The organism is Dactylosporangium sp. NPDC049140 (assembly GCF_040648435.1).
Window position 1 is genome coordinate 1 of sequence record NZ_JBEZDS010000069.1, and the last position, 45,859, is coordinate 45,859.

General features: G+C 75.4%; 39 protein-coding genes and 2 pseudogenes. 13 read left to right on the forward strand and 28 right to left on the reverse strand.

Annotated elements, in window-relative coordinates:
- A pseudogene (locus AB0B76_RS53385) lies at positions 1-560 on the reverse strand (sensor histidine kinase); the annotation flags it as partial.
- 81 nt (positions 561-641) lie between these two features.
- Between AB0B76_RS53385 and AB0B76_RS53390 the strand changes: the two are divergent.
- Positions 642-1,523 carry an undecaprenyl-diphosphate phosphatase gene (locus AB0B76_RS53390; protein ID WP_360392333.1) on the forward strand — a complete coding sequence of 294 codons (882 nt, stop codon included), beginning with the start codon at positions 642-644 and terminating at the stop codon, positions 1,521-1,523.
- A gap of 5 nt (positions 1,524-1,528) precedes the next feature.
- Here the strand turns inward: AB0B76_RS53390 and AB0B76_RS53395 are convergent, their stop codons facing one another.
- The 6 genes and pseudogenes from AB0B76_RS53395 to AB0B76_RS53420 form a co-directional block, all read right to left on the reverse strand.
- Positions 1,529-2,413, reverse strand: coding sequence for an ABC transporter permease (locus AB0B76_RS53395; RefSeq protein WP_360392336.1), 885 nt, complete (start codon positions 2,411-2,413; stop codon positions 1,529-1,531).
- Positions 2,410-2,775, reverse strand: a pseudogene (locus AB0B76_RS53400) (ABC transporter ATP-binding protein); the annotation flags it as partial. The pseudogene AB0B76_RS53400 and the gene AB0B76_RS53395, both read right to left, overlap by 4 nt.
- A gap of 66 nt (positions 2,776-2,841) precedes the next feature.
- The gene (locus tag AB0B76_RS53405) at positions 2,842-3,828 is read right to left on the reverse strand and encodes a flippase-like domain-containing protein (protein ID WP_360392338.1); all 987 of its coding nucleotides are present in this window, start codon (positions 3,826-3,828) and stop codon (positions 2,842-2,844) included.
- A gap of 66 nt (positions 3,829-3,894) precedes the next feature.
- Positions 3,895-4,707 (reverse strand): ABC transporter permease, encoded by an 813-nt coding sequence (locus AB0B76_RS53410; protein ID WP_360392341.1) that lies wholly within the window; start codon positions 4,705-4,707, stop codon positions 3,895-3,897.
- On the reverse strand, positions 4,694-5,602 hold the full coding sequence (locus AB0B76_RS53415; RefSeq protein WP_360392344.1) for an ATP-binding cassette domain-containing protein: 909 nt from the start codon (positions 5,600-5,602) through the stop codon (positions 4,694-4,696). Before AB0B76_RS53415 ends, AB0B76_RS53410 begins: the two co-directional genes overlap by 14 nt.
- A complete protein-coding gene (locus tag AB0B76_RS53420) occupies positions 5,599-6,480 on the reverse strand; it encodes a hypothetical protein (RefSeq protein WP_360392347.1) in 882 nt (293 codons plus the stop codon). The genes AB0B76_RS53415 and AB0B76_RS53420 overlap by 4 nt, the downstream gene beginning before the upstream one ends.
- Before the next feature lie 66 nt (positions 6,481-6,546).
- Between AB0B76_RS53420 and AB0B76_RS53425 the strand changes: the two genes are divergently transcribed.
- Both AB0B76_RS53425 and AB0B76_RS53430 read left to right on the forward strand, forming a co-directional pair.
- Positions 6,547-6,855, forward strand: a complete 309-nt coding sequence (locus tag AB0B76_RS53425; protein ID WP_360392349.1) for a helix-turn-helix transcriptional regulator — start codon at positions 6,547-6,549, stop codon at positions 6,853-6,855.
- Positions 6,852-7,553, forward strand: a complete 702-nt coding sequence (locus tag AB0B76_RS53430) for a hypothetical protein (RefSeq protein WP_360392352.1) — start codon at positions 6,852-6,854, stop codon at positions 7,551-7,553. Before AB0B76_RS53425 ends, AB0B76_RS53430 begins: the two co-directional genes overlap by 4 nt.
- 1 nt (position 7,554) lies before the next feature.
- Here AB0B76_RS53430 and AB0B76_RS53435 read toward each other — a convergent pair whose 3' ends face one another.
- From AB0B76_RS53435 to AB0B76_RS53450, 4 genes are all read right to left on the reverse strand, one after another.
- Entirely contained in the window at positions 7,555-8,481 is a 927-nt protein-coding gene (locus AB0B76_RS53435) for a M56 family metallopeptidase (protein ID WP_360392355.1), read from the reverse strand.
- A complete protein-coding gene (locus AB0B76_RS53440; RefSeq protein WP_360392358.1) occupies positions 8,478-8,849 on the reverse strand; it encodes a BlaI/MecI/CopY family transcriptional regulator in 372 nt (123 codons plus the stop codon). Before AB0B76_RS53440 ends, AB0B76_RS53435 begins: the two co-directional genes overlap by 4 nt.
- On the reverse strand, positions 8,846-9,529 hold the full coding sequence (locus AB0B76_RS53445; protein WP_360392360.1) for a response regulator transcription factor: 684 nt from the start codon (positions 9,527-9,529) through the stop codon (positions 8,846-8,848). The genes AB0B76_RS53440 and AB0B76_RS53445 overlap by 4 nt, the downstream gene beginning before the upstream one ends.
- Before the next feature lie 85 nt (positions 9,530-9,614).
- Positions 9,615-10,904 carry a histidine kinase gene (locus AB0B76_RS53450; protein WP_360392363.1) on the reverse strand — a complete coding sequence of 430 codons (1,290 nt, stop codon included), beginning with the start codon at positions 10,902-10,904 and terminating at the stop codon, positions 9,615-9,617.
- A gap of 173 nt (positions 10,905-11,077) precedes the next feature.
- On the opposite strand from AB0B76_RS53450, the gene AB0B76_RS53455 reads away from it, so the two are divergent.
- Both AB0B76_RS53455 and AB0B76_RS53460 read left to right on the forward strand, forming a co-directional pair.
- The gene (locus AB0B76_RS53455; RefSeq protein WP_360392366.1) at positions 11,078-11,761 is read left to right on the forward strand and encodes an ABC transporter ATP-binding protein; all 684 of its coding nucleotides are present in this window, start codon (positions 11,078-11,080) and stop codon (positions 11,759-11,761) included.
- Positions 11,758-14,049, forward strand: a complete 2,292-nt coding sequence (locus tag AB0B76_RS53460; protein ID WP_360392369.1) for an FtsX-like permease family protein — start codon at positions 11,758-11,760, stop codon at positions 14,047-14,049. The genes AB0B76_RS53455 and AB0B76_RS53460 overlap by 4 nt, the downstream gene beginning before the upstream one ends.
- Positions 14,050-14,304: 255 nt before the next feature.
- Here AB0B76_RS53460 and AB0B76_RS53465 read toward each other — a convergent pair whose 3' ends face one another.
- Positions 14,305-14,910 (reverse strand): VTT domain-containing protein, encoded by a 606-nt coding sequence (locus tag AB0B76_RS53465; RefSeq protein WP_360392372.1) that lies wholly within the window; start codon positions 14,908-14,910, stop codon positions 14,305-14,307.
- A gap of 153 nt (positions 14,911-15,063) precedes the next feature.
- Here AB0B76_RS53465 and AB0B76_RS53470 point away from each other — a divergent pair, with 153 nt between their 5' ends.
- From AB0B76_RS53470 to galE, 3 genes are read left to right on the forward strand one after another with little or no spacing between them, the layout of a single operon-like run.
- Positions 15,064-16,080 (forward strand): glycosyltransferase, encoded by a 1,017-nt coding sequence (locus AB0B76_RS53470; protein WP_360392375.1) that lies wholly within the window; start codon positions 15,064-15,066, stop codon positions 16,078-16,080.
- Positions 16,077-16,766 (forward strand): polysaccharide deacetylase family protein, encoded by a 690-nt coding sequence (locus tag AB0B76_RS53475; protein WP_360392377.1) that lies wholly within the window; start codon positions 16,077-16,079, stop codon positions 16,764-16,766. Before AB0B76_RS53470 ends, AB0B76_RS53475 begins: the two co-directional genes overlap by 4 nt.
- A complete protein-coding gene (gene galE / locus AB0B76_RS53480) occupies positions 16,763-17,713 on the forward strand; it encodes a UDP-glucose 4-epimerase GalE (protein ID WP_360392380.1) in 951 nt (316 codons plus the stop codon). The genes AB0B76_RS53475 and galE overlap by 4 nt, the downstream gene beginning before the upstream one ends.
- A gap of 6 nt (positions 17,714-17,719) precedes the next feature.
- Here galE and AB0B76_RS53485 read toward each other — a convergent pair whose 3' ends face one another.
- A complete protein-coding gene (locus AB0B76_RS53485) occupies positions 17,720-19,186 on the reverse strand; it encodes an ATP-binding protein (protein ID WP_360392384.1) in 1,467 nt (488 codons plus the stop codon).
- Between the two features lie 147 nt (positions 19,187-19,333).
- On the opposite strand from AB0B76_RS53485, the gene AB0B76_RS53490 reads away from it, so the two are divergent.
- Together AB0B76_RS53490 and AB0B76_RS53495 are read left to right on the forward strand one after the other, a co-directional pair.
- Positions 19,334-20,479 (forward strand): histidine kinase, encoded by a 1,146-nt coding sequence (locus AB0B76_RS53490; RefSeq protein ID WP_360392387.1) that lies wholly within the window; start codon positions 19,334-19,336, stop codon positions 20,477-20,479.
- On the forward strand, positions 20,470-21,117 hold the full coding sequence (locus AB0B76_RS53495; protein ID WP_360392390.1) for a response regulator transcription factor: 648 nt from the start codon (positions 20,470-20,472) through the stop codon (positions 21,115-21,117). Before AB0B76_RS53490 ends, AB0B76_RS53495 begins: the two co-directional genes overlap by 10 nt.
- On the opposite strand, the gene AB0B76_RS53500 is transcribed toward AB0B76_RS53495, so the two are convergent.
- From AB0B76_RS53500 to AB0B76_RS53520, 5 genes are all read right to left on the reverse strand, one after another.
- Positions 21,097-23,655, reverse strand: coding sequence for an FtsX-like permease family protein (locus AB0B76_RS53500; RefSeq protein WP_360392392.1), 2,559 nt, complete (start codon positions 23,653-23,655; stop codon positions 21,097-21,099). The genes AB0B76_RS53495 and AB0B76_RS53500 overlap by 21 nt on opposite strands.
- Positions 23,649-24,383 carry an ABC transporter ATP-binding protein gene (locus AB0B76_RS53505; RefSeq protein WP_360392394.1) on the reverse strand — a complete coding sequence of 245 codons (735 nt, stop codon included), beginning with the start codon at positions 24,381-24,383 and terminating at the stop codon, positions 23,649-23,651. The genes AB0B76_RS53500 and AB0B76_RS53505 overlap by 7 nt, the downstream gene beginning before the upstream one ends.
- Positions 24,384-24,512: 129 nt before the next feature.
- Complete coding sequence (locus AB0B76_RS53510; RefSeq protein WP_360392397.1) at positions 24,513-24,713, reverse strand: hypothetical protein; 201 nt, start codon at positions 24,711-24,713, stop codon at positions 24,513-24,515.
- A gap of 73 nt (positions 24,714-24,786) precedes the next feature.
- Entirely contained in the window at positions 24,787-25,458 is a 672-nt protein-coding gene (locus AB0B76_RS53515) for a response regulator transcription factor (protein ID WP_360392400.1), read from the reverse strand.
- The gene (locus AB0B76_RS53520; RefSeq protein WP_360392402.1) at positions 25,455-27,311 is read right to left on the reverse strand and encodes a histidine kinase; all 1,857 of its coding nucleotides are present in this window, start codon (positions 27,309-27,311) and stop codon (positions 25,455-25,457) included. Before AB0B76_RS53520 ends, AB0B76_RS53515 begins: the two co-directional genes overlap by 4 nt.
- A 191-nt stretch (positions 27,312-27,502) precedes the next feature.
- Between AB0B76_RS53520 and AB0B76_RS53525 the strand changes: the two genes are divergently transcribed.
- Positions 27,503-29,977: an MMPL family transporter gene (locus tag AB0B76_RS53525; RefSeq protein ID WP_360392405.1), complete on the forward strand. Its 2,475-nt coding sequence runs from the start codon at positions 27,503-27,505 to the stop codon at positions 29,975-29,977.
- A 48-nt stretch (positions 29,978-30,025) separates the two neighbouring features.
- Here the strand turns inward: AB0B76_RS53525 and AB0B76_RS53530 are convergent, their stop codons facing one another.
- The 4 genes from AB0B76_RS53530 to AB0B76_RS53545 all read right to left on the reverse strand — a co-directional run bounded on the left by AB0B76_RS53530 (position 30,026) and on the right by AB0B76_RS53545 (position 35,536).
- Complete coding sequence (locus AB0B76_RS53530; RefSeq protein ID WP_360392408.1) at positions 30,026-30,874, reverse strand: HAD family acid phosphatase; 849 nt, start codon at positions 30,872-30,874, stop codon at positions 30,026-30,028.
- 52 nt (positions 30,875-30,926) lie between these two features.
- Positions 30,927-31,382 carry a MarR family transcriptional regulator gene (locus AB0B76_RS53535; protein WP_360392410.1) on the reverse strand — a complete coding sequence of 152 codons (456 nt, stop codon included), beginning with the start codon at positions 31,380-31,382 and terminating at the stop codon, positions 30,927-30,929.
- A gap of 22 nt (positions 31,383-31,404) precedes the next feature.
- Positions 31,405-32,364: a hypothetical protein gene (locus AB0B76_RS53540; RefSeq protein ID WP_360392413.1), complete on the reverse strand. Its 960-nt coding sequence runs from the start codon at positions 32,362-32,364 to the stop codon at positions 31,405-31,407.
- A gap of 91 nt (positions 32,365-32,455) precedes the next feature.
- Positions 32,456-35,536 carry a BTAD domain-containing putative transcriptional regulator gene (locus tag AB0B76_RS53545; protein ID WP_360392415.1) on the reverse strand — a complete coding sequence of 1,027 codons (3,081 nt, stop codon included), beginning with the start codon at positions 35,534-35,536 and terminating at the stop codon, positions 32,456-32,458.
- Positions 35,537-35,609: 73 nt separating this feature from the next.
- Here AB0B76_RS53545 and AB0B76_RS53550 point away from each other — a divergent pair, with 73 nt between their 5' ends.
- The gene (locus AB0B76_RS53550) at positions 35,610-38,252 is read left to right on the forward strand and encodes an FAD-dependent monooxygenase (protein ID WP_360392418.1); all 2,643 of its coding nucleotides are present in this window, start codon (positions 35,610-35,612) and stop codon (positions 38,250-38,252) included.
- 120 nt (positions 38,253-38,372) lie between these two features.
- On the opposite strand, the gene AB0B76_RS53555 is transcribed toward AB0B76_RS53550, so the two are convergent.
- A complete protein-coding gene (locus tag AB0B76_RS53555; protein WP_360392420.1) occupies positions 38,373-38,963 on the reverse strand; it encodes a TetR/AcrR family transcriptional regulator in 591 nt (196 codons plus the stop codon).
- Between the two features lie 67 nt (positions 38,964-39,030).
- On the opposite strand from AB0B76_RS53555, the gene AB0B76_RS53560 reads away from it, so the two are divergent.
- Positions 39,031-40,461, forward strand: a complete 1,431-nt coding sequence (locus AB0B76_RS53560) for a DHA2 family efflux MFS transporter permease subunit (RefSeq protein ID WP_360392423.1) — start codon at positions 39,031-39,033, stop codon at positions 40,459-40,461.
- Here the strand turns inward: AB0B76_RS53560 and AB0B76_RS53565 are convergent.
- From AB0B76_RS53565 to AB0B76_RS53585, 5 genes are all read right to left on the reverse strand, one after another.
- Positions 40,416-42,953 carry an MMPL family transporter gene (locus tag AB0B76_RS53565; protein ID WP_360392426.1) on the reverse strand — a complete coding sequence of 846 codons (2,538 nt, stop codon included), beginning with the start codon at positions 42,951-42,953 and terminating at the stop codon, positions 40,416-40,418. The two genes, AB0B76_RS53560 and AB0B76_RS53565, sit on opposite strands and share 46 nt — an antisense overlap.
- Positions 42,954-42,970: 17 nt before the next feature.
- Positions 42,971-43,606 carry a TetR/AcrR family transcriptional regulator gene (locus tag AB0B76_RS53570; protein WP_360392428.1) on the reverse strand — a complete coding sequence of 212 codons (636 nt, stop codon included), beginning with the start codon at positions 43,604-43,606 and terminating at the stop codon, positions 42,971-42,973.
- A gap of 49 nt (positions 43,607-43,655) precedes the next feature.
- Complete coding sequence (locus AB0B76_RS53575; RefSeq protein ID WP_360392431.1) at positions 43,656-44,126, reverse strand: hypothetical protein; 471 nt, start codon at positions 44,124-44,126, stop codon at positions 43,656-43,658.
- Positions 44,127-44,185: 59 nt separating this feature from the next.
- Complete coding sequence (locus AB0B76_RS53580; protein WP_360392433.1) at positions 44,186-44,422, reverse strand: hypothetical protein; 237 nt, start codon at positions 44,420-44,422, stop codon at positions 44,186-44,188.
- Between the two features lie 220 nt (positions 44,423-44,642).
- On the reverse strand, positions 44,643-45,299 hold the full coding sequence (locus AB0B76_RS53585) for a hypothetical protein (protein WP_360392436.1): 657 nt from the start codon (positions 45,297-45,299) through the stop codon (positions 44,643-44,645).
- Positions 45,300-45,859: the final 560 nt, after the last annotated feature.

Below are 45,859 nucleotides of genomic sequence, written 5' to 3' on the forward strand. Positions count from 1 at the left end.
CGCAACGACCGCCCCACGAACAAGAACGTCGCGACACCCACGATCACCGTCAACAACGGCAACCCGACCGCAAGAGCGCCGACCGCGGCCTCGGTGCCTTCGTCGATCTCGTCGATGGACTGCCCGACGAGCACCGTGCCGGTGGCCAGGCCCAGCGCGGTGATGCGGAAGTACTCGTCGTGGGCCACCGGCAGCCGCCGCTGCTCCCGGCGCGTCCGACCGGCCGGCGGGCGCAGGGACGAGATCGGCGGCGCGCCCGCGAGCAGCGCCGAGGCGCGCAGCACCCGGCCGTCGGGGCCGAGGACCTGCACAACGGTACGGTCGCGCAGCGAAGGCTGGATCACCGCCGCGAGCGCCGCCTCGTCGTCGACCGCCCCGGCGACCTGCGCGGCGCGGTCGCCGGCGCTCTGGTCGACGTTGCCGGTGAGGATGACCCGCGCGGCGACCACGAACGCGACCCCGGTCAGCACGGACGCGACCGCGACGACGGCGGACGCGGCGAGCGCCGAGCGCATACGCACCCCGAGCCGCTGCCGAATCCGCTCCGCAAGCCTCCTCACCGGCCCGACGCTACGGCCGCGCTCCTGAACGGGGCCTGAATTCAAGCTGCTCTCAGCATCGCGCGGTCAGCATCGCGGATCATGCACCTGTTGACGTACCCGGAAGCGATCGTCGTCGGCCTCCTGCAGGGGGTGACCGAGCTGTTCCCGGTGTCGAGCCTGGGCCACAGCGTCCTGCTGCCCGCGCTGATCGGCGGCCGCTGGGCCCGCGACCTGAGCGTGTCCGCGCCCGAGTCGCCGTATCTGGCGTTCGTGGTGGGCCTGCACGTGGCCACGGCGCTCGCGCTGCTGGTGTTCTTCTGGCGGGACTGGCTGCGCATCCTCGCCGGGTTCGCGACGTCGCTGCGGTACCGCCGGATCGTCACCCCGGAGGAGCGCCTCGCGTGGATGATCATCGTGGCCACCATCCCGGTGGGCGTCACCGGACTGCTCCTGGAGCACACGTTCCGCACGGTGCTGGGCCGCCCCGCGCCCGCGGCCGCCTTCCTCGCCGTCAACGGCATCGTCCTGCTCGGCGCCGAACGGCTCCGCCGCGCCGCGCCGGCCGCGGACCGCACCACCGGCGACCCGGACGACCGTCTCGCGTCCGGGTCGTTCGCCCGCGCCCTGCAGATCGGCTGCGCCCAGATCCTGGCCCTGCTGCCCGGCATCAGCCGGTCCGGCGCGACCATGGGCGCGGGCCTGCTCAAGGGCCTGTCGCACGAGGACGCGGCCCGCTTCTCCTTCCTGCTCGCCACCCCCGTCATCCTCGCCGCGGGCGTGCTGAAGCTGCCGGACCTGTTCGGCCCGCTCGGCGCCGGCATCCACGGCCAGGTGCTGGCCGGGAGCGTGGCCTCATTCGCCGCCGCCTATGTGGCGGTGCGGTTCCTGACGCGGTACTTCGAGCGCCGCACGCTGACGCCGTTCGCGTGGTACTGCATCGGCGCGGGCCTGCTCAGCCTGGCGTGGCTCACCCTGCGCTGAACCGGTCAGGAGATGTCGCGGCGGCGCAACAGGGAGGTTCCCGCCAGCGCCGTCACGACGCCGTAGCCGAGCAGCACGGCGGCCCCGACCCACTGGGGCGGGCTCTGGTCGAAGGTCTTCGTCGGCGAGATCATGACGGCCGACGCCACCGACGGGACGACGACCTGGGCGGTCAGGATCCAGTCCTTCTTGATGACGTAGGTGTACAGCAGGTCGAACACGCCGCTCGCGGCGGCGGCGCCGACGAGGTACAGCACGGTTGCGGCGACCGTCGCGGTGAGCTGGCTGCGGATGAGCGCGCCGAAGCCGATCCCGAACACCGCCCAGATCGCGTAGGCGGCCAGGTTGAGCAGGATCGCGCGGACGACGCCCCATTGGCCCAGCTGCGTGCCGTAGCCCTCGTTGCCGAGGAAGATCGCCCCGGCGGCCAGCGCGAGCACGGTCGAGGCGAGCCAGGACGCGGCCGCGACGATGACCGCGGTGATGAGCTTGGCCGCGATCACCGCGCTGCGGTGCGGGGTGAACAGGAACGTGGTGGTGGCGGTCTGCTGGTGGAACTCGCCGGTGATGAGCACGACGCCGAGCAGGCAGGCCAGCAGCACCCCGATGAGCTGCCCGGCGGTGAAGATCGTGGCGGCCTGGGTGACCGCGCTGTGGCCCAGCTCCCACTCGCCGCGCAGCCGGTTGAGGAACTGCGGCGGCATCTGCGCCACGTCCCGGCCGTGCGCGTGCAGGGCGACGAACCGGTCGAAGGGCTGCAGCAGCTCGTGCGCCTGGACCAGGTCGATCGCGAGCATGATGCCGGTGCTGAGGACCGTGGCGGCGGCGAAGAGCCACCACAGGCTGGTGGTGCGCAGCTTGAACAGCTCCGCGCGGACGAGACGCGTCATCGGATGGCCGCCTTCGCCTGGGTCAGGTCGAGGAACACGTCCTCGAGGTCGGGCTGGTCGGTGGCGAGCTGGTGCAGGGCGACCCCGGCGGCCAGGGCCGCGTCGCCGACCGCCTCGGCGGCCATGCCCGTGACCCGCAGCCGGTTCGGGCCGTCCGCGGTGACGCCGGCCCCGAGCAGGCGCAGCGCCGCCCCGAGCTTCTCCGGCTCCGGCGTGCGGGCGTGCACCCGTGCGTCGCCGCCGAGCACCTCGACGACCGGGCCCTGCCGCAGCAGCTTCCCGGCGGCGATGATGACCACGTCGTCGGCCAGGGCCTGCATCTCCGACAGCAGGTGGCTGGACACCAGCACGGTGAGGCCCTTTCTATGCGGCGCGGGAAGCCGGCGCCGATTCTGGTGCCGCGGTGCTGAGAGTGGGTTGAATGCGCCTCAGCCGGCGGCCGCGACGAGGCGGGGCCCGGCGGCGGGGGCCTTGGCCGAGCGCCAGCAGGCCAGGCCGATCGGCAGGTCGATCCAGCACGACAGGATGCGGTACAGCAGCACCGCCGCCGCGGCCGGAGCGGCCGGCGCGCCCGCCGCGGTGAGGGCGACCAGCAGGCTCGCCTCGATGACGCCGATGCCGCCCGGCGTCGCGGGGATCTGGCGGATCAGCTGGGCCAGCAGGTACCCGGTCGCGATCGTCGTCGCGGGCACGGTCAGCCCGGCGGCGCGCACGGTGCACACGAGGGTGGCGACGTCGGCGAGCCAGTTCAGGACGGCCAGCGCGAGAACGGCCAGCCAGCGGCCGGTGGGTACGGTGCCGGCGAGGACGAGCGTGTGCTGCAGCGTGGCCCGGGCCCGGGCGAGCCGGCCGGCGTCGGCGGCGACGCCGGGCTCGAGGACCGCGGCGGGGCCGCCGGCGCGGCGCACGGCCCGGGCGTGGAGGACGACGAGGACCGCGAGGGCGGCCGCGGCCGTGACGATGCCGAGCGTGGCGACGGACGGGCGGGCGAGGACGAGCAGGTTGCCGGCGTACAGCAGCGCCAGGCCCGCGAGCGAGGCCGCGCCGGACAGCAGCATCACGGCCGCCGCGACCGCGCGGGGGGCGCCGCGGGCGCGGAAACGGCCGAAGGCGTACCCGGCCGAGACCGCCGACCCGGCCGGCAGGGCGGCCGCCATCGCCGAGCGGGTGTAGGTGAGCCCGAGCGAGGACGCGGGCCCCATCCGCACCGCGAACGCGGCCAGCAGGTGCCGCTGCTGCTCGGAGAACGCCACCATCGCCAGCAGCGCCAGCCCGGCGGCGGCCGCGAGCCAGCCGAGGCCGGCGGTGCGCAGGGCCCGCCCCGTCTCCGGCAGGGAGGGCAGGTGGCCGCGCAGCTCCAGCGCGGCCACCACGACGCCCACGACGAGCAGTGCGGTTCGCCAGTACCGTCTCACGCCGATCACTCTCGGCCGCGGCGCTAAGAGGTTCGACGAGCGCCGGTTAAGAGTTTCGTAAGAGCCTCACGCGGCAGGGTCCCGCCGCCGCAGGACGAGGGCGGCGACCCCGGCCGCGATGGCGACGGTGGCGAGCTGGACCGCCGCGCCCGGGCCCAGGTGCGCCGGGGCGGACGGGTCGAACAGCGCCGGCCAGTCCTGCCAGTAGTGCACGGGCAGCGCCACCGCGACGGCGTGCAGGAGCCCGCCGCGCGAGGTCGCCTGGCCGTTGAGGATGCTGGCCACCACCACGAAGGCGATCGCCACCGCGACCGCCTCCGCGCCGCGGGGCAGGAGCAGGCCGAGGGCGAACGCGATCGCGGCGATGCCGAGCAGGCACAGCGTGAGATAGCCGCACGCGGCCAGGACGCGCCCGAGCGCGGCGCCGGTCGACAGGTTCGCGGCGCCGACGACGTGGAACGGGTGCCAGCCGAAGACGGCCAGCCCGGTGACGACGCCCGCGGCGAAGACCGAGGCGACCGCGGCGGCGGTGGCGATCACGACCGCGGCGAGCTGGCCGGCCAGCAGGCGGCCGCGGGTGACCGGGGCGACGTAGAGGTACCGCAGGATTCCCCAGTCCCGATCGGCCGACCCGATGGCGGCGGCGAGCATCGCCACCACGATCGGCAGCAGCAGTGGGCCGGTGAACTCGAGGCTCGCCATGGCGTGGTTCAGGGCCGAGTACGGTGCGGCGCCGAACAGCCCGTCCTGGCCGTTGAGCCGCTTCCCGGCCGACGAGGCGGTGGCCAGCCCGGCGACGACGGGCAGGGCCGCGAGGGCGGCGAACGCGATGAGGGTACGCAGTCGCAGGAGCTGGGTGGTGAGCTCAACCCGCAGCATCGGCGGTCCCTTCGGTGATGGCCAGGAAGACGTCCTCGAGCGACCGGCCGGCCCGGCGGGCCTCGGCGACCCGGACGCCGCCGGTGACGAGCGCGTGGACCAGGTCGCCGGCCGGCACGCCGGGGGCGGTGACGACGACCTCGCCGCCGTCGAGCGCGACGCCGGTCACGCCGGGCACCGCGCGCAGGAGGCCGGCCGCGGTGCCGACGGCGTCGACCCGGATGCGGTAGGCGCCGCCGTCGCCGAGCAGGGCCGCGAGGGGGCCGGCGGTGACGAGCCGGCCGTGGTCCATGACGACGACGTGGGTGGCGACCTGCTGCACCTCGGCCAGCTGATGGCTCGACACGAGTACCGCGGCGCCCCGGCCGGCGAGGGTGGCGAGGTGCTCGCGCAGGGCGCGGACCTCGGCCGGGTCGAGGCCGTTCGCCGGCTCGTCGAGGATGAGCACCTCGGGGTCGCGCATCAGCGCCTGGGCGAGGATCAGCCGCTGCCGCATGCCCATCGAGTACCGCTGCACCCTCCGCTCCAGGTGCCCGCCGAGCCCGGCCAGCGCGAGGGCCTCGTCCAGGGCGGGCGGCGGCCACGCGCGGCGGGTCGCCGACCACAGCAGCCGCAGGTTGGCCCGGCCGGTCAGGTGCGGGACGAACGCCGGGCCGTCGATGAGCACCCCGACGCGGCGCAGCACGCCGGCGCCGAGCCCGACCGGCTCCCCGAGGATCTCGGCGCGGCCCTCGCTCGGCGTGGACAGGCCCACCAGCACGCGCATCGTGGACGTCTTCCCGGCCCCGTTCGGCCCGAGCAGCGCGCAGACCTGCCCGGGCTCGACCGTGAAGCTGAGCCGGTCGACGGCGGTACGGCGGCCATAGCGTTTCGACAGCGACTCGACCCGGATCATGCGGCGGTCCTGCGCACCATGACGGCCGCGGTGACCGCCGCCGCGGCCAGCCCGGCCCCGACGGTCAGCGCGACGAGCAGCGGCACCGAGCCGACCGGGCCGGCGGCGACCGCCGTCCACACCGGGTCCCGGAACGCGGTCATCAGCACGAGACCGGCGGCGCCGGCCAGGACGGCGGCCTCGGCCACGCGGGCCCGGCGGGAGCGGGCGGGCCGGGCGATGAACCCGGCGACGGCGTTGGCCACGACGCAGAAGGCGAAGTTCATGGCCGTCTCGACGAGCAGCGCCCAGGCGATGAGCAGCGGGTTCGTCCAGCCCTCGCCGATCGCCTGGGCGCCGATGACGGCGGCCGCGGCGAGCAGGCTCAGGGTCACGAACACGGCGGTGGCGTGCGCGCGGACCCACTCGGCGCGTTCGGGGCCGAGGAGCGGGACGTCGCCGAGCCAGTCGGGCCGCGCGGCGCCGCGCGGGGCCCGGCGCCGCCACAGCGCCGTCGCGGCCGCGACGGTCGCGAACGACAGCACGGCGAGGCCGACGATCAGGACCGTGGTCGATCCGTTCCAGGCCGGGGCGTGCGCGCGGGTGGCGACGGCGGCCCACTCGGCGGCGAGGGTGCCGCCGACGACCGCGGTCAGGGCGCCGGCCGCGCGGGCGGTCGGCCCCTCGCGGCCGGGGCCGCTCGGAGCCCGACGGGCCACGAGCCGCACGAGGATGGCCAGCGCGAGCATCGGCACGGCGAAGAGCGCGAACGACACGAAGACGTCGGGGGGATCGTCCTGCCACGGGCTGGCGGCCCGCACGGCCTTGTCCTGGGTGGCGAGGACCGTCATCGCCTCGAACGCCGCCCCGAGCGCCAGCACCGCCCATATCAGCTTCATGGTCGGTCATAGTACGCGCCTCGTAGTACATGGCAAGTAGTACTCGACGTGTAGTAAGGTGGGGTCGTGCACAGCACCGACGCGCAGATGGTCGTGCTCACCGTGCTCGCGGACGGCCCGCGGCACGGCTACGCCATCAACACCGCAATCGAGGAGCTCACCGGCCGGCGGCTCGGGCCCGGCAGCCTGTACGGGGCGCTGGCCCGGCTGGAGGCCCGCGGCCTGATCGAGCCGGTCGCCGACGACGCCGCGCCGGACCGGCAGCGGACCATGCGCATCACCGACGTCGGCCGGGACACGCTGCGCGCGGAGCTGGAGCAGCTCGCCCGCGTCGCCCGGGCCGGGCTGCGCGCCCTGGGAGTGGACCCCGCATGACCGCCCCCGATCTCATCGTGGCGCTGTACCCGCCCCCGGTCCGGGAGCGCTGGGGCGACGAGATCGGCCGCGAGATCGACGAGCGCGGCGCCCGCTCCTGGGCCGACGCGATCGGCGGGGCCCTGCGGCTCTGGCTGCACCCGAGCGACTGGCCGGAGACCACGGCCGGGCAGACCCGCCGGGTGCTCGCGGCGGCACTGTTCGCCGTGGTCGCCGCGGTCGCCCTGCTGCTGCGGGCGTCCGCCCCGGCGGGCGCCTGGTGGCTGGCCCCGATCCTCGCCGGAGCCCTCCTCGCCGCGCCACTGCCCCGCCTTCGGGCGCTGCCGGGGATCGCCGCCGCGTCGGTGCGGACCATGGCGGCCCCCACGGCGGGCGGCCTCGCCCTGATCGCGCTGGCCAACAGCGGCCTGGTGGACCGGCCGGCCGGGTTCGCCGCCGTGCTGCTCCTCGCGTACTACTGGGCCACCCTGGCGTTCATCGCGGTGCGGCTGTGCACCCTCGTCGCCCGGGTCCTGCGGCTCGGCATCGTGCCGACCCGCCGCCGGCTGCGGGCGGCGCTCCTGCTCGTCGGCGCGGGGACCGCCCTCGCCGCCGCGCAGTGCCTACTCGCTGGCGGGCTTCTGGTGACCACGGTGCTGGCCGCCCTCGCCGCGGTCGCCCTGCACGCCGGCCAGGACCTGCGCGGCCCGGCCCGCTGACTCAGCCCACCGGCAGCCACGCGCGGAGGAGCTCGGCGAACTCCACCACCGCCGCAACCGTCACCGCGAGCGCCAGCCCCGCCACCACCGACGACCCGGTGACCGCCGGACCCCCGCCCCGCCGCCCCGCGGACCCGGGCCGCACCAGGGCCTCCACCCGCCGCACCGTGCTGGAGCCGTCGAAGCCGAGCCCCACCCCCGGCCCGTGCGCGGCCAGCGCCACCTTCGCGATCGTCCGGGCGACGAGCCGCCGATCCCCGACCGCCCGGGCCGCCTCCTCGTCGGCGCTGCGCTCCACCAGCAGCCCGACGGCGGACTCGACCGGCCCCAGCAGCGGGTTGACGGCCGTCGCCACCGCCGCGAGCGCCGCCGTGCGGTGATGGCCGCGGCGCAGGTGCGCCCGCTCGTGCGCGAACAGCACGGCCCGCTCGCGCGCGTCGAGCAGGCGCAGCATGCCGCTGGTCACCAGCACGTGGCCGCGGCGGCCCCGGCCGGGCGGCACGGCGACCGCGCGCGGGCTGTCCCAGTCGGCGACGAGCAGGCCGCCGTCGGCGCGCCCGGCGGCGTGCAGGTCGCGGGCCACGGCGAGGCGATGGCGCAGCCGCACGGTGAGCCGGCCCCCGGCCCAGCCCAGCAGCAGCGCCGCGGCGACCGCGACCGGGTCCGGGACGGGCTCGGGCAGCGGGCGGCCGCCGGCGCCGGACAGGTGCGCGTACCGCTCCAGCGCCGGCAGGTCGTCGGCCAGCGTCGCGGCGACGAGGACGAGGCACACCGCGCTGCAGGCCGCGGTGACCAGCGCGCCGATCGCGAGCGCGCGGGCGGCCCGCTCGGGGCGCCCGGACCGGGCGGCGCGGCGGGCCAGCGGCCGCAGTACCCCCGGCAGCAGCAGCATCGGCAGGAGCAGCGGAACCTGGACGAGCCAGGTCACGCCGGGCCGTCCTGCAGGAGCGCCCGCAGCAGGTCGGCGTCGGCGGGCTCCAGGCCGGCGGTGAACTGGCGCAGCACCGCCTGCCGGTCGCCGGGGCCGTCGAGCGCCGCCCGCATCCGCCGGGCCGCCGCGGCCTCGCGGTCCTCGGCCGGGAAGTACTCGTAGCCGCGGCCGCCGTTGAGGTTGGCCCGCCGCCGCGCCAGTCCCTTCTCCAGCAGCCGGGTGAGGATGGTCTGGACGGTGTTGTACGCCAGGCCGCGGCCGAGCTCCCGCTGCACCTGCACCGGCGGCAACGGACCGGCGGCGGCCCACAGCACCGCCATGACGTCCGACTCGAGCGAGCCCCAGGCCCGCCGCTCCGCGCTCACCCGGACAGATTATCGGAGCCGGGAACGACCAGGCCGGTCTCGTAGGCGGCGATGATGGCCTGCGCGCGGTCCCGGACGCCGAGCTTGCCCAGGACCCGGGTGACGTGCGTCTTCACCGTCGTCTCGCCGATCTGCAGGCGCGCCGCCAGCTCGGTGTTGCTCAGGCCCCGGGCGATGAGCCGGAGAATGTCCAGCTCCCGCGGGGTCAGCGCGGACAGGTCGCGGTGCGGCACGGCAGCGTCCTGGTGCCGGGCGAAGCGCTCCACCAGGCGGCGGGTGACGCTCGGGGCCAGCAGCGCGTCGCCGGCCTGGACGGTGCGCACCGCCGCGACGAGCCGGCCCGCGCTGGCGTCCTTGAGCAGGAACCCGCTCGCGCCCGCGCTGAGCGCCGCATACACGTACCGGTCCAGGTCGAACGTCGTCAGGATGATGATCCGCGGCGGGTCCGGGTGGCCGGTGAGGATGCGGCGCGTGGCCTCGAGCCCGTCCATGCCGGGCATCCGGACATCCATCAGTACGACATCGGGGCGGGTCCGGCGCACCGCGTCGACGGCTTCCGCGCCGTCGGCCGCCTCCGCGACGACCTCGATCCCGTCCGCGCCGAGGATCAGCGCGAACCCGGTGCGGACCAGCGCCTGGTCGTCGGCGATCACCACGCGCAGCGGGCCGGGCGCGGTCACGCCCCCTCCTCGCTTCGCTCGTCGGCGGCCTGACCGTCAAACTGAGCTAGCTGATGCCCGGCCCCTCCGCTTCGCTCCGGACCGGTCATGGGCGCTCCACCGGGATCGTCGCCCGCACCTGGTAGCCGCCGCCGTCCCGCGGCCCGTGCTCCAGGGTGCCGCTGTACACGGCCAGCCGTTCCCGCAGCCCGATGAGCCCGCGGCCGTTGCCGGCCGGCGCCGACGGGCCGGGCGGGCCACCGCCGTCGGTGGCCTCGACCCGCACCGCCGCCGGCGCATGCTCGATGACGATGCGCACCGCGGCGCCGGCCGCGTGCTTCACGGCGTTCGTGAGCGCCTCCTGGACGACGCGGTACGCGGCGAGGTCGATCCCCGCCGGCAGCGGCCGCGGATCGCCGCGGACGGTGACCTCGACGGGCGTGCCGGCGGCGCGGACCCGGGCGACCAGCGCCGGCACCCGGTCCAGGCCCGGCGAGGGCGGCTCGACCTCCGGCTCGTCGGCCCCCGGCTCGTCCTCCATCGTCAGCAGCCCCATGACGTGGCGCAGCTCGTTCATCGCGGCGCGGCCGCCGGACTCGATCGCCGCCAGCGCCTCCTCGGCCTTGTCCGGGGCCAGCTTCAGCACCCGCCGGGCCGCGACCGCCTGCACCACCATGACGCTGACGTTGTGGGTGACGACGTCGTGCAGCTCCTGGGCGATGCGCGCCCGCTCGCGCTGCACGGCCAGCGCGGCCTCGGCCTCCCGCTGCCCCTCGGCCAGCCGCACCCGCTGCTGCAGGGCGTACACCGCGTTGGCGGCCAGCCCGACCGGCACCAGGATCAGGACGAGCAGCAGGGCGGGCTGGTTGATCGGCAGGCTGCCGCGGTGCAGCACCAGCACGACGCCGCCGAGCAGGACGCTGACCGCGGCGGGGACGCGGTACGGACTGTGCATCACCGCGCTGTACGCGGCGACGACGCACGCCGCGAACGTGAACAGCGGGTCGCCGAAGCCGGGCGAGCGATGGTACATCAGCACCGCCAGCAGCACCACCCAGAAGACCGCGAGCGGGTACCGCCGGCGGGCCGCCAGGGGCAGCGTGGCCAGCGCGACCAGCAGCCCCCACAGCAGCACCTGGGGCCACGCCATCGACGGGAAGTACGGCACGAGCCGGTCGGGCGCGCCGGTCGCCCCGGGCGGGATCGGCGGGGGCGGGATCGGGTCCCCGGTCACCGTCACCCGCCCGACGCCGCCGACCTGCGCGCCGAAGCCGACGAACGCCCCGCCCGCCAGCGCCGCCGCGATCACGACGTCGGCGACGACCGCCCAGCGCGACAGCGCCGGCGGGGTCACCGCGCCGGTGTGCAGTCGTTCGCGGATCGTCGCCAGGCCCACCGGACCAGTCTTGCAAACCGGCCCGGCCGGGGCATCGTCCGTCCGGCAGCGCGCGCGGACCCCGAGTCGTACATCCCCGGTATGACGCCGCTGCATCGTCGTACCGACGGACCGCCCGATTTCGTAGCGCAGATCGACGCGCGGCACCGGGCGCGGCCCATAGCCTCCGGGGCATGAGCATGATCGAGGCCCGCGACGTCGCCCGGGCGTTCGGCACGACACCGGCCCTGCGCGGCGCGAACATCGCCGCGGCGGCGGGCGAGATCCTCGCCGTGACGGGGCCCAGCGGCTCCGGCAAGTCGACCCTGCTGCACTGCCTGTCGGGCATCTTCCGGCCCGACCGGGGCGAGGTGTACTACGACGGGCGGCGGCTCGACACGCTGCCCGAGCCGGCCCGCACGATGCTGCGGCGCACCGCGTTCGGGTTCGTGTTCCAGTTCGGCCAGCTGGTGCCGGAGCTGACCGTCGCCGACAACATCGCCCTGCCGCTGCTGCTGAACAAGGTCCGCCGCGGCACCGCGTACGCGACGGCGGCGGGCTGGCTGGAGCGGCTCGGGCTCGGCGGGCTCGGCGGCCGCCGCACCGGCGAGCTGTCCGGCGGCCAGGCGCAGCGGGTCGCCATCGCCCGCGCGCTGGCGATCCGCCCGCGCGTGCTGTTCGCCGACGAGCCGACCGGCTCGCTGGACTCGGCCACCGGCGACGCGGTGATGGACGTGCTCGTCGGCCTCGCCCGCGAGGAGGGCGTCACGGTCCTGCTGGTGACCCACGACGGCCACGTCGCCGGGTACGCCGACCGGCGCGTCGTCGTGCGCGACGGCCTGGTGCACGCGGCGAACGAGGCGCAGGCCGGCCGATGATGATGCTCCGCCTCGGCGCGCGGCTCGCGCTGCGCAGCGGCCGGGAGGCCCTCATCCGCCTGGTACTGGTCGCGGCCGCCGTGGCCGCCGGCGTCACCGTCCTGCTCGGCGTCCTCGCCGAGCTCAACGCCTTCCAGGCCACCGCCGGCACGCAGTGCTGGCAGTGCACGACCGGCCGCCCGGCGACGGCGTCCGGCCCCGAGCTGTGGCACTACAGCGAGGACTACTACGCCGGCCGGGTCGTGCAGCGCCTCGACGTCGCCGTGTCGGCGCCGGACGCGCCGGTGGTGCCGGGCCTGGCCCGGATGCCCGCCCCCGGCGAGTACTACGCCTCCCCCGCGCTGGCCCGTCTCCTGGCCGCGACACCGCCCGACGAGCTGGCCGACCGCTTCCCGGGCACGCTCGCCGGCACGATCGGCGACCGCGGCCTGACCCGCCCCGGCGATCTGGTCGTCATCGTCGGCCACGCGCCCGGCGACCTCGCCGCGCGGCCGGGCACGCAGGTGGTGGACGCCCTCTCGACCCGCTCGCACGTCGACGGCACCACCGGCCTCTACCGGTACGGCCTCGGCATGGTCGCCGCCGGCCTGCTCTTCCCCCTGCTCACGCTCATCGGCACCGCGACGCGCCTGGCCGCGGCCCGCCGGGAGGAGCGCTTCGCCGCGTTCCGGCTCGTCGGCGCGACCACGCGGCAGGTCGGCGTCATCGCCTCGGTGGAGGCGCTCCTGGGCGCGGCCGCGGGAACGCTCGGCGGCCTGATCCTGTTCCAGCCGCTGCGGCCGGTGATCGCCCGGCTGGCGCTGGACGGGCCCCCGTACTTCGGCCGGCTGGTCGCGCCGAGCCCGGCCCAGTACGCCGCCGTCGCGGCCGGCATTCCGCTGGCGGCCGCGCTCGCCGCCGTCCTGTCGCTGCGCCGGGTGCGGATGTCGCCCCTCGGGGTCAGCCGCCGGGTCACACCCCCGGCGCCGTCGGCGTGGCGCCTGGCCCCGCTGCTCGTGGGTCTGATGCTTTTTGCGGCGGTACCCGTGGTGCTCGACCGGCAGCCGGCGCGCCCGCCGGCCGCGGGCTTCGCCACCGGCCCGAGCGGCGCCGCGCTGCCCCTGGCCCTGCTCGGGCTCGTGCTCACCATGCTCGGCCTCGTCCTCGCCGGACCGTGGCTGACCGGCCGGGGCGCGCGCCTCGTGGCCCGGCTGGCCCGGCGCGCCCCGGCGCTGCTGTCGGCCCGGCGCCTCGCCGACGACCCGAAGGCCGCGTTCCGGTCGGTGGGCGGCCTCGTCCTGGCCGTGTACGTCGGCACGGTCATCGCCTGCGTCGTCCCCGCGATCGGCGCCGGCCTGCACGCGGCCGGCGGCGGCACGCTCGACGAGGTGCTGCGGGTGTCGTTCGTGGCCGAGCCGGACCCCGACGGCCACAGCGCGGTGCCGGGGCTCGCGCCCGACGACGGGCGGGCGCTGGTGACCCGGCTGCGGAGCCTGCCGGGCGTCGCGGTGCTGCCGCTGTACGCCCCCGAGCGGCAGCTGACCGGGTACGCCTGCGTGAGCGGGCACGCCTGCGGCCCGACCGAGGCGGCGATCGCCTGCGCCGACCTGGCCCCGTTCCCGGCGCTGGGCCGGTGCCCGGCGGGCGTGCCGGCCATCCGCCCGGAGTTCGGGCTGCTCCTCAGCCACGACAACGTGGCCGCGCTGCCGCTGCCGTTCGCCGGCGACGACACCCCGGTGTACGCCACGGACCCGGCCGCCCAGCCGCTGGAGGCGCTGCTGGTGCGCACGGCGAGCCCGGCGACCCTCGAACGGGTCCGGACGCTGCTCGGCGGGTACACCGCGCAGGCCGGCGCCACCAGCGCGCCGAAGACGATCGGCGAGAGCATCCGGCTGCGCGAGGCCCTCTACCGGCAGGTCCAGCGGGCCGCCCTGGCCGTGGTCGCGGTGACGCTGCTCGTCGCCGGGTGCAGCCTGGCCGTCGCGGTCGGCGGCGGCCTCGTCGAGCGCCGCCGCCCCTTCACGCTGCTGCGCGTGGCCGGCACCCCCGCGCCCGTCCTGCTGCGGGTGGTACTGCTCGAGTCGGTGGTGCCGCTGGCCCTCGCCGCGGCGGTCGCGCTCACGGCGGGCGCGGGCACGGCCGCGTCGGTCACGCATACACTGCTGCCGGGCGCGCACGGGCTCATGTGGCCCGGCCCCGGGTACTTCGCCACGCTCGCCGCGGGCCTGCTCGCCGCGCTGGCGGTCGTGCTGTCGGCGCTGCCGCTGCTGCGCCGGCTGACCGAGCCCGACAACGCCCGGTTCGAGTAACGTCGGGGCATCCGTACGTGGATGGAGGAGACATGCGCCTGGTCCGCTGGATCGGCCTCGTCCTGTGGGCCGGGAGCTGGGTCCTCATGGTGTTCGAGGTGTTCCGCTGGCATCACCTGACCCCGACGCTGCGCTTCAACCCCGGCCCGCCCGGCCCGTACGGGCCCGGCCGGCTGGGACTGCCGGCGCAGGCGGCCCGGGCCTGCGCGTTCGTGGCCCCGGTGGTGGTGCTGCTGACCTTCGTCCGCCCCGGGGTCAGCGGTTCCGGGCGCGGGCGCGCAGCAGCTCGACCGCGATCGGTACCACGGAGAGCACGACGATCCCGATGAGGATGAGCTCGATGTTGTCGCGCACGAACGCGATCCGGCCCAGGAAATAGCCCAGGACCGTGACCCCGCACGACCACAGCGCGCCGCCGACCACGTTGTAGAGCACGAACGTCCGGTAGTGCATGCGGCTCGCGCCCGCCACGATCGGCGTGAACGTGCGCACGACCGGCACGAAGCGCGCGAGCACGATCGAGCGGGCGCCGTACCGCTCGAAGAACTCCTGCGCCCGGGTCAGATGGGACCGCTTGAACAGCCGCGCGTCCGGGCGCCGGAACAGCGCCGGCCCGACGCGGCGGCCGAAGAGGTAGCCGGCCTGGTCGCCGGCGATCGCGGCCACGGACACGAGCCCGCACACGAGCCACAGCGGCTGGTGCAGGTACGTGCCGGAGGCGACCAGCAGCCCGGTGGTGAACAGCAGCGAGTCGCCGGGCAGGAAGAACCCGATCAGCAGGCCGGACTCGGCGAAGACGATCGCGAGAATCCCGAACAGCCCGAACGCCGAGATGAGGTGCTGCGGGTCGAGCACGGACACGAAAACACCGACCTCCGACAGGTTGTAGGTACCGTTTCGTCGGACGTTACCCGGCGGCACCTGAACGAATCTTGAATTGCTTATCTACATGAATCGGACAGGCGCGGGGCGGGTTCAGGCTTCTTTCAGGTATGTAGTCCAACCATTCGCCGCATGAATCAGCGCATCGTGGTGGTCTCCGCCAGCTTCGGGGCCGGGCACGACGGCGTGGCCACGGAGCTGACCCGGCGCCTGACCGCCCGCGGCCGCCGGGTCGAGCGCCACGACTTCGTCGACCTGGTGCCGGGCCGGCTCGGCCGGGTGCTGCGCGCGGGGTACCACCGCCAGCTCACCGCCGCCCCGCGCACCTGGGGCTGGCTGCTCGCCGCCGCCGGGGCCGGGGCGGGGACGGCGGCCCGCCTGACCGCGCTGGCCGACCAGGCGCTCCTCGACGCGATCGGCCCCGGCACGGCGGCGGTGGTCTCCACCTACCCGCTCGCGAGCCAGGCGCTCGGCCGGCTCCGCGCGCAGGGCCGCATCGCCGCGCCGGTCTGCACGTACCTCACCGACCTGTCCGTCCATCCACTGTGGATACATCCGGGCGTCGACGTCCACATCGGGCTCCACGACGACGCGGCCCGCCAGGCGAAGGAGCTCGGCGCGGCCGACGTCCGGGTCACCGCCCCCGCGGTAGGGCCCGGCTTCCGCGCCGCGCCGCGACCGGACGGGACCGGGGACCCGCGCGCTCTCATCGTCGCCGGCGCCTGGGGGGTCGGCTCGATCGAGCGGGCGGCCGCGGACGTCGCCGCCACCGGCGCGGCCGTCCCGGTCGTCGTGTGTGGCCGCAACGATCGGCTGCGCCGGCGCGTCGAGCGCCAGGGCGACGCGGTCACGCTCGGCTGGGTCGACGACATGCCCGCCCTCATGCGCGGCTGCGACGTCGTGGTCCAGAACGCCGGCGGCCTGTCCTCTCTCGAGGCGCTGACCGCCGGGCTGCCGGTGCTCACGTACCGGTGCATCCCCGGGCACGGCCGCACCAACGCCGAGGTTCTCGACCGCATCGGCTGGGTGCCGTGGATCCGCGACCGCGCCGGCCTCGCCGGCGGCCTGCGCCGAGCCATGACCGGACCCCCGCGCTTCGACCCCGCCCCGGCGCGGGCCGAGGACGTCATCCTGGAGCTGGCCGGATGAGCGCCGCGATGGACTTCGCGGCCACGTTCGCGCCGCCGCTCACCGCGATCACCCCGCTGCGGCGCGCGTACATGCCGGGGCTGGCGGGCATCGGGCGGCCCGGCCACGTCGCGCTCACCTTCGACGACGGGCCGGACCGCCGCTCCACCCCGCACATCCTGCGCATCCTGCGCGAGTACGACGTCCGGGCCACGTTCTTCCTCCTCGGCTCGATGCTCGCCGAGGACCCGCAGCTCGGCCGCGAGCTCGTCGACGCCGGCCACGAGGTCGCCGTGCACGGCTGGCACCACCGCTGCCTGGTGCGCCGCCGCCCGGCCGCCACCGACCTCGACATCACGCGCGCCACGATGCTCGTCGCCACCGTCACCGGGCAGACGCCGCGGTGGTACCGCCCGCCGTACGGCGTCTTCACCCTCGCCGGCCTGCGGGCCAGCCGCCGCCTCGGCCTGACCCCGGTGCTGTGGACGGCGTGGGGCCGCGACTGGGAGGCCCGCGCCACCCCGGACTCGATCCTGCGGACGGTGACCCGGCGCCTCTCCGGCGGCGGCACGGTCCTGCTGCACGACACCGACATCACCTCCGCCCCCGGCTCGTGGCGGCGCACCGCCGCCGCCCTCCCGGCCCTGCTGCGCTGGACCCGCGAACACGGCCTGGCCGTCGGCCCCCTCCGCGAGCACCAGCGATGACCTGGCTCGTGACCGGCGGCGCCGGCTACATCGGCGCCCACGTGACCGCCGCGCTGGTGGCCGCGGGCGAGCCGGTCGCCGTCCTCGACGACCTGTCCACCGGCGACGCCCGCCGCGTCCCCGACGGCGTGCCGTTCCTGCTCGGCGACGCCGGCGACCCGGCCACGATCCGCGACGTGCTGCGCCGGCACCGGGTCACGGGCGTCATGCACCTGGCCGGCAGCAAGTCCGTCCCGGAATCCTTCGAACGGCCGCGGTGGTACCACCGGCAGAACGTCACGGTCGTCGAGACGCTCCTCGACGCCATGGCCGAGGCCGCCGTCACCCGGCTCGTGTTCTCCTCCTCGGCCGCCGTCTACGGCCTCCCCGTCCACGGCGTCCCCGGACCGGCCGGCGTCGGCGAGGACGCCCCGGCCCGGCCACTCAACCCGTACGGCCGCAGCAAGCTCGCCGCCGAGCACGCGGTCGCGAGCTCCCCCGGCGTGTCCTGGATCGCCCTGCGCTACTTCAACGCCGTCGGCGCGGCCGCGGCCCACCTCGCCGACCGCGGCACCGCGAACCTGCTCCCCCGCGTCCTGCACGCCGCCCGCACCGGCGAGCCCTTCACGGTCACCGGCACCGGCCTGCCCACCGCGGACGGCACCGCGATCCGCGACTACGTCCACGTCGCTGACATCGCCGCCGCGCACCTGGCCGCCGCGGCCGCCGTCACGTGCGACCGGCGCGCCCGCATCTACAACGCCGGCACCGGCGCGGGCCACTCGGTGCTCGACGTCATCGGCGCCGTCGAGCGGGTGACCGGCGCCCCGGTGCCGTGGACCGCCGGCCCGCCCCGCCCCGGCGACCCGGCGGCGGTCGTCGCCGACGTGACCCGCATCGGCGCCGAGCTCGGCTGGCGGGCCGGCCACACCCTCGACGACGCCGTGCGCTCCGCCTGGACCCCCTGACCGCCGTCACGGCGAAGGCAGCGTCACCCGCACCGTCGTGCCGCGCCCCGGCCCGCTGTCGATCTCCACCGCGCCGCCGACCTCGTCCAGGCGCTCGCGCATCAGCTCCAGGCCCATCCCGTGCCGGTCGCCGGCGCCGCCCGGGTCGAAGCCGCGGCCGTCGTCGCGCACCGTCACCTCCACGCCGCCGTCGCCCGCCGCGAGCCGCACCTCGATCGCGGCCGGCTCGCCGTGGCGCACGGCGTTGCCGAGCGCCTCCTGCACGACCCGCAGCACCGCGTGCTCGGCCGCCGCGTCGAGCGCGACCGGCTCAAGGACGGCGGTGACCGGGATCGCGAGCCGCAGCTCGTAGGCCCGGCACAGCTCCTGCAGCGCGGCCCCGAGCCCGGCGTCCTCCAGCCGGACGGGGCGCAGCTCCAGCAGCAGCGCCCGCATCTCGCGCATCGTGCGGGCCAGCGACCGCTCCATCGACTCGGCCTGCTCCTGCGGCACCGTGCCCGGGGAGAGGGCCTTGCGCAGCCCGCCGGCGATCAGGCTCACCGAGAACAGGTCCTGCGAGATCGAGTCGTGCAGCTCCCGCGCGATCCGGCCGCGTTCGGCCCGCCGGGCCTCCGCCCCCGCGGCGGCGCGCTGCTCGGCGAGGGCGGCGTCGAGGCGCTCGGCCATGGTGTTGAACGCCTCCTCCAGCCGCCCGACCTCGTCGCCGCCGGAGACCGGGATCCGCGCCCGCAGGTCGCCGCCGGCCATCGCCGCCGTGCCGTCCGACAGCCGCTGGATGCGCCGGATGAGCCGGCCGGTGCTCAGCAGCCCGAACAGCGCCCCGACCGGCACCAGCAGCACGAGGACGGCGACGCCGGGCAGGACGAGCGAGGCGACCGTGTGGCCCGGCGCCGTGCCGCCGGCGGGCGCGGCCCGGAGCTCCACCTCGACGTACGCGATGCCGATCACGTGCGCCTCCCCGCCCTCGGCCTCGGCGAGCTCGATCGGGACCGCGGCCCAGTAGACGGCCCGGTCCTGGTCGCCGGCGCGGCCGTCGCCGGACGCGCCGGTGCGGGCGGCCCCGGGCAGGTCCGCGCCCGGCCGGAACGCGTCGGCGGGGGCGGCCGCGAGCACCCGGCCGCCGGCGTCGGCGAGCACCTGCACGAGCCGCTCGCCGGCGGGCACCTCACCGCCGGAGGTGTACCGCGCGAAGCCCGCGACCGCCGCTCCGTCGCCGCCGGCCGGCCCGCTCACGGTGACCGTCTTGGCGACCGCGGCGGCGAGGTCGCGCGCAAGCGTCCGGGCCGTCAGCTGCGCCTGGGCCTGCTCGGCCTGCGCGGCCCGGTCCTGGGCGTCGCGCGCGGCCCGGTCGGCGCCCCACACCCGCGGCAGCATCACCGCGAGCAGCACGACCTCCACGAGGACGACCGCCGCGGCCGACACGAGCACATAGGAGACGGCCATCCGCGCGCGCAGGCCGAGATGCGACAACACACCGCCATCCGATCGCCCCGGCGGCGGTACCGCCACCCTCCACGGTAGCGGCCGGCCCACCTACTTCGGGGGAGCCGAGCTACGCCGTGATCTTGCTCATCCGTCCCCGGTGACCGGCCGCCGCCGCCATCGGGCAGACTCGGAGCCGTGGCGGGTACGCAGCAGGCATGGCGCGGCGGGGTCTATCTGCTGGGCTCGCTGCTCTCCGGCGTCGCCACGGTGCTCGGGCTGCCGCTGCTGTGGCACCCGCGGCTCGCCCGGCTGTGGGCGCGACGGCACCGCGACCGTGCGGGCCGGCTGCTCGGCACGCCCCCGGCCCCGCCGGGAGTGCTCCCGGCCACCTCCCGCGCCCTGCTCTGGCTTCCGGTGCACGTGGTGTGCGGGCTCGCGTTCGGCCTGCCCGCGCTGCTGTGCGCGGGCAACATCGTGGTCGCCCTGATCGCGACCCCGCTGTGGTGGGCGTTCACGCCGCCGGAGCGGCCGCGGCTGTTCATCGACGTCGCGGTGCCCGGCTGGGCGACCGCGCTGACCCTCGGCCCGCTGCAGATCGTCCTGCTCGCCGCGGTCGCGTACCTGGCGTTCCCGCCGCTGGCCCGCGCGCACGCCCGGATCGGCCTGGCCGTGCTGGCGTACCCGGCGGACGAGCGGCTCGCCGAGCGCGTCGCCGAGCTGACCCGGACCCGCGCCGACGTGCTCGACGCGCACGGCGCGGAGCTGCGCCGGATCGAACGGGACCTGCACGACGGCACCCAGGCCCGCCTGGTCGCCATCGCGATGCGGCTGGCCGTGGCCCGGCAGGCGTTCGCCGAGCACCCGCGGGACGACAAGCTCGTGGAAGAGCTGCTCCGGGACGCTCATGAAGGTACCGAAGAAGCCATGACCGAACTGCGGGAGGTGATCCGGACCGTCTACCCGCCGATCCTCGCCGACCGGGGGCTCGCCGGGGCGCTGACCGCCGTGACCACCCGCTGCGGCGTGCCGGTCCGGCTGGATCTCGGCGACCTCGAGCGGGTGCCGGCGGCCGTGGAGGCCGTCGTGTACTTCGCGGTCGCCGAGGCGCTCACCAACGTCGCCAAGCACAGCGAGGCGACCGCGGCCGGGGTGCGGGTCGGCCGCACGGCGGACCGGCTGTCGGTCGTGGTCACCGACGACGGCAGCGGCGGCGCCGACGACCGGCGGGGCACCGGCCTGGCCGGGATCCGCCGCCGCGTGCTCGCCATCGACGGCACCGTCGCCGTCGACAGCCCGGCCGGCGGCCCGACGACCATCACGCTGGAGCTGCCGTGCGGGTAGTGATCGCCGAGGACAACGTGCTGCTGTCCACCGGGCTGGAGCTGCTGCTGGGCCGGGCCGGCTTCCAGATCGCGGCCGTCGCCGACGACGCCGACGGGTTCCTCGCCGCCGTGCGGGAGCACCGGCCCGACGTCACGATCGTCGACGTCCGGCTGCCGCCGTCGTTCCGTGACGAGGGCATCCGCGCCGCCCTGCAGGCCCGCCGGGAGCACCCTGGCCTGCCCGTACTGGTGCTGTCCCAGTACGTCGAGCAGCAGTACGCCGCCGAGCTGCTCGCCACCGCCGGCGGCGGCGTCGGCTACCTCCTCAAGGACCGGGTCAGCCGGGTCGACGGGTTCCTCGACGCGCTGCGCCGCGTCGCCGCCGGTGGCACCGCGATGGACCCCGAGGTCATCGCCCAGCTCGTGCTGCGCGCCGGCGACCCGATCGCCGCCCTCACGCCCCGCGAGCGCGAGGTCCTCGGCCTGATGGCGCAGGGCCTCGACAACAACGCCATCGCCGAGCGGCTGGTCATCAGCGACAACGCCGTGCACAAGCACATCGGCAACATCTTCGCCAAGCTCGGCCTGGCCGTGACCGACAGCGGCCACCGCCGCGTCCTCGCCGTCCTGGCCTACCTAAACGCCGCGGGCCGATGAGCGCAGGGCGTGCCGCGTGGCCATCCGGGTCGCGCCCCACGCCAGCGCGACGGTGACCGCCACGATCGCGGCGAGCCCGGCGAGGGAGATGCTCGGCACCGGCGACCCCGTCAGCCCGCGGCTGATGCCGGCCAGCGGCGCCGCCGTCGCCAGCAGGCCGAAGAGCAGCGCGGTGAAGACCACGATCCGGGCCTCGCCGTCCATCATCGCGCGCACCTGGCCCGGGCCGGCGCCGATGAGCCGCAGCGCCGCGAACTCGCGGACCCGCGCCGCCGTCGCCATGACCAGGGTGTTCACCACGGCGATGGCGATGTAGCCCAGCAGTACCGTCTGGAACAGCAGGTTGAGGGCCCAGTCGCCGGACCCGCCGGCCCCGGGCGCGGCGAGGAACGCCTCCGGGCCGCCCATCCAGACCGTCGGGTACCGCTCGACGGCGGCGCGCAGCGCCTGCGGGTCGGCCCCGGCCGCGGACCGGATCAGCACCGCGGCGTCGGCCCGGGCGGTGGTGTGGGCCACGACGAGGTCGTTGGGCAGGACGACGTCCCCGAAGCCGAGGCCGTGCTCGTAGATCGCCACCACCCGCGGCTGGATCGCGGTGCCGTCGCCGAGCCGCAGATCGACCGTCCCGCCGAGCCGCGCGCCGACCGTCCGGGCGGCGGTCCGGCTCAGCGCCACGGCTTCCCCCCGCAGCTGCGCGAGGTCGCCCCGGGTCACGCCGAGGTCCATGGTCTCGGCGAGCCGTTCGGGCGCCACCCCCTGCGCCGCGAAGGCCTTGGTCGCGGTGCTGTCCTCGGACGGGAACGTCAGCAGCACCTGCGTCCGGGCCACCGGCGTCACCACGGCCACCCCGGGCACGCCGCGCACGGCGTCGGCGACGGCCGGGGACACCCCGCCGCCGGCCGCCGCGGTCAGCACCTGGTCGGCCCGCAGCCCGTCCTCGAACTGCTGCCGCGCCCCCGCGATCGTGGTCGAGGCGGCGAACACCTGCACGGCCGCCAGGGTCACGCCCATGGCCAGCGGGGTGGTGGCCGCGCTGAGCCGGCGGGCGCCGGCCCGCGCGCTCGCCTGGGCCAGGAAGCCGCCGGCCGTGGAGCGCCGGTTCAGCAGCCCGCCGAACAGCGCGACGGCGCCCCGCAGCAGCACGGGTCCGAGGCACCCGAGCGCCACGACGAACAACAGCACCGCGCTGCCCGCGGTGTCGGCGGCCGAGTCGCCCGGCGCGGCCACGTCGCCGAGGGCCAGCAGCAGCCCGAGCGGGAGGAGCAGGACGCCGACGACCAGCCGGACCCGGCCGAGCCGCTTCGGCTCGACGGCGGCGTCCCCGAGCGCCTCGACCGGGCTGACCCGGGCCACCCGGCGCGCGACCAGCCACCCGGCGCCGCGGCCGCTGACCAGGCACAGCACCAGCGCGGCGAGGACGGGCCACGGCCCGGCGTGCAGCCGGAAATCCGGGGGCATCGCGCCCGCGAGGACGAACACGCCGCGCATCGCGAACGCGAGCAGCACGCCGGGGACCGCCCCGGCCACCGCGCCCGCCACCGAGACCAGGGTCATCTCGGCGCCGATCATGCCCCGGACCTGCCGCGGCGTCGCCCCGATGGCGCGCAGCAGCGCCAGTTCGCGCCGGCGCTGCTGTACCGACAGCGCCAGGGTGCTCGCCACGACGAACACCACGATCAGCACCATCGTGCCGCCGAACGACGCCGCCGTCTCGACCACCAGGCTCCGCGCGTCGCCCACGTCCAGGAACTCCGCGTCGCCGCGCCCCGCGCCGGTGTGGGCCACCACGCCCGGCACCGCGGCGGTGATGCGCCCGGCCAGCTCCCGCGGGTCGGCGCCGGGCTCGGCGAGCACCCCGATGGCGTCCACCCGGTCCGGGCGGCCGGTCAGCGCGGCCGCCTGCCCGTCGGTGAAGAAGACGGCGGACTGCCGCCGCAGCCCGTTGCCGGGCGCGGCGGCGATGCCCACCACGAGGTACGACACCGGGATCGAGCCGGTCACGAGCCGCACCGTGGCCCCGGGCGCCACGCGGCCGCGCGCGGCGAGAGCGGCGTCGAGGACGACCTCGCCGGCACCGGCGGGCACGCGGCCCTCACGCATCCGGAACGGCGCGAGCGCCGCCGCCGACCAGCCGTGCCCGAGCACCGGGAAGCCGCCCGGCCCGCCGACCACCGCGCCGTCCGGGCCGAGCACACCGACCTCGACGCCGACGTCGCCGACGGCGGACCGGACGCCGGGCACCGCGGCGACAGCGGCGACCCGGTCGGCGGCGAGCGTGACGCGCTCGCTGTAGCGGACCTCGGAGGACTCGTCCAGCCGGAACGACTGCTCCGCGCCGAGAACCACCGACGCCCCCGCGTACCGCTCGGGGGTCACACCGGTGCCGAGCCCGGACTCCAGCAGTACCCCGCAGGCGGTGATGACCGCCGAGCCGGCCACGATCGCGATGAAGGAGCCGGCGAACCCGCCCTTGCGCCCCTTGACGGTGCTCCAGGCCAGCGACAGGCGCCGGAGGCGGCGGAGGCGGCGGATCACCATTCGCCCAGGTGCGTCATGCGCGCCGCGACCTGCTCCGGGGTGGGCCGGTCCAGCTCGCCCGCGACCCGGCCGTCGGCGAGGAACACCACCGAGTCGGCGTACGACGCGGCGACCGGGTCGTGGGTGACCATCAGCACCGTCTGCCCCATGGCGTCCACGACCTGGCGCAGCAGCCCCAGCACCTGCCGGCCGGACCGCAGGTCCAGCGCCCCGGTCGGCTCGTCCGCGACCACGAGCTCCGGCCGGGTGATGAGCGCCCGGGCGACCGCGACCCGCTGCTGCTGGCCGCCGGAGAGCTCGCTGGGCCGCCGCTTGACGTACTCCCCGAGCCCGACCGCGGCGAGCACCTCGCCCAGGTACGCCCGGTCGGCGCGGCGGTCGCCCAGCCGCAGCGGCAGCGTGACGTTGTCCTCGACGTTCAGCGCGTCCAGTAGGTTGTACGCCTGGAACACGAACCCGATCCGGTCCCGCCGCAGCTCGGTCAGCTCGTGCTCCGACCGGCCCGACAGGTCCGTGTCCCCGAGCACCACCCGCCCCGACGTCGGCCGGTCGAGCCCGGCCGCGCAGTTCAGGAACGTGCTCTTGCCGGACCCGGACGGGCCCATGACGGCGGTGAAGGTGCCGCGCGGAAAGTCGGCGGTGACGGCGTCGAGCGCGCGGACCGCGTGCTTCGCCGACCGGTACTCCTTCGACACCGCTTCGAGGCGCACTGCGCTGGGTGATCTCACGTCGATTGATGCTAGGCACGGCGGGCGTCCGGCCCGATACCCCGGACCACCGCACTCGTGGTACAGCTAGCTGTACCTCACCTCGCTTGCCGGGAACCGTCTCGAAGGTGCCGCCGGGGCGTTCCACGGTCACCGCCTGCCGTAGCCGGACAGCTCCAGCGTCGCGTCGAGCCCGGTGGTGTCCGTCGGCGGACACGCCCAGCACGGTCCACGTGTACGTCGTCTCCATCGGGAACGGGCCTGCGCGGTCCGCATCACGAGGCGCTCGCCGGGCACCGGCTCGACGACCTCGTACGTGTAGGCGAGCCGCCGCCCGAGGAACCGCGCCACGAAGCCCACCGCCGAGCCGGCCCGCGGTCGATCACGGTCTCGGTGAGCAGGTCGACGGCCACGCCCGCCGAACCTACGCCTCGACCGTCACCAGGCCGGTCTGATAAGCGATCACGACGAGCTGGGCCCGGTCCCGCGCGCCGAGCTTGATCATGGCCCGGCTGACGTGCGTGCGCGCGGTCGCCGGGCTCAGGCTCAGGGCGTGGGCGATCTCGTGGTTGCTCAGGCCCTGACCGACCAGCGCCACGATCTCGCGCTCGCGCTGGGTCAGCACGGCGAGACGCTCCTCGGCCCGCCGATGGGCGCTGCGGACCGCCGTGAACTGCCCGATGAGCCGGCGCGTGATGCCCGGCGCGAGCAGCGCGTCGCCGTCGGCGATCACGCGGACGGCGTGCAGCAGCTCAACCGCGCCAGCATCCTTGAGCAGGAATCCGGCGGCCCCGGCGGTGAGCGCGTCGTACACGTTGGCATCGGTGTCGTACGTGGTCAGGATCAGCACCCGCACCGCCTCGAGCCCACGCGTGGCCGCAATCTGTCGCGTGGCCTCGATGCCGTCGACGCCGGGCATGCGGATGTCCATGAGCACCACCCGCGGCCGATGCGCCCGGGCGAGCTCGACCGCGGCGGCCCCGTCCCCGGCCTCACCAATGACACGCAGGTCGGGCTGAGCGTCGAGCAACATCCGAAATCCGGCCCGGACCAGCGCCTGGTCATCGACGATCAGTACGGTGACAGGCTCGCTCACGCCTCAACCACCGCAACAACAGGAGCCGGCGCCGCAGGCCGTCCGCCCCGCACCTCGAACCCGCCACACGGCCCCGGCGACCCGGGCAGCTCGGCGCGGGTCTCAATGCCGCCGTGCGGAGCGGGGTCGACCTCCACCTCCACCGCCGGCGGCACGGGCACCGCGGCCGGCACCTCAAACCCACCACGCCGCACCGCACGCACCTCCACCGCCGCCGGCACCTCGGCGCCCACCTCAAACCCACCACGCCGCACCGCACGCACCTCCACCGCCGCCGGCACCTCGGCGCCCACCTCAAACCCACCACGCCGCACCGCACGCACCACACGGACCTCCACCGCCGCCGCCGGCACCTCGCACTCACCACGCCGCACCGCACGCACCTCCCCCGCCGGCACAGGCACCTCGGCCGGCACCTCGCACTCACCGCGTCGCACCGCACGCACCTCCACCACTGGCACCTCGGCGTCCACCTCGGAGCCGACGTGACCCGCCTCACGCACCTCCACCGCCGCCGCCGCCGACTCACGCACCTCCGCCGCCGCCGCCGACTCAGGCACCTCCACCGCCGCCGCCGACTCAGGCACCTCGGCCTGCACCCCGGCGGCCGGCGGCACGGGAAGCTCGGCGTGCACCTCGAAGTCGCTGTGCGGGACGGGGAGTTCGGCCGGGATCTCGAAGTCGCCGTGCGGAGCGATCTCGGGCTCCACCGCCGACCGCACCGGCAGTTCGGCGTACACCTCGAAGCCGCCGTGGGCGACGGGGCCGGCCTCGACGCGGCCGCCGAGCAGTGCCGCCCGTTCGTGCATGCCCCGTACGCCGCGCCCGCCGGACGCGGCACCGGTCCGGCCGCGGCCGTCGTCGCTGACCGTGAGGCGCAGGCGCTCGTCGTCGTAGCGGACGCGGATCGTCACGCGGGCGGCCGGGGCGTGGCGGATCGCGTTGGTCAGCGACTCCTGCACGATCCGGTAGGCGGCGTGGTCGACCGGGCTAGGCAGCGACCGTACCCCGCCGCCGACGTCGACCACGACCCCCAGCCCGGCGTCACGGCCGAGGGCGGCGAGCCGCTCGAGCTCGCCGAGGCCGGGCGGCGGCGTGCGCGGCTCGTCGGCGCGCAGCACGCCGAGGGTGCTGCGCAGCTCGCGCAGGGCCTGGGCGCTGGTCTGCTCGATCGTGGCCAGCGTGCCCCGGACCTGCTCCGGGTGCGTGTCGAGCAGATGGGCGGTGACCCCGGCGTGGACGTTGATGACGGCCAGGGAGTGCGCGACGGTGTCGTGCACCTCGCGGGCGATGCGCAGCCGTTCGGCGTCGACCCGCTGGCGGGCTTCGGCCTCCCGGGTCTGCTCGGCCCGTTCGGCACGCGCGAGCGCCTCCTCCGCGATCAGCCGGCGGGAACGGACCGACTCGCCGAGCGCGGCGGCCATGACGATGCCGCCGATGCGGAAGAACACCCAGCCGGCCGCGTTGAGCGGCGACAGGTCGGCGGTGGCCAGCCACAGGATGGTCAGCACGCACGACGCGCCGCCGACGACCGCGACGGAGCGCCGGCCGTCGCCGAGGTTGGTGACCGTGTACGCGGCGATGAACAGGCTCACCCAGCCCGGCCCGTCGGGGTACCCGGCGAGGTAGTAGCCGGCGCTGGCCAGGGCCAGGGCGGCGAAGACCGCCCGTGGGTTGCGGCGGCGCACCGCGAGAGCGATGCCTGTGCCCGCCAGCAGCAGCAGGCAGGGAATGTCTGCGGGCTCGACGCCGACCAGCAGTGTGCCGCGAACCTGGAAGTACGCGACGAACAACGCGAGCAGCAGGTCCTGCAGCCAAGCGGGCGGTCGCAGCCGCATAGGGATGCCGACCATGCATCGATGGTAGCGATCGGCCGCCGCTCGCGAATCCGTCGCGGGCATGAGACGCATACGTCACGTGACGTATGCCGGCGCGGCCGCAACACCGTCCATTGCCGTACCCGCCGCCGATCCACGACCGACGACCAGCCCCGCAAATCGCGCAACGATCGAGGCCGGTCGACGATCCGGAAAGGAGCCCGAGGGTGCTGGCATGGTGGGGACGGACGGTGGTGCGGTTGCGGTGGTGGCTGCCGGCCGCCGCGGCGGTGCTCGCGATCGCCGGCGCGGGCTGGGGAACGGGGGTGTTCGGCGAGCTCAGCGGCGGCGGGTTCGACGCGCCGGGCAGCGAGTCGGCCCGCGCGGCGCAGGGCATCACCGCCGCGTTCGGCCGCACCGACGCCGACGTCGTCGTGCTCTACACCGCGACGTCCACTTTGGACGATCCGGCGGTGCGGGACCCGATCGCCGCCCGGCTCGCGGAGCTGCGGGCCCGCCCGGAGGTGGCCCGGGTCGTCGACTACTACAGCACCGGCGCGCCGGCGCTGATCTCGACCGACCGGCACGCCACCTACGCGGCGATCACCCTGGCCGCCGGCGCCGACGACGCCCGGCTGCGGGACTTCCGCGCGCTGCGCCCCGCCCTCGCGGTCGCCGGCGTGGACACGCAGATCGGCGGCGCCGTCGCACTGATGGACACCGCCGGCGCCCTGACCGAGCGCGACATCGCCCGCGGCGAGGCCCTGGCGATGCCGCTGGTCCTGCTGGTTCTCGTCCTCGTGTTCCGCGGGCTGGTCGCGGCGGCCATGCCGCTGCTCATCGGCGGGCTCGCGATCCTCACCGCACTGAGTACGACCCGGCTCATCGCCGCCGTCACCGACATCTCCACGTTCGCCGTCAACACCATCACCCTGCTCGGCCTCGGCATGGCCATCGACTACGCACTCCTGATCGTCAGCCGCTTCCGCGAGGAACTCGCCGCCGGCCACGACACCGCCGACGCCGTCGCCCGCACCATCGCCACCGCCGGCCGGGCCGTCCTCGTCTCCGGCGCGATCATCGTGCTCGCCCTGTCCAGCCTGCTGATCTTCCCGCAGGTCTTCCTCCGCTCCATGGGCCTCGGCGGCTCCGCGGCCGTGCTCGGGGCCGCGCTGGCCGCGCTGACCGTGCTCCCGGCCCTGCTCGCGCTGCTCGGCCCGCGCGTCAACGCGCTGCGCATCCCGCTGCCCCGCCGCCGCCGGAAGGGGACCGGGCCGCGCTGGGCACGGCTGGCCGCGCTGACCGTCCGCCGGGCCCGGCCCGCGCTACCCGGCCCGCACACCGACGCACCACACACCCCGCCGCCCGGCCGCCACGCCGACGCGCTACGCATCCCGCCCCGGCGCCGGAACAGGAGCGGGACGGGCTGGGCACGGCTGGCCGCGCTGACCGCCCGACCGGCCCGGTCCGCGCTACCCGGCCCGCACGCCAACGCGCCACACATCCCACCGCCCGACCCGGACACCGACGCACCACACATCCCACCGCCCGACCCGCACACCTACGCGCTGCGCATCGCGCTGCCCCGCCGGGACGGGACCGGGCAGGGCTGGGCGCGGCTGGCCGACGCCGTCATGCGCCGGCCCGTGCTCACGCTCATCGCGGTCGTGGCCCTGCTGGCGGTGCTGACGCTGCCTTTTGCCCATGTGCGGTTCGGTGGTGCCGACGAACGGGTGCTGCCCGCCGGCACGCCGGTGCGGACGGTCGCCGAGCGCATCCGCGCGCAGTTTCCGGCGGGCGCTCCGACCGGGCCGGTGCTCGTGTTCGTCGACGGGGCCTGGGCGGGTCAGGCCGCCGGACTCGCGGGGCGGGTCCGCGGCCTGGCCGGGGTCACCTCGGCCGAGATCACCGCGGAGCGCGACGGCGCCGCGCTGATCACCGTCAGCTACTCGGGCGAGCCGAGCGGCGCCGTCGCCTACGATACCGTCCGGGCGATCCGCGCGCTGCCCGCTCCCCCGGGCACCCGCCTGCTCGTCGGCGGCAGTCCGGCCGTGGATCTGGACCTCGTCCACGACCTGGGCTCGCGGCTGCCGTGGCTCGCCCTCATCATGATCGGGGTCACGGCGGTGTTGCTGTTCCTCGCCTTCGGGTCGGTGGTGCTGCCCGTCAAGGCGGTGCTCATGAATTTGGTGTCGATCGGGGCCTCGTTCGGCGTGGTCGTGTGGGTGTTCCAGGACGGGCACCTGGCCGGATGGCTCGGCTTCACCCCGACCGGCTTCCTCGAGCCGACCCTGCCGGTGCTCATCTTCGCGGTGCTGTTCGGGCTGGCCACCGACTACGAGGTGTTCCTGCTCGCCCGCGTCCGCGAGGCCTGGGACGACACCGGCGACAACCGGGCGGCCGTCGCCACCGGCATGCAGCACACCGGCCGGATCATCACCGCGGCCGCGCTGCTGCTCGTCCTCGTCGTCGCCGGCTTCACCGCCGGCCAGGTCATGTTCGCCAAGCTCATCGGCGTCGGCATGATCACCGCCGTGGTCCTCGACGCCGCGCTGGTGCGCACCCTGCTCGTGCCGGCCACGATGCGGCTGCTCGGCCGGTGGAACTGGTGGGCGCCCCGGGTCTTCCGCCGGGCGGGGCGACGCGCCGCCGGAGCCGCACGGGCAGCGTCCGGACGACGCGCCGCCGGAGCCGCACGATGAGCGTCCGGACGACGCTGCGAATCGCGCTCGGCCCCGGCGGCCGGCCGGTCAGGGCAGGAAGTAGTTCGGGTTGGGCAGCTTGAACGTGCGGTCGGCGTGGCCGCCTTCTAGGTCGCTGTACTGGTCGCCGAAGTTCGCGACGATGTCGTAGCCCAGCGACTCGATGTGCGCCCGCGTCGCGGACTTGTAGTGGATCGTCGTGCAGGAGCCGTTCGGGTCGGCGGCGCACGCGGTCTTGAGGTAGTCCGGGTAGTCGGCCACCGCGGGCTTGGTGAACAGGCCGTCCTCGCCGTCGCTGAGGGTGGTGGGCTTCGGGAAGCCGGCGTCGACACCCACGCCGTCGGCGGTCAGGTTGCCCAGTGTCGCGGTCTCCTGCGCGGCGCCGCGTCCGGTCAGGAAGATGATGGCGTACCCCTCACGCTCCGCCGCCAGCGCCAGGTCCACCATGCCGGGCACGGCCGGGAAACGCTGCTCGGTGACGAACTGCCCGTTCGTGGCCGGGTTGAAGGCCCAGTTGCTGAACACCTCGTAGTTCCACGTCAGCAGCGAGGTGTCGTCGACGTCGAGGACGATCGCCCTGGTACCGCGGACGCGGTGGTGCGCGGCGAGCCAGCGCTGCCCGTCCGCGGCGACGCCCCCGGCCTCCTTGGCGTAGTTGCTGTCCGCGGGCGAGACGCCGGTGCCGAGCGGGTCGCCGTAGTAGTTGCGGATCTGCTGCCGGAGCACGTCGATGTTGGCGATGTCCCGCTCGGAGCGGGGCGTGAACGTCTTGATCGCCGGCTGGGCGGTGGCGGCCGCGTAGGCGATGCCGCCGCCGGTCAGCGCGGCCACGAGCACGGCAACGAGTGTGACGACCATCCATCGCCGGGACGGCCGGTTCGGTGCAGAAGTGGACATGCGGTTAACGTAACGTGCCCGCACGGTGAACGAAAGATGAACGCGAGTTGGCTCAGAGCGTTCGGGCCTCGTCGAGGCGGACCCGTACCGTGCGCAGCAGCCCGATGAGGGTGTCGAGGCGCTCGTCGTCCAAGTCCGCCAGGCCCAGCGTGGCCTCGGGGTGCATGGCCTGCATGGCCTGGCCGATGAGCGCGCCCCCGTCCGCGGTGAGCCGGACGGTGCGGCGGCGGGCGTCGGCCGGGTCGAGGTGCACGCTCACCGCCCCGCGGTCGGCTAGCGTCTTGACCGTCTTGGACACCGCCGGCTGGTTCACCTCCATGGCGTCGGCGATCTCGCCGATCGTGCAGCCGTCCGGATGGCCGGTGAGGTGCAGCAGCAGGCTGGTGTGGGTCATGGTCAGGCCGAGGGGGCGCAGGGCCCGGTTGAGGCGCGTCGTCATGAGCTGGTGCACGATCGCGAGCTCGCGCACCATCGCCCCCTGCTGCTGCCCTCGTTGCGGCGCGGCCATGCGGCCCCCTCCTGCGTGACGGTTACCTGATGTTGAAGATGCCCACGACGTGCGGGGTGTCGACGATCGTGTGCGGCGCGACGGCGTGGTAGGCCCACACGTGGACCCAGGCGTTGCCGGTGCGCAGCGTCAGCACACTCTTCACCATGCCAGGCCCGGTGTACTGCAACAGCAGCAGCCCGATCGACACCGCCGCCCCGGCCGGGGACGTGAGCACCGTCCACGCCTCGAAGAAGTGCAGCAGCGCGTAGGTCAGCCCGCCCAGCACGACGGTGGCGGGAACGGAGCGGGTCAGCGCGCGGTACCGGGGCAGCAGGATCGAGTACACCAGCACCATCGTGGGCAGCACGGAGCCGAGCAGGTACAGCCCGAACGCCGCCGGCACGCCCTTGAGCAGCTGCGATGCGCTCAGGTGCAGGATGGCGTCGGACAGCCCGCCGATCTCGTTGAGCGACTCCAGCACCATGACCACGACGATGACGAGCAGGTCGTTGCGGCGGTTGGACGAGCGCAGGCTCAGCTGCTCGGCGGTGTACCGCTGCCGGAAGTACAGCCACGGCAGCAGGGCATAGACCACGAAGTTGTACCCGGCCCAGACGTACGCCTCGTAGGGCGTCACGTGCTGGTGGCCGTACAGGGTCCCGGCCAGGTGGAAGCTGATCGGGTGCTCGCCCGGCAGCCAGCCCAGCAGCGCCCCGACGACCTGCCCGGCGGCGGCGTACGCGAGCACCCCGGCCACCTCCCGCCCGGCCCGGCGCCGCTCGGGCGCCCGCGCGGCGAGGTCGACCGCGGCCCGTTTCCGGGTCAGCCACCAGATCACGCCGATGAGCAGCGCGACGACGACCAGGTTGGCGTCGGCCGAGGCCGCCATCTTCGCCGCGTCGGCGATCCCGGCCCGTGAGGCCAGCCCGAACACGGCCACGTTGGCCACGACAACGGCGCCGACGGTGATCCACAACGTCTTGGACCTGAACAGCGACATGAGGGGTCCGCTCCACTCCGGGGGTGAGAAGTATTCCGCGGAATACGTTAGGATCCGGGTGTGGTGCTGTCAAATATTCCGTGGAATGCGACTAGCCGGCCTCCAGCTCGCGGATGGCGCGGCCTACCTCGGCCACCGCCGCATCTGCGGTCAGGCCCCAGCCCGCGTCGTACGCGGCGGCGAAGCCCGGCGCCTCCCGCCCGCGGCGGGTGAGCGCGCGCACCGCCGGATCGGTGCGGTCGTGCGCGCCGCGCAGGCGCGAGGCGGCGCCGAGCAGGTAGGCCGACTCGCGCGGCCCGGCGAGCGCGGCCGCGCCGACGGCCACCACGGCCAGGATCGGCCGGTCCCCGCTGGCCAGGCCCGCCGCGTACGCCTCGGCCAGCGTCCGCGCGGCGCCGGCCCGGTCGCCCAGTTCGAGCAGCAGCGCGGCCCGGACGCTGCCGATCAGCGTCCGCACGTGGTCGCCGGAGAACGGGGTGTCGCCGGGCCGGCGCCGTTCGGCGTCCTCGAGCAGCTCCCGCGCGCGGTCCGGATCGCCCAGCTGGACCCGGAACCCGGCCTCGCGCACGTCGACCAGGACCAGCATCGGCTCCGAGGCCGCGCGCAGCACCTGCGCCCGGGTCGCCTCGATCAGCTCGACCGCGCGGTCCGTGTCGTCGCGCCGGAGGTACAGATCGATCCAGCGCAGGGCGCGGAACACTTCGTCGCCGAGGCTGAGCGAGCCGAACTCGGCGGCCAGGGAGCGGGCCTCGCGAAGGTCGGCCAGCGCCCCGTCGAGGTCGTCGTCGTACTGGCGCAGCAGCGAACGCAGGGGCAGCGCCGTGGCCCGGCCCCAGCGGTCGCCGGCCTGCTGGAACCGATCCAGGGCCGCCTCGACGTCGGCCCGCGCGGTGCCGAGCTCGCCGGCGTTCTCGGCGGTCTGGGCCCGGAACAGGTGGGCCAGGCCGGACAGCCACACGTCGTCGCCGGCCGCCAGCCGGTCGAGGGTCGCGAGCACGGCCGGCGGCTCCTGCAGCAGCGCGGCGAGCACGGCGAACGGGCCGGGCCGCGCCGGGTACGCCAGCAGCCGCCCGGCCAGGCCGTCCGGGGCCGGACCGGCGCCGTGCAGCGCCAGGATCGCCGCCGCGCAGTCGCGCTCGGCCGCGGTCCCGCCGGGCTCCGCCAGCGCCTCGCCCAGCCAGGCGACGGCCTCGGCGTCGCGGCCGAACATGTGCCAGTACCAGCTCAGGTCGAGGGCGAGCCGGAGCGCGCGGCGGTGGCGCAGGGCGGCCAGGGCGTTGTCGTACTCGGCGCGGATGGTCCGGATCGCGCCCGGCTGGCCGGGGCCGCGCAGCTGCGGGTCGACCCGGGCCAGCAGCGCGGCGAAGTAGCCGGCCGCGAGGTCGCGCACGGCGTCGAGGGCGCCCGCCTCGACCAGGCGCTCGATGCCGTACTCCCGCAGCGTCTCCAGCATGCGGTAGCGGCCGGGCTCCGGCGCCAGCTGCAGCAGGGAGCGGTCGACCAGGGCCGCGAGCAGCTCGGGAAGCTCGCCGGGCGGCACCGCCGTACCGGCGCAGACCGCCGCGGCCGAGGCCGACGTGACGCCGCCGGGCAGTACCGCGACGCGCTCGGCGACCGTGCGCTCGGCCTCGGTGAGCAGCTCCCAGCTCCAGGCGATGACCGCGCGCAGCGTGCGGTGCCGGGGCGCGGCCCGGCGGCCGGTGCCGAGCAGCCGGAACCGGTCGGAGAGCCCGTCGGCGAGCTCCGGCAGCGACAGCGTGCGCAGCCGGGCGGCGGCCAGCTCCATGGCCAGCGGCAGGCCGTCCAGCCCGCGGACCACCCGCCGGACGTCGGCCAGCGTGGTCTCGTCGACGTCGAAGCCGGGGCGCACGGCCGCGGCCCGCTCGGCGAACAGCCGCACCGACGCCGCCCGCCGGGCCGGCTCCAGGCCGTCGCCGGGGCCGGGCACCGCCAGCGGGCCGAGGGGCACCAGCGCCTCGCCGTCGACCGCGAGGGGTTCCCGGCTGGTGGCGAGCACCCGCAACCCCGCGAAACGCGGCAGCAGTACCGCGAGCAGCCCCGCCACGGCCTCGACGAGGTGCTCGCAGTTGTCGACCAGCAGCAGGATCTCCCGGCCGGCGAGCCGCTCGGTGAAGACGTCGGACCCGGCGGCGCCGCGCGGCCCGAGCGCGCCGAGCACGGCCGCGTCCACCTTGCCCGGCTCGGTGACGCCCGCGAGGTCCACCATCCAGGCGCCGTCGCGGTACCGGCGGCGCCGGGCCGCCTCCACCGCGAGCCGGGTCTTGCCGGCGCCGCCGGGGCCGACCACCGTGACGAGGCGGCCCGCGGCCAGCAGCGCGTCGAGGCGGGCAAGGTCGTCGTCGCGGCCGATGAAGCTGGTGACCGGCGCGGGCAGATTTCCCATGACTGCCGGCGCCGGTCCCCCGGCGTGCAGGAGGCGCAGATGACGCTCGCGCAGCGCCGCCCCCGGATCGGCCCCGAGCTCGTCGGCGAGCGCGGCGCGGACCCGCTCGTACACGCCCAGCGCCTCGGCCTCGCGCCCCTCGGCCGCGAGCGCGTCCATGAGCAGCCCCGCCGCCCGCTCGTCGCCGGGGTGCCCGGCGAGCAGGGTGGTGAGCCGGTCGGCGGCCGCGGCGGCCCGCCCCAGGGCCAGCTCGGCGGCGGCGAGGTCGGCGACCGCCTCGACCGAGGCCAGCCGCAGCCGGACCGCGATGCCCGGCGCGACCGCGGCGACGACCGCGGGCCCGGCGCCGGGCCGGTCGCCCCACAGCGCCAGCGCGGAGCCGAGCGCGGCGGCCGCGGCGGCCGGGTCGCCGGCGCGCAGGCGGTCCCGGCCGGCCGTGGCCAGCTCCTCGAACCGCAGCGCGTCCACGTCGGCCGGGTCGACGTCGAGCCGGTAGCCGCCCGCGACGGACGCGACGCTGCCGGCCGGGCCGAGGGTCCGGCGCAGCCGCGACGCCAGGGCCTGCAGCGCGTGCGCGGCGTCGTCCGGCGGGGTCTCGGGCCAGATCGCGTCGACGAGGGTGCCCGGCTCGACGGCCCGACCGCCCGCGAGCGCCAGCCGGACGAGCAGGCCGCGCAGCCGCGATCCGGCCACGGTCAGGGCGGCGTCGCCGCGGGACACCCGGAGGTCGCCGAGCAGCGTGACACGAAGCCGGCCACCCCCCTGCATGATCCGATCTTCGCACCCGGCGTGTGAGCGCCGTGTGCGCCCCGTGTGAGGGGCCCGCGCCAGGCTCGTTCCCATGTATGACGTTGCGATCGCGGGCGCCGGCCCGGTCGGCCTGTTCCTCGCCTGCGAGCTCGGGCTCGCCGGCCGCTCGGTACTGGTGCTGGAGCGGGACCCGCAGCCCCGCTCCCCGTGGAAGTCCGACCCGCTCGGCCTGCGGGGCCTGTCCGCCGCCTCCGCCGGGGCGTTCGACCGCCGGGGCCTGCTGGACGCGCTGCTGAGCGCGGACCACACGGCGCCCTCGCGGGGCGCGGGCCACTTCGCCGGCATGATGCTCGACCCGGCCGCCGTCGACGTGACCGCGCTGCCCTTCCGGCTCCCCGGCCCGGCGCTCGACGGCGTGCTGACGAACCTGGAGGCGGTCGAGTCGGTGCTGGCCGCGCGCGCGACCGGGCTCGGTGTGCACATCCGCCGCGGCGCCGAGGTCGAGGCGGTCGAGCCGCACGAGGACCGGGTGGTGCTGCGGGCCGGCGGGCACGGGTACGAGGCGCGCTGGCTCGTCGGCTGCGACGGCGGCCGCAGCACGGTCCGCGGCCTCGCGGGGTTCGAGTTCGCCGGCACCGGGCCGCAGTTCACCGGGTACGTCATGCTCGCCACGCTCGCCGATCCGGAAAGCCTGCGCCCCGGGTTCAACCTGACCCCGGCGGGCATGTACCTGCGCACGCCCGCGGAGGGCTACGTCGGCCTGCTCGACTTCGACGGCGGCGCGTTCGACCGCTCGCAGCGGCCGACGCTCGAGCACCTCCAGGCGGTGCTGCGGCGCGTCTCCGGCACAAGTGTGACGCTGCGCGACGTGCGGCTCGTGTCGACCTTCACGGACCGGGCGATGCAGGCCACCGCGTACCGGCGCGGGCGCGTCCTGCTCGCCGGCGACGCCGCGCACATCCACTCCCCGCTCGGGGCGCAGGGCCTCAACCTGGGTCTCGGCGACGCCCTGAACCTGGGCTGGAAGCTGGCGGCGACGGTACGCGGCGACGCGCCCGACGGCCTGCTCGACACGTACACCCGGGAGCGGCACCCGGTCGGCGCCTGGGCGCTCGACTGGACCCGCGCCCAGGCGGCCGTCATGCGCCCGGACCCGGCGGCCCAGGCGATCCAGGGGGTGGTCCGCGACCTGCTCGGGACCCGCGACGGCACGACGTACGTGTTCCAGAAGGTCTCCGGCTCGTCGATCCGCTACGACCTCGGGGATGCGGAGCCACTCACCGGCCGCGACGCACCGGACTTCCGCCTCGGCGACGGCACCCGCCTCGGCGACCTGCTGCGCGACGGGCGCGGCGTCCTGCTCGACTTCACCCGCGACGGCCGCCTGCACGATCCGGCAACACCATGGGAGCACCGGATCCGGTACGTCCACGGGCCTGCCGAGCACGACCTCGGCTACGGGGCCGCGCTCGTCCGGCCCGACGGCGTCGTCGCCTGGGCCGATGGCCACGCCCCCGACCGGGCGGCGTTCGAGCGGGCCGCCGGCGACTGGTTCGGACGCCCCCGCCGCGACCCGGGCCGGAGCACCTGGATCAGCTCCTGGGGCACGGCCCAGGAGCTGGCGCAGGCGGCCGAGCCCGGCGGCGGCCCGCAGCTGCCGGACGACGAGGCGGAGACCACAAGCAGGCCCACGAGGCTCGGCGCCCAGACCGTGCGGATGGTGGCCCGGGCGACGGCGGGCGGCACCGCGGCGAGGGTGGCCCTGTCCAACGCCTTCAACCGCCCGCCGGTGCGCATCGGCGCCGCGCGGCTCGACGGGCACCCCCTGACCTTCGGCGGGCGCGACACGGTCGTGGTACCGACGGGCGCCCTCATCCACAGCGACCCGGTCGAGCTCGAGGTGCCCGCGGGGGCCGACCTCACCGTGTCGCTGTACCTCCCCGACGACGACGTCACGCCCACGACGCACGCGGTCGGGCTGCGCACCGCCTGGCTCGCGCCGGGCGACCAGACCGCGGCGCCGGCCCTGCGCGACGCCACCGAGTTCCGCTCCTACCTGTGGCTCGCCGGCCTCGACGTGCTGGCGGCGCCCGCGGCCGCCACCGTCGTCGCGTTCGGCGACTCCCTCGTCGACGGGCTGGAGACGACGCCCGATGCGGATGCCGCGTGGCCGTCCGTACTCGCGCGCCGGCTGGCCGCGCGGGCGGACCTTCCGCCGCGCGCGGTCATCAACATGGGCATCGCCGGCAACCGGGTCCTGCGCGAGACCGACGGCCTCGGCGCGGGAGCGCTGGCGCGCTTCGACCGCGACGTGCTGGGCCGCCCGGGCGTGCGCTGGGTGGTGCTGTCCGAGGGGCTCAACGACCTGTTCTTCGGCTTCGTGCCGGGCGCGCCGGACCACGAGCGGGCCACGGCCGGGGACATCATCGCCGGCTACCGCCAGCTGATCGGCCGTGCACGGCCGCACGGCGTGCGGGTCGTCGGCTGCACGCTGCCGCCCATCGGCGGCGCACCCTTCCACACCGAGGAGCTCGAGCGCATGCGCCAGGACGTGAACCGCTGGATCCGGGGCGGCGGCGAGTTCGACGCGGTGGTCGACCTGGACGCGGCCACCCGCGACCCGGCCGCACCGGAACGGGTGCGCGCCGGGCTCCTGTCCGCCGACGGCGTCCACCCGAACGACGCGGGCCACGAGGTGATCGCCGCGGCGTTCGACCCGGAGCTGTTCAGGTAGCCCCTGCCGTCAACGGTGACGGTGTTCACGTCGCGGCGCCGGGGCGGCGCGCCGGCTCGGGCGGGCGGGGCGGCCGGATACGGCTGGGGCCCCGGACGTCGGGTGAACGGGCAGGTTCGTCTACGAGCTGCGCTGATCCACGAGGGGGAGCCACACGTCGTCGATGATCTCGACGATCGTCTCCTCGGGGACCGGGCGCAGGGTCATGAACATCTCGTGGCGGAAGAGGTCGAAGGGGAGATTGATCACCCGGGAGGAGCGCGGCGCCGCCGGTAGCTCGCCGCGCTCCACGGCCCGGGCGACAAGCCGCTCGAAGGGCGTGGCCAGGCCGGGCGGGCGCAGCACGTCGCGCAGCTCGCTGAAGCTGGTGCCCGTCTCGCGGAAGTACTCCAGCAGCATCACGCTCATCGTCGTGATCATGTGCGAGCGGGCGGCGTCGGCGTTGCGCAGCAGGCCGATCGCGTCCTCGCGCAGGTGGCCGGTGTCCGGCACCGCGATCGGCTGCGCCATCCAGTTCCGGCGCAGCGTCGCCTGCAGCAGGTCGTGGCGCTGGGGCCACCGCCGGTACAGCACCGGGCGGCTCGTGCCCGCGCGCGCGGCGACCGCCTCGTAGGTGAAGCCGCCGTAGCCGTGCTCGGTCAGCACCTCCCAGCCGGCGGCGAGGATCGCGTCCTCGAGCTCGGCCCCGCGGCGGCGGCTCGTTAGATGCACTTGCGTATCTTACCACGGCGTCGTACCGTCGATTAGGTACACACGCGTATCTTAGGTGGGGAACTCCATGACCGACCGAACCGCTATGCGCACCGCCGTCGCCGTCCTCGTGGGCGCCGTCGCGGTCATCCTCGACTCCACGATCGTCAGCGTCGCCCTGCACCAGCTCGGCACCGACCTCGACGCCGGCGTGGGCACGGTGCAGTGGGTCAGCACCGCGTACCTGCTCGCGCTCGGCGTCGTCATCCCGATCGTCGGCTGGCTGCAGAGCCTCATCGGCGCCAAGCGGCTGTGGATGGCCGCGCTGACCGTGTTCCTGCTCGGCTCGGTGCTGTGCTCGTTCGCGGGGGACGTATACAGCCTCATCGCGTTCCGCGTGGTGCAGGGCATCGGCGGCGGCGTGATGATGCCGCTGCTGACCACGATGGTCATGCAGGCCGCCCAGGGCCCGGACCGCGCCCGGCTGATGTCGACCGTGGCGCTGCCGGCCGCGGTCGGCCCGATTCTCGGGCCGGTGATCGGCGGGCTGATCCTCGGCGCCGGCGACTGGCGCTGGCTGTTCCTGGTGAACGTGCCGCTCTGCCTGGCCGGGCTGCTGCTGGCCTGGCGGATGATCCCGGCCGACGGGCCGGGGCGGCGCGTCCGCCTCGACGTCGTGGGCCTGGTCCTGCTGTCGCCCTCACTGGTCGCGCTGCTGTGGGGCCTTTCGAACGTGACCCGCCCGGGCGGCTTCGGCCGCGCCGACGTCTTCGCGCCGATCGCCGTGGGTTCGGTACTGCTGGTGGCCTTCGTTCTCTGGGCCCTTCGCCGCCGGGGCGCCGCGCTCGTCGACCTCGAGGTGCTGCGCTCCCGCCCGACCTGGGCCGCGTCCGCGCTGATGTTCCTCTCCGGCGCGTCGCTCTACGGCGCGATGCTGCTGTTGCCGCTGTACTGGCAGGAACTGCGCGGCTACGAGGCCCTCGGCGCCGGCCTGCTGCTGATCCCGCAGGGCGTCGGGTCGCTGCTGAGCCGGCCCGCGGCGGCGCGGCTGCTCGACCGGGTCAGCGCCCGCGCGGTCGCGATCGTCGGGTTCGTGCTGGTCGGGGCGGGCACCGTGCCGTTCGCGTTCGCGGGCGCCCACACGGCGACCTGGCCGCTGCTGGTGACGCTGTTCGTGCGGGGCCTCGGCATGGGCATGGTGATGATCCCGCTGATGACCGCGGCGTTCGTGGGCCTGGAGCGCGAGCAGGTGCCGCACGCCAGCACCGTCACGCGCATCGCCCAGCAGGTGGGCGGCTCGGTCGGGGTGGCCCTGCTCGCCGTCATCCTGGCCACCTCGGCGACCCGGACGGGCTCGCTCGCGTCCGCGTTCGGCATCGCCTTCTGGTGGACCGTCGGCTTCACCGCCGTCGCGCTGGTGCTCTCGCTGCTCCTGCCCGGCCGGGCCGATGCCGGCCGGGCGGAAGCAGACCGTCAGGCCGAGCCGGTCGCGACCCCGGCGGGCGCCGCCTCCTCGTGACCGTGGACGGGGTGCGTGCGCTCGAGCTTCGCTCCCTCGACGTCGACGTCGGGCAGGATCCGGTCGAGCCACTTCGGCAGCCACCACGCCGACTTCCCGAGCAGGTGCATCGCGGCCGGGATGAGCAGCATGCGCACGATGAAGGCATCAGCGAGTACACCGAAGGAAAGCCCGAAGCCGATCGGCCGGATGGTCGCCGACTCCGAGAAGATGAAGCCCGCGAACACCGAGATCATGATGATCGCCGCCGCCGTGACCACGGCCCGGCCGGCGTGCAGGCCCCGGCGCACCGCGAGCCGCGCCGGGGCGCCGTGCACGAATGCCTCGCGCATGCCCGACACCAGGAACAGCTGGTAGTCCATGGCCAGGCCGAACAGGATGCCGATCTCGATGGTCGGCAGGAAGCTCAGCACCGGCGCGGGGTCGTGCACGCCGAAGACCGAGCTGAGCCAGCCCCACTGGTAGATCGCGGTGAGCCCGCCGAACGCGGCCAGCAGGGAGAGCACGAAGCCCGCGGTCGCGGTCAGCGGCACGAGGATCGAGCGGAACACGAAGATCAGGATGATGAGCGACAGGCCGACGACGAGCGCCAGGTAGATCGGCAGGACGTCGGCCAGTTTCTGCGACACGTCGATGTTGCCGCTGGCGTTGCCGGCCACGCCCAGCTCCACCCGGCCCGCGTCGACCGTCAGCGGCGAGATGTCGCGCAGGTCGCGCACGAGCTGCGCGGTCGACTCGGTGGACGGGCCGTCCGTGGGGATCACCTGGAACGCCGCGACGGTCGCGTCGTCGGAGGCGCCGATCGGCGCGACCGCGACCACGCCCGGCACCGCGGCGAGCTTGGCGCCGATCGCGGCCTCGGCGGCGGTGAGGCCGGTGCCGGTGAGCTTGCCCGGCAGGTGCGCGACCACGAGCAGCGGGCCGTTCACCCCCGCGCCGAACTTCCGCTCGACCGTCTTGTAGGCCTTGTACTGCTGGGAGTCCTGCGCCTCCGACGAGCCCACCGGAAGTCCGAGCCGCATCGACATCGCCGGGATCGCGATGACGCCGAGCACGAGCACGCCCGCGACGAGCGTGAGCACGGACCGGCCCGTGGACATCGGCGCCTGCGGCACCGCGGGCAGGGCCTCGGCGGTACCGGCGCGGCCCCGCTCCTTGCGGCTCAGGATCCGCATGCCCACGAGGGACAGCAGCGCCGGCGTGAGCGTGATCGCGACGAGCACGGCGACGGCGACGCAGACGGCGCCGACGGTACCCATGAGGCCCAGGAACGGAATGCCGGTGACGTTGAGTGCGAGCAGCGCGACGAGCACGGTCGAGCCGGCGAAGACGACGGCGTTGCCCGAGGTCCCGTTGGCCAGCCCGATCGACTCGCCCATCGGCACGCCCTGCTTGAGCTGCCGGCGGTGGCGGTTGAGGATGAACAGCGCGTAGTCGATGCCCACGGCCAGGCCGAGCATCACGCCGAGCACAGGCGTCACCGAGATCATGGTGACGACGTCGGAGAACGACAGCGCGGCGAGCACGCCGACGCCGACGCCGAGCAGCGCCCCGAGCAGCGGCAGCGTGGCGCCGAGCAGCGTGCCCAGCATCACGAACAGCGCGATCGCGGCGATGACGACGCCGATGACCTCGCCGGGGCCGAGCACCTTGGGCACGGTCTGCGCGATGTCGTTGGAGACATTGACCTCGACGCCGTCGATATGCGCCGCGGCGGCCTTCTGGACGATGTCGTCCTTGACCTGCGGCGGTACGGCGTACGTCGGGGTGGTGAACTGCACGACGCCCACGGCCGCGGCGCCGTCCTTGGACACCGTGCGCAGCTCCTTGGCCAGGTCGAGCAGCTGGGCGCCGACCTCGAGCTGCTCGGCCTGCTCGGTGAGCTTGGCGCGGTTGTCGTCGATCGTCTTCTGGCCGGCCTGCAGCTCCTGCTTCTTGGCGTCGAGCTGCTGTTGCCGGCCGTTGAGCTGGGCCAGGGTGGCCGCCGAGCCCGCGGCCTGGGCCTTGGCCGCGTCGAGCTGCTGCTGCGCGCCCCCGACCTGCTGCTTGCCGGCGTCGAGCTGCGCCTGGGCCCCGTCGAGCTGCTGCTTGCCCTGCGTCAGCTGGGTCCGCCCGTCGGTGATCTTCTGCTGCTGGGCGTCGCGCTCGGCGGCCGTCTGGAACGGGTCCGTGGTCCCCTTCACGCCCGGCTCGGTGCCGAGGTCCTTGAGCAGCGCGGCGATCGCGGCCTTCTGCTGGTCGGTGAAGGCCGAGCCGGAGGTGGTGGAGAACACGACGGTACCGCTGCCACCGCTCGCCTTCGGGAACTTCGCCGCGAGCTCGTCGGCCACCTTGCTCGTGGGCGTGCCGGGGATGGTGATCGCGCCGGACAGCGAGCCGTGGAACATGGCGTAGGAGCCGCCGGCGATGCCGATCACCACGATCCAGGTGGCGATCACGAGCCAGTGGCGGCGGGCGCTGAAACGCCCGAGCCGGTACAGCAGTTCGGCCATTGCCGCGGTACTTCCTTTCAGTCGGGCAGGTACCCGTTGCGAATGTTGTCGAGCAGCCGGGTGAGCAGGTTGTCCCACACGGCACGGGCCGCGTCGTCGAGCGAGGGGCCGGTCAGCGCGATCCAGCGGCCGGCGATCACGGAGATGCCGCTCATCAGCGAGTGCACGAGCAGCTCGACGTCGAGCGGATGCGCGCCGGTGTACCGCCGCGTGACCTCGGCCGCGAGCGCCCCGCCGGTGCGCCGGAACGCGGTGTGCGTGATCATCGGCGAGCGCGGGTCGTCCTCGCCGGGCACGCCGAGGATCGCGGTGACGGCGACGATGGCCGCGGCGAGGTCGGCCGCGCGCAGGGTCCGGGCCAGCTCGTCGAACATCGAGGCCCGGCTGCCGTCCCCGACAGGGGCGGCCGCGACCTGGGCGAGGAAGTCGGCGATGACGACGGAGAGCACCTCGGTACCGAGCGTGAGCAGCACGTCGTCGAGCGAGGCAAAATGGTTGAAGACGGTCCGCCGCGCGACGTCGGCCCGCCCGGCGAGCTCGTCCACGGAGAACTGCGCCCCGCCGCGCTCGTCGATCAGCCCGCGTGCCGCGGCGAGAATCGCCGCGCGGTGGCGCGCCTTGAGCGCCTCGCGCCGCCCCCCGTGATCACTCACGGTGCCTTACACTAAGTGCAACGATGCACCGGGTGCAACTCGGGGGGGCCTAGATCGACTCATCCAGATGCGCGTCCCAGACCGCGGCCGCCTCGGGGTGGGAGTCGACCCCGGCCCGGAACGCCGCCCCGAGCCCGGCCCGCTCGATGCCGTCGAGCTTGAAGAACTTCGGCCGGTGGACGACGAACCCGGCGAGGCTCGCCACCGGCCGGTACGGCACGGCGACCGTCAGCGCCGCCGCGTCGTCCCCGTACTCGACGCCTTCAACGATGAGCGCGTCGAACTTCCCGGCGTCGAGGTCGACGTAGCCGTCCGCGAGCAGCACCGCCCGCTGCGCGCCCTGCTCGTTGGCGGCGAAGGCGTCCCGGCCGGGGTTGCCGACGAAGACGGTCATGCCGCGGCCGCGCTCGGCGTGCTCGTAGCCGAGCATCGGAAACAGCACCTCCCCGTCGTCGAGGTTCCGGAGGTTCCGGACCTGATGCGCGGCGAAGTACCCGGCGAGCCGGACGAGCTCATGCATGCCCGCGAGCATGCCACGCGCAGCAATGTCGGCGACCACGAGCCGGGCCGTGACGGCGCTCAGCCCCGCCGAGCCGCCGGGGCGACGTTGAGCTGACCGCCGTCGTCGGGATCACCCGCAATGACGTAGGCGCCGGGGTGTTTCGCCTGCGAGTTCTCCGGCCCGAGGTCGACCTCCAGGGCCGCGCCCCGGCCCGCGAAGCCCGGCTCCCCGTCCTGGTGCAGGCCGCGGGCGGCTGCCGGTGCCAGTGCTACGGCCAGCAGCGCGCCGCCGGCCAGCCACGTCTTCTTCGTCATGCCCTGACGGCGTTCCAAGCCGTTCCACCCAGCCGCTCAGCCCGACGGGCCCCGGCGTCGGTCGGCGCCGGCGCGGCCGGGCCGGCCTTCGGGCCGATCTCAGATCCGCCCGCGCCACGGCGAGGTAAACATCACCATCACCTGGGCGCCATATGCCACAACGTCCATCCCACGACGTAAAGCCCCCGGCGGCGAGCACAGCCAGCATGCCGGACGGAGGTCAGCCGAGCGGGTAGCCGATCGTCGCGGCCTGCCGGTTGACGGCCTCCGGGTCGGCCGCGGGGTTGAGCCGGCGCACGAGCGACTCGGACAGCGGGGTGAGGGCCCAGATCTCCGCCGCCGCCGCGGGGTCGACGGTCGTGCCGTAGAAGTCGGCCGCGAAGGCGAGGTAGGCGCCGGGACCCGCATCGGCGACGATGGCGAGCCGCTGCGAGCCGTCGACGTCGTCGTCGCCCTCCTCGGGGAACTCGATGTCGCCGGCCCGCCAGGCGTCTCCGGTGTGCCACAGGCAGTAGGTGGCGGAAAAGACGTCCTCGTACTGGAAGGCCGGCTCCTGCAACACGTCGGCGAAGGCGTCCGGAACGTCGTCGACGAGGCCGGGCCAGACCTCGTCGTCATTGGCGCTCGGGCTCATGGGCGACTCGTGGCTGAATCCGCGGACGAACGCCGCATCGCCGCGGAACAGGATCGAGTAGTCGTCGCCCTGTTCGTCGTTCATGGTGGCCAGATCGGTGCCCGGCCGCCATCCGCGCTTGAAGTGGTAGCGGCGCGAGCTGTGCCCCGCCGAGACGATCGCGTCGAGCATCGCCAGCGCGCGGGACCGGTCACGCAGCACCTGGAGGCCGGGCAGCCGGGCCGCCATCTCGTACACCGTCATGCGCGCCATTGGATCACGTCGTCACGGCGCCCGGAGGATTCAAGATCCGATTGCGTGCCGAACCGCCCGCAGGAACCCCCGTCGCCCTCGACGGACCGCCAATGTACACAGTGGACTGCGGACATTGTGGCGCGCACCAACGCCTGGGCGAACGGTAGATGGAAGGCCCGCTCCGTGTGGGCCAACTCACAGACCGTAGGCCCATGACGGATGAGCTGCCGATCTTCTCGTAAGGGCCGAGCAGATGTCCACCTTGGACGGTAAGCGATCATTCACACTGGACGATTTCGGGCCACGGCGTTGATCGTTGCGGCTCTATTATTTGCGCGATTTCCGCGGCCTGGAACGGGGCTGGGCCGCGGGGCGTACTCCGGGTCCCCGTCGGCCGCACACCCAGGAGATCGCCGAATGCCAACCCATCACCGCCGCGCACGCACGCGGCTCGCCGCGGCCTTCGCCGCCGCCCTGGCGTTACCCGCGGGCGCGCTCGCCCTCGCGACACCCGCCCACGCGACACCCGCCGGACCGCCGCCCGGCTCCGAGGCCGCCGCCACCGCGCA

Excerpts from the sequence above, each read along its gene's own strand:
- AB0B76_RS53500 (WP_360392392.1), bottom strand. The coding sequence starts at position 23,655 with ATGGTGATCCGCCGCCTCCGCCGCCTCCGGCGCCTGTCGCTGGCCTGG.
- AB0B76_RS53580 (WP_360392433.1), bottom strand. The coding sequence starts at position 44,422 with ATGACGAAGAAGACGTGGCTGGCCGGCGGCGCGCTGCTGGCCGTAGCA.
- AB0B76_RS53390 (WP_360392333.1), top strand. The coding sequence starts at position 642 with ATGCACCTGTTGACGTACCCGGAAGCGATCGTCGTCGGCCTCCTGCAG.
- AB0B76_RS53530 (WP_360392408.1), bottom strand. The coding sequence starts at position 30,874 with ATGTCCACTTCTGCACCGAACCGGCCGTCCCGGCGATGGATGGTCGTC.
- AB0B76_RS53410 (WP_360392341.1), bottom strand. The coding sequence starts at position 4,707 with ATGCTGCGGGTTGAGCTCACCACCCAGCTCCTGCGACTGCGTACCCTC.
- AB0B76_RS53550 (WP_360392418.1), top strand. The coding sequence starts at position 35,610 with ATGTATGACGTTGCGATCGCGGGCGCCGGCCCGGTCGGCCTGTTCCTC.
- AB0B76_RS53540 (WP_360392413.1), bottom strand. The coding sequence starts at position 32,364 with ATGTCGCTGTTCAGGTCCAAGACGTTGTGGATCACCGTCGGCGCCGTT.
- AB0B76_RS53415 (WP_360392344.1), bottom strand. The coding sequence starts at position 5,602 with ATGATCCGGGTCGAGTCGCTGTCGAAACGCTATGGCCGCCGTACCGCC.
- AB0B76_RS53455 (WP_360392366.1), top strand. The coding sequence starts at position 11,078 with ATGAGCATGATCGAGGCCCGCGACGTCGCCCGGGCGTTCGGCACGACA.
- AB0B76_RS53545 (WP_360392415.1), bottom strand. The coding sequence starts at position 35,536 with ATGCAGGGGGGTGGCCGGCTTCGTGTCACGCTGCTCGGCGACCTCCGG.
- AB0B76_RS53560 (WP_360392423.1), top strand. The coding sequence starts at position 39,031 with ATGACCGACCGAACCGCTATGCGCACCGCCGTCGCCGTCCTCGTGGGC.
- AB0B76_RS53585 (WP_360392436.1), bottom strand. The coding sequence starts at position 45,299 with ATGACGGTGTACGAGATGGCGGCCCGGCTGCCCGGCCTCCAGGTGCTG.
- AB0B76_RS53395 (WP_360392336.1), bottom strand. The coding sequence starts at position 2,413 with ATGACGCGTCTCGTCCGCGCGGAGCTGTTCAAGCTGCGCACCACCAGC.
- AB0B76_RS53475 (WP_360392377.1), top strand. The coding sequence starts at position 16,077 with ATGAGCGCCGCGATGGACTTCGCGGCCACGTTCGCGCCGCCGCTCACC.
- AB0B76_RS53575 (WP_360392431.1), bottom strand. The coding sequence starts at position 44,126 with ATGCATGAGCTCGTCCGGCTCGCCGGGTACTTCGCCGCGCATCAGGTC.
- AB0B76_RS53520 (WP_360392402.1), bottom strand. The coding sequence starts at position 27,311 with ATGGTCGGCATCCCTATGCGGCTGCGACCGCCCGCTTGGCTGCAGGAC.
- AB0B76_RS53430 (WP_360392352.1), top strand. The coding sequence starts at position 6,852 with ATGACCGCCCCCGATCTCATCGTGGCGCTGTACCCGCCCCCGGTCCGG.
- AB0B76_RS53565 (WP_360392426.1), bottom strand. The coding sequence starts at position 42,953 with ATGGCCGAACTGCTGTACCGGCTCGGGCGTTTCAGCGCCCGCCGCCAC.
- galE (WP_360392380.1), top strand. The coding sequence starts at position 16,763 with ATGACCTGGCTCGTGACCGGCGGCGCCGGCTACATCGGCGCCCACGTG.
- AB0B76_RS53535 (WP_360392410.1), bottom strand. The coding sequence starts at position 31,382 with ATGGCCGCGCCGCAACGAGGGCAGCAGCAGGGGGCGATGGTGCGCGAG.
- AB0B76_RS53420 (WP_360392347.1), bottom strand. The coding sequence starts at position 6,480 with ATGAAGCTGATATGGGCGGTGCTGGCGCTCGGGGCGGCGTTCGAGGCG.
- AB0B76_RS53470 (WP_360392375.1), top strand. The coding sequence starts at position 15,064 with ATGAATCAGCGCATCGTGGTGGTCTCCGCCAGCTTCGGGGCCGGGCAC.
- AB0B76_RS53460 (WP_360392369.1), top strand. The coding sequence starts at position 11,758 with ATGATGATGCTCCGCCTCGGCGCGCGGCTCGCGCTGCGCAGCGGCCGG.